This is a genomic window from Micromonospora sp. NPDC005257 (assembly GCF_042872445.1).
GTDB lineage: Bacteria > Actinomycetota > Actinomycetes > Mycobacteriales > Micromonosporaceae > Micromonospora.
On the sequence record NZ_JBIAKL010000001.1, the window covers coordinates 57,672 to 114,633 of the forward strand.

Sequence of the window (56,962 nt, forward strand, 5' to 3'; positions counted from 1 at the left end):
TGGTGGGGTTCGCGGGGGTGGAACGCGTCGAACATGGCCTCGAGGAGCGTGAACTTCGGGGCGTACCGGCCGGTGGCCGCCTCCAACGCCGCCTGGTGCTCCGGCGGTGCCGAGGGTGCGGGTTCGTGCCGGGGGTACCAGATCGCGACGGCGGACCGGTCGGTGGTGGTGTCGACGTGTCCGTGGTCCAGTCCGTGACGCAGGGCCAGGGCGAAGTACCGGTGGTAGACGGCACGGCGGTCGTCGTGGTCGGGGACCAGCCAGTCGGCGACCGGCCCGTCGAAGAACGCCTCGACGAGTACGGAGACCAGACGGACGGTGTCGGCGGAAGTGGCGCGACGAATGGTCACGCTGGTGCTCGGGGCGGTCATGGTGGCCTCCTTGGTCAGACCGGTTGGCGGAAGCTGTCGGTGTGGCGCAGGAGCACGGTGGCGCTGTCCGCGCCGAGGCCGATGGCGTCATAGACCTGCGGCCGTGTCGCGCGCAGGATCAACGCCCACGCGATGCCGGCGAGTGCGGCGACCGCGTAGGCGGCAGGGAGGAGCCAGCGCAGCGGTGAGCGCGCGTCGACGCCGAGGAGGATGTCGAACTCCCGCAGCGTGGCGGCGAGGAACCCGGTCAGCGCGAGCGTGGCGAGCAGCGGCGCGACGAACGGCGGCCACCAGCCCTCGCCGTGGGCGATGCGGGCGAAGAAGCCGATCACCGCGGCGGAGGTGACGGTCATCAGGACCAGGACGCCGAGGCCGCCGGTCACCGTGACCCAGAAGAACAGGTGCACGATCGGATCCGCGCCGGCCATCGCGTACCCGATGAGGACGGCCATCGCGACGGCGCTCTGCAGTATCGAGCCGACCTTCGGGGCGCCGGTGCGGCGGCTGGTGCGGCCCAGCACGCTGGGCAGGACCCGCTCGCGGCCGAGGGCGAACAGGTATCGGGCGACGGTGTGGTGGAAGCTCAGCAGCGCGGCGAACAGGCTGGTGATGAACAGGATTCGCCCGACGGTCACGATGCTGGAGCCGAGGTGCTGGGAGACCAGGTTGAAGATGAGGTCGGTGCCGTCGGCGCGGGCCGCGTCAACGATCCTGTCGGGGCCGGTGGCGACGGACATCGCCCAGGCGGACAGCCCGTAGAGCAGGCCGGTGGCGGCCACCGCGATGTAGGTGGCCCGGGCGACGGTCCGGCGCGGGTCACGGGTCTCCTCGGAGAACACCACCGTGCCCTCGAAGCCGACGAAACCCGTGATGGCCGTGACCAGCGCGGCGCCGATACCGGCGGCGAGGATGTGCGACGGGGCGAGGGTGTCGAAGGTGACCGACCCGCCGGCCGGGTGCCCGACCATCACCGCGTCGAAGACCAGCGCGACCGCGCACTCGGCGACGAGCATGACGGCCAGGACCTTGCCGTTGAGGTCGATGCGCAGCACGCCGAGCACCGCCACCACGGCCCACCCGATCAGGGCCGGCACCCACCAGGTGACGTGCAGGCCGTACTGGTCGCGTAGGAACGTCGCGAGGACCGCGCCGAACCCGCCGTACAGGCCGATTTGCATGGCGTTGTACGCCACCAGCGCGACCATGGCCGCGCCGACGCCGGCCGGGCGGCCGAGCCCTCGGGTCACGTAGGTGTAGAACGCGCCGGCGTTGACGATCCGCCGGGACATGGCCACGAACCCGACCGCGAACAGCGCCAGCACGGCGGCGACGACGAGGTACGCCACCGGAATGCCCGGTACGCCGGTGACCGCGTAGCCGGTGGTCGCGCCGCCGGCGACCACGGTCAGCGGCGCGGCGGCGGCGATCACGAAGAACACCACCGAGGGGATCCCGAGCCGGCCACGCGCCAGAACCTCGGAAACGGTGTCGGGAGTCGAATGCGACATCAGATCTCTTTCACGAAGCGGGGATGGGTTGGCTGTCGTCAGGAGGTGCGGTGGCTTAGGACCGCGCCGCCGACGACGCTGCCGAGATCGGCGAGCAGGTCACGCAACGGCGGCCACGACTGCTCGACGAGCTGCCGAAGGTGCGAGCGCACCGCCGGCGACGCGCCGTCGAGCAGCGTGGTGTCCAGCTGGGTGTGCAGCGCCAGGCCGGCCAGGGCGAGGTCGACACCGCTCAGGCCCCTGCCGTTGCGCAGGTGCTGCGACAGCCGCGCCGACGACCAAGCCGCGGTGTTGATGTCGGTCGGCACGTACAGGGTGCGCTGCCGCCAGAGCCGGCCTGCCTGCTCTGGGCGCACCAGACCCGACTGCCACATCCGTTGGGCGACCTGCTCGTAGGCGGACGAGCCGAGGAAGGCCAGCCATACCCGGGTCGCCGTGTGCTGCTGCTCGGCCGCGATCCGGTCCAGGACCAGGTGCTGCAGCCAATCCTGCGGCGGCCGGATGTCCCTGACCTGGACGTGTCCGCGGTCGAACGTGATCCGCCCGCCGTAGTACAGCTCGATGAGCAGCCCGGCGGCCAGACCGTGTGCCAGCGCCGAATCGAACAGCCGCGGTCGGCCGGTCCGGTCCTCGTGGCACATGAAGAAGAATTCGTCCGCGATCCGGCCGGTCCGCGCAGCGGCGGCGCCGCTGGGCGCCGGTCGGGGGACCGGGACGGGCTCGGAGCGGACCTGTGGGGCGGCGTGCTCGTCAGCGGCGCCGAGGGCTGGATTCACCGCAGCCGGCCTTCCTGAATCGTGGCGTTCGCAGGGCCAAGAAGCTGGAGCCGTACGAGGAGACGACGGCCCCCGGGATGACGGGGAAGTTCTTCCAGAGCCCACTCGTTCTGACGACACGCGCCGTCGCGGCACTGGAAGCAGGCTCCGCCGTCCGCGTGATCAAGCACGGTTCGACGGGCCGCATCGAACCGGTCAACGGCGCGGTCACTCTCCTCGGCGCCGGTCACTGCGCGGGGTTCGGACATGGCAGCGGGGCAGCGGAGATGTGCAGGGCGGACCGAGGCACGCTCGGGCCGGTGCGGTTCGGCTTGTCACGGAGGCTGCTGAGCATCGCCGTGCCGTCGATTCCGAACGGCGCGAACGGCCAGTGATCCTGCTGAGGGACGAACCATTTGAAGCGTGTCATCCCGTCACCTCCTCGTGAGGGGTGCGCGCCCGGGCCTCCTGGCTCCGACCGCGCATCCCGGCCGATGGATGCAGGGACCGTTCGCACACCGGAGAGGTAGACGGCCCTGCGCTTGCTGATGCCTGATCAGCCAACGAGAGTCGGACCGGTGTCGGAAAGGGTTGGGGTTGGATCTATGACACTGCGCTGACAGGCCTGGCTAATCGATCAAGTGGGCCAGTTCCTGGAGGTGAATGGCATCGTCGATGAGACCGCTACGACGCTGGCCGCCGCGTTGATTACCAGGTCGAGCGGCAGTTGAATGTTGGGAGATTGTCGGAATCCGCCGACATCCCTTACCGACATCCGCAATGACGAGATCCCCTGAAATCCGTCACGAGCCTTACCAGCAGTCGCAGCTCTTTACGGGTCACTCCGATGCGGCTGAGCATCATCCGCCACGACCTCGGCAGGAGCGTCATGAGGCCCTCCGCTTCCAGCCGGAGCGCTACGCTACTGGCAGGCTGCTGAGCCCTGGTTCGATTGAGGGGCAACGCCGTTTACCGCCGACCTATGCCATGGCCGATGAGAAGGGCGTCAGGTGTCGATGAGTGACGTAGACGGTTGGCGGACGCTCGGCGTTCGGCTGGCGCAGCTGCGACGAGCCGCCGGCTACAACCAACACTCCCTCGCACCCCTGACCGGGTACGCCCGCAGCACGATCGCGAACGTCGAGACCGGACGCCAGAAGGCGCCACGTGAATTCTGGCAGCGCTGCGACGAGCTGCTAGGGCGAGATGGTTCCCTACTCAGCCTCTACGACCAGGCGATGCGCCAAGAGCAGGCTCCGCCGCCCATGCCTGACGAAGCGGAGCTCGGAGCAGCCGACGCGCAGGCCCCGCCCGCCGCTGGGCTGATGACGACGGCGAGCCCGGTTGACCCCGCCATAGTGCCGCACTGGATGAGCATGCTCCGCATCCTCGCCGCATCCCATGACGCGTTCGGCCCTCGTCGCCTCCATGACGTCGTACGGGGCGAGCTGAACATCATCCGGAGACATCGCGCGGGCGCCGCCGGGCAAACTCTGCGGGAGCTGCTGCGGGTCGAGTCACGATGGGCGGAGTTCGCCAGCTGGACCGCCGATAACCTCGGGGACAGTCAGGACGCGGCGTACTGGCTGCGACAGGCGCTGTCGATGGCTCGAGAAGCCGGCGACGGCAGGATGGCGACCTACGTCCTCATGCGGCAGGCGCAGCGTGCCGTTGAACGAGGGGACGCCGCCCAAGCCACTGCCCTGGCGGAGTTCGCCAGCGCCCGGAAGGAGCCCACAGCTCGTGACCGAGCGCTGTGCGCTATCCGCACCGCCCAAGCCGCCGCGCTCGCCGGGGAACGAGCCCGCTGCCACACCGCGCTGCAGAAGGCCCATTCGCTGGTAGAAGCCGCCGAAGGCCTCGACGACTCAGACACCATCGGTCGGCACTGCACCCGTACCTACGTGCTGGCGTACGAAGGACAGTGCCATCTCATCCTGGGCCAGGCAAAGCAGTCCATCGGTGTCCTGGAGACTGTCCTCAATTCCTGGCCATCTGCCTATCGGCAGGACGAAGGCCTCGCCCGTACCTGGCTCGCGACCGGCTACGTGCATGTCGGTCGCGTCGACGAAGCTGCCGAGCAGGGCGAGAAGGCGCTCACCATCGCACTCGACGCAGGATCCCTGCGTCTGATCAAAGCGCTGGACCGCGTGAACCACGAGCTCGGCTCGCGGTGCGTGACGGGTGAGGCGCAGCATTTCCGCGATCGACTTGCCCTTGCGGATCAAGTGGCCGGCAGAATGGGCGCGTGAACCTTTGGACCACAGCAACGACCACGGAGGCGGCGCGCCGCGCGGCATCAGTAGCCATTCTACCGGTCGGTAGCTTTGAGCAGCACGGTTCCCATCTCCCTCTGGCCACCGACACAATCGTCGCCAGCGCGATCGCCGCAGCCGTTGCCGACCGCTATGACCTGCTGCTACTCCCACCGATCACGATCTCCTGCTCGCACGAGCACGCCGCGTGGCCGGGAACAGTCAGCATCTCCGCACGCACACTTGACGCGATCATCATGGACGTCAGGGAGTCGCTTCAGCACTCAGGCGTGGAGCGCCTTGTGATCGTGAATGGTCACGGCGGCAACTACGTGCTCTCGAACGTTGTGCAGCAGGCCAACGTTGCCCGGCCCCAGCTCGCGCTCTTCCCGAACCGGGAGGCATGGGAGGTCGCGTGTCAGGATGCCGGCATCGTTAGCTCCCTGCACGACGACATGCATGCCGGAGAAATCGAGACCTCCGTGTTGCTCGAGGTGGCACCGGAAACTGTGCGTGAAGGATATGACCGGGAAGACCACGTGGCCGAGCACCCGCACCTGCTCACGCTCGGCATGCGCGCGTACACCGAGTCGGGGGTGATCGGACGACCCTCTCTCGCGTCGAGTGACAAGGGGCGTCTACTCCTCGCTAGCTTGACGGCCAGCTTTCGGGAGACGTTGGAGTGCTTGAACAAATAGTCAGTCAGGGCCACCTGGCGTCGCAATCAGTGACGTTGGCTAATTGGTTCCCGATAGTCGGTTCGCTTCCCCGCGAGCTGCGATCCCTCCAGGGGTAATGAGCGGCCGGCTGGCCCGGTTCTCCCCGGCTTACGTCGCTCAGATGTTGTGATCCCTCTAGGGGTGATGAGCGAGCGGTGCACCGCGAACGCATGGGAGATGCTCGTTCCGCTGCGATCCCTCCAGGGGGATGAGCGACCATTTGGGAGTTCGCATGTCCAAGATTTCCGAGCAGCTGTTGCGATCCCTCCAGGGTTGATAAGCGACCCAGGCACTGGGTGTGGTCGTCGCCCCGGCAGTGTCGTAGCGATCCCTTCAGGGGTGATGAGCTACGACCTGCTCCTCGCCGACGAATTCTTCCTGATGGCCCAGTTGTGATCCCTTCAGGGGTGATGAGCGACGTGTCGATCGACATGCTTTACGGCGTGAAGACGCTGTTGCGATCCCTCCAGGGGTGATGAGCGACCTGGGACCTCAACGAAGAAGCCACCCGCAAACACGCGTTGCGATCCATCCAGGGGTGATGAGCGACCTGTCCGTGTGGCTCCAGGCCGAGAACACCTCCGCGGTGTTGTTGCGATCCCTCCAAGGGTGATGAGCGACCGGTATTCCGGTGCGTGGGCTGCGGCGCGTGGATGGCGTCGCGATCCCTCTAGGGATGAGCGAAGTCCGTATGGAACTGCTCGCCGCGCTTCTGTATGGGTAGCTGCGACCCCTCCAGGGGTGCCAGCGAACCGGACGCGATCGTCCTCGGTGACTCGAAGGCGGGCGCGTGACGATCCCTCCAGAGTGATGGCCGACCAGCAGGCCCAACAACTAGAGCAGCGAACAAATGATGTTGCGATCCTTCAGCGACGATGAGTGATTCGAGTCGGTGAACTCGTTCACCCTCACCTTGTACCCGTTGCGACCCCTGTAGGGGTGATGAGCGACGGTCCCACGAGATCCAGATCGCGATGGCGTTCGGTGTGCTGCCATCCCCCAGGGTAATGAGCGACCGGTCAACTACAAGCGCATCCAGGGCCTGAAAATGAGGATGCGATCCCTCCATGATGAGCGACTGAACGCTGCTGATCGGTCCTGACACCAGCGCACGCGCGGCCGTGTCTTAGTCCCTCAGAGTGACAAGCCCTGGCCCCTGCTACTGCGGTTGGGAATGCCAGAGCGCGTTGTGATTCCTTCAGGGCGATGGGGGCCCTGGCAACCTGATGCCCCCGTCCGCCGTTCAGCAGTTGCGATCCCTCCTCCAGGGAAATGAGCGAAGCGATGGACTTTATGCTGTACAAGGTGCAGTTGTTGCAATCCATTCAGGGGTGATAAGCAACCTCATGCTGGAGGAGGAGATGGCTCGAGCAATCCTGATCGGGCTGCGATCCCACCAGGGGTGTTGAACGACGTGCGGCGCAGCAGAGGCGATCACGACAACGCCTCGTAGCGATTCTCTGAGGGCGATGAGCGATGGGGCTGCCACCCGGATCCACGCAACACGAGGAGTCCGTTGCGATCCCTCCAGGGGTGATGAGCAACCAGACCGGCGACTACTCCCCGAGCGTCTACTCCCGCTTGTTGCAATCCCTCCAGGGCTATGAACGACCAGAGCGTGAACGACACTGACCTGCACCACCTGTTGTTGCGATCCCTCTTAGGTAATGAGCGACCCGAACCACCTCGCCGGGAAGACGTTCTACTACGGGCTGTGATCCCTCCAGGGGTGATGAGCGACGAGGAGACCTTCACGGTAAAGGGCGACACGCTGGGGGTTGCGACCCCCCCAGGAGTGATGAGTGGCTGCCCCCTGTGCCTGTTGAGCAACGACACCGCGGCAGTGTTGATGTCGAATTGTCGAAGACCACGAGGTCGCGGATGTCGGTGATCGGGGTGTCATGGACCGTCCGTCAACGCGTTCGATCCGGATGCTGTTGGCGAGCTTCCTCACCTTGCCTCACCGCACCCAACCGAAGCCCTGGATGTTGGCAATTCCCAGGCCCCACTCTCGGAGTGCCCCGATCAGGCGTGGGTCGGCTTGCATCCGAAGCGTCACCGTGGCCCCGATCCGGATGCCGCGAGCAGCTTCGAACCGGCGCCGCGGGCCGGCGGCCAGCACCTCAAGATCCGCATCGCCGGGCAGGCCGAGCACGTCGGCCTTGTGACGGATGTTGGCGGCCAGGGCGGGGAGGTATCCGTCATCCTCGGGCAGCAGGTACCGGTTTTTGTCAGCCTTGACCAGCACAGGTGAGCGGGTCTCCAGCACCGCCGGCGACTCTGGGCTGGTCAGTGGCTCCAACTGGGCGCCCTTGATGGTCAGGGTGACCGGTCCCCACCGCAGCTCGCGGCGGCTGGTGACGCTGGCCAGCAGCGAGGCAGCCAGTGCGGGCATCGGTGACCCGAACCAGATCCGGCCGTTCGGCGACATCATGTACGCGCTGCGCTTCCTCCGAGCGCCGAGGAAGACCGGAGGTGAGATCCCTACCGGCCGCAGGGTGCTCTGCCCCCAGCCGTCGTCGTGCAGGTGGGTGGCCAGGGTGGGGGCCTGGTCGGCGATCAGGCTGTAGACCACGGCGTGGGCTACGCCGTGCACATACTTCCAGGGTAGTTGCGCGTCCGGTCCAGCGACGTCTGCGTAGAACCGCATGAACTTATCTCCATCCAATTGTCCGGTGTGACATCCACAGCAGCAGGGCAGTTGCTGGGCTGCCTGCTGTGAGCTCAGGACGGGCGCTGGCGCTTGTTCCTCCCGGCGGAGCCGGGCCGCCCGGCAGCATGGTTCTGCCCTGAGTTGGTCTTGCGCGCGGTGCCTGGCGTCGGCCTGGGGCGCCGCTGCTGAGGTGCCGGCTTCGACGACTTGTGGGCGGAACCGCCTCGATCGGTCCGATCGGAGCTGGTCTCGGCGAGGTACGGCAACTGCTGCTCGGCGTCGCGGACGTGCGGTAGTGCCCATCCCTCGACGGCCTTGCCGCCCTTGATCCTGTCGTTCTCGACGAACCACTTGTAGCTCTCGGCCTGTGGCTCCGGAGAGGTGCGCGGGTAGTGCACCGGGCTGGCGACGGCTGCGGCTGCGACCAGGTACGACGTGGTCGCCTCCCGTAGCACCTCGTTGCTGCGGCTCACGGCGTCGAAGCGATCGGCCAGCGCGGCGAGCTGACCGGCGTCGACGGGCTCCGGCCGAGTCAGTCGCAGCCAACCGGCGCGGACCCCGGCAGCATCCCAGAGCCGGGTATGGTCCCAGTCGAGGTGGACGGTGACGACGCCGAAGCCGTACGGCTTGCCGGCGCCGAGCCGAAGCGGGGTGTCCTGGCCCCTGGTCAGCAGCCACAGCAGGGCGCCGAGTTCAGCGGTGGGCACCCCATCGAGGAACAGTTCGACCTGGAAGGCCGCCCCGGGTCGGACCCAGCCACGGTGGCGCACGAGTTGCGTGGAGTGCTCCTCGTGATCCTTCAGAGCCAGGTAGCCCCGGGTGGGGTCGTTGCTGCTCCGGGTGGGCTGCCAGTACTCCGGCTTCTCTTCTCGCCAGCGGTACATCTTGCGACCCCGCAGCCCGCCGCCGTCCGCGTACCCCTCAGTCTTCCTTGCCGCCCGAGGCATGGGCTTTCCCGTCTGGTCGGGGGAGGCGTAGAAGCGGAACTGGGTGGGTTTGGGGCTGCTCAAGGGGGCGAGAGTGACGCCCTCGGCCGGGAAGGCAGTCGGTCGCCAGTCGTCCGTCAAGCAGGTGATCGAGCGGATCCGAATCCGGCCGCAGTAGCCCGAGGTGCCGTCGTTGGTGTCGGTCTCGTCATCGCTCCGACCCGGTGACACCCACCCGAACAGCCGGTCGGCGGGGGAGAGCTGCTTCCGGTCTCGTGCCGGGCGCAGGCTCTCGTGCAGCAACTCACCGGGGGAGGCGTCGAACGGCAGGCGGCCGATCATGACGGGGTGCACTTCGGTGAGTTGCTTGCGCGCCTCGTCGTACTTGACGTAGACGAGCGTGCCGGGCGGGAGCCCGCGCAGTTCCGGGGTGCTGGGCACGTGCTGGGAGCGTTCGATCCCGTTCGCGGTGGCTGGGTCACGACGGTAGGTGGCCTTCGGGTCGTGGTAACCCTGCGCCTGGTCGTATGCCCGCAGCACCGACAGCCAGTAGCACACATGCTCGTCGGTGACAGGAACGTCCAGGCCCGAGGTTTCCACGAACAGCCGCTCGTTGTGCTTGGTCGCGATGGAGTGCCCGGTGGCGGACAGCCATCCCCGCACGATCCGGTGCCGACCATCGCCGTGGGCGCCGCGCGGCGAGGCGTGTAGATGCGCGTGGAGTTCCTGCTCGGTCCGCGCAAGGTCGGTCGCGCGCCAGGTGCGGGACCCGCCGTTGCCTGGCACTACCACCCGCGCGTACACCTGCGCCCCGTGGTGTCGGGACAACGGTCCGGCGGCCAGGTCGCCGAGGCGGTGCACGGGATCCTTGCCGTAGGCCGGCACCAGAGCGGCGTACTGCGCCTGGTTGCCGCTGCGGCTGCGCTGCGCCCACTCGGCGTCACCGCGGCACAGCCGGAAGAACTTGGTGCCGTCTTCGTCCTGGTGGACGCGGGCCGGGGTGAGCTCGAGCGCCGTGTTGGCGGGCACGCGATAGGCGAGGCGTTCGTGATGTTCGAAGAAGACGCCGTACCGGCTGGCGGTGATCGTCTCGTAGGCGCTGCGGAGCGCGCCCTTGAACGACGCGCCGTGGATCAACGGCAGCCCGTCCGGATCCGTTCGCACGTCGAAGGTCCGGATCCCGTCCTTCGGCTGGCTCGCAGCGGGCACCGGCAGCAACAGCGGAGTGACCGTGGTCAAGGTCAGGGCCAGGGTTCCGCTCCACTGCCCGTGCCGGTGGTAGGCGTGGCTGGGCGGCGGGCCGTCGTCGAGGCCGGTGCCGGCGAGCCGGCTGCCGCTCCCGGTGCTTCGCGGCAGGGTGGGCACGAACGTGTACGGGTTGACGAAACCGCCTGCCGTCGCGATGGTCGCGCTCCGCGCGCGGTCGGGGGTGACGCTGGCCAGTGAGGCCACGCCGGCCAGTCGGGCGGATCGCCTTCCGTTGTCTGCCAGGTCGATGGTCACCTCCACGTCGACGCTCTGACCTTCTGCCATGGTCGCCACGTGTTCGGCCAGGGCGTCGTCCCACTGCGACCGGTTGACCTGCTTCGGCTTGGCGTCCTTCGCCCTGTCGCTCGTGCGGATCGGTCCCTCAAGGATGTCGCCGCGCTTGGTCAGCGTCGTCGAGATGACCTTCCTCAGCTTGTCGGCCGGTGTCATGCCGCCGTCCTCTCCGAGCTGGGCGCGATGGCGGCGGTCGTGATGCGTACCTCCGCCGTGGTGATGGCCCGCAGTCCGACCGTCCGGGTGTCGGCGACGTCGACGTTTCCGTGCTCGTCGTGAACGAGGTACTCGACGGTGTCGATGACGAGCGCCCCACCGTCGGTCGCCGTCACCGGCAGTTGGGCGGCGGCGTACCGCTCGCTGCCCAGCGTGGTCCAGCCCGGTACGTCGTGCGCCCGGGCGGCTCCGGCGAGCAGCCGGCTGTGGGTGTCGCCCCGTCGGGGCGGCGGCTCGGCGGTGACCGGCTCACCGTCCGGCAGGTCGGCCAGCGTCTCGCCGACGGCTATCGCCGGGCCGCGCCCGTCGGGGGTGCGCAGCCACCTCAGCTCGCGCTCGCCGTCGAACAGCAGCATCTCGTACGCCTCGGCGAGGACGTCGCCGTCGGCGGTGCCGGTCTCGACCGCGCCGGCGGACCCGACGCGCACCCAGGTCGCGGACCGCGCGGAAAGGGCGTAGCCGATCACCTGCCGTTCCGGCGATGTGCCGGGGGCGAACCAGGCGACCGCGTCGGCCGCGCTGAGCGAAGCGGCGCGTACGGCATGCAGCACCGCACGACTCGGGTCGTTGGTCACGCTGCTACCTCCTGGAACGTGTGCTCCCACCGGGCCATGGCTCCGATGACCTCTTGGGGCGGATCGGCGAGGATGCTGTCGAGCGTCTGTCCGGCCAGCGACCGCCACGGGCCGCTCAGCCCGTCTCCGTCGAACGCCACGCCGGTCACCTCGATCTGGCCCCGGCCGCGGGTGCCGCCGTAGCCGAGACTGAGCCATCCGTCCCGCAGGTCCCGCAGGAGGAGCAGCAGCAGTGGCAGCGCCAGCGTGGGCGAGCCGTCGCCTCCGTCACGGTCCAGCCAGGCGGTGTCGACGTCGATGCGTACGGGCTCCCACGCCACCGTGCTCGCCGGGTCGAGGACGCTGAACAGCCGGTGGTCGCCGGCTCCACCGGTCCATCGGTCAATGGCGACGTGGTCGCTGACTCCGAGCGCGACAGCCAAGGAGATCCCGTCCAGCTTGCTCCGCAGAGCCGAGCGGGCCCGATCCCGCTCGGTGTTGCGCAGCTGACGCTCTTCCCGATCCTTACCCGGAGTGACGGGCACCGGATCGGGGCTGACGGAGACGATCTCGTTCCAGGCCTCGGCGCTGACCTTTCCGACGCTGTGGCAGTCGGCCACGGTCAGGGCGCCACGCCGGCCGGGGCTTGTCTTCCCGGCCTCGGCTGTGGAGAGCTCACCGTGGGCGTCGGGTCGGCCGGCGTGTCTGCCGGTCGGCGCCGATCCGAAGAGCACGTCGACACCGGGCGGTGGTTCGCGCAGCGCCGTCTCGAACCTCTCCGGCGCGTCCCGGCCCTGCAACGTGCGGACGATCCGTTCGGCGTGTGCCCGGACCGCGCCGCGAACCGATGAGCCCGGCAGCAACAGCCGGACCGTTCCGTCGGCGGCGGTCTCGGTGAGCGGCAGCGTGTCGACCACGGTGCCGCTGATCGAATCGCGGACCAGGAGCGGACCAATCGGCCGCCAGGCGACGGTGATCCGCAGCCGGCCGTCCGGCGGTGAGACGTCGACCTGCGGCTCGGGCGATGTGGGGGGCACCGACCCGGTCAGCCAGGAGATCAGGCCGGCCGGCTGGGACAGGTCGGCGCGGCGGAACGTGACGTCGCGCAGCTCGACCCGACCGAACCCCCGGCCGCGGCCGGCGCCGATCGGCACCCGGGCGTGGGTCAGGCCGGCGATCATGGCGTTGACGGCGTCGCGCACCAGCGCCGGCCATCCGCCGGGGTGGTCCGGGCCGGCAGCGGTGGTCGGGGTGTCGGCGACCAGCCGCAGCGCGAATCTGGTCCCGGCGGGCAGCACCTGGCGGGTGTAGAGGAAGCTGGCGGCCGCGCTGGCCGAGCGTCGGTCGATGCCGACACCGTCCCGGACTGCCAGGGCGAGATCGTGGCCGATGAGGTGTGCGTCGTCGACGCGGATCCAGGACGGTGTTCCGCCCCGGCCGGTGGTGGCGATGTGCCCGAACAAGGCGTTCATGAGCTCGACGGGACGGTCGCGGAAGGGGTCGACGCCGGCGAGGTAGGCCCGCAGCGCGCCGGCGATCGAGGTGCCGGGCAGACACGGCCGGCCGGTGCCGTCCAGGGCGACGGTCAGGTTGGCCTCGGGCGTGTTGTCCCAGCCACCGACGTGGACCGGGCCGAGGCAGGTGAGGGTGCCGAGCACTTCGGTGCGGATCCCGATGGACTGACCCATCAGCGTGCCTCCTTCGCCGTGGTCCGGGCAGGGCTGGGCGCGGTGCGGTTCTTGGCTCGGGTGCCGACGCCCGGCCCGGTGGCGTTGCCAGGTTGCCGAAGGAGACGGCGTAGCGCGTCGGTGACCGCGATCGTCAACGCTTCGGTGTGCAGCACCTGCCGGATCGCGTCCTCCCGGCCGGGAGCGAGGGTCAGTGCTGGTTGCTCCTCAGCCAGATGGAGGCGTTCCCAGAGCAGGGCCGGGCTGTCGAGCAGCAGCCGCGCCAGCTCATCCAGGACGGACTCGGGTTCGGCCTTCTCGTTCCGGGTCGGCTTCTCCCACATCGTTCGGCGGGCAGGGACCGCCCTGGTCCCCTCGATCCAGTGCCGGACCATGTCCCGCCCACCCGGCAGGGTCAGCCGCTCCAGTTGGGCGCGCAGCGAGCCGAGCTGGGCCCGGTTCCCGGCAAGCCGACCGATGCCCGGGACCAGGTCGTCGGGCGCCAGTTCGGCGCTGGCCCGCCGGATGGCCCGCCGCCAGGCGTTGACCTCCAGCGGATGGGGTTCGCGGGGCAGCTCCGTCGGTCTCAACTCGGGGTCCGCGGATCCGTGGGAGAAATCGACCGCCGGATCGTCGACGGTCAGCTCCGGCGGGTTGAACCGGATGCGGCCGTACCCCTCGGCGGTGCGTTCGCCGATGCCGTCGCGCTCCAACTCCGCCAGCCGGTCGGGGTGGACCGGGCCGGTCACGACGAGGGTGACGACGCTGCCGGCGCGTAACGCGACCTGGCTGGGACGGGGTCGGCCCCAGGCAACGGCGAATCCTTCCCGCCTGGTCACCGCGGTGGCGATGTCGGCGTCGTGCACCTCGACCGACGCGGGAGCCAGCGCGGCCGATAGCGTCTCCGCCAGGGCCTGCGGGGACGGGTCGGGGATCAGCCGCTTGTCGCGGAGCAGCACGTCGGAGACACACCACACCCGCAGCCGGTCGCCCAGAACCGGTGGCGAGGGATCCGGCAGCGGATCCACGATCGCGACGACCTCGACCAACCCGAAGTCGTCCTTGCGGGACCGGCCGAACCGCAGCCGCTCACCCTTGCCCAGCCGAAGTCGAGCCCGGGCCGGCAGCCGGATGTCGGTGCAGAGCAGCGTGCCCGGCGCGATGCCGAGGTAGGTATAGACGCCACCGCTGTCGACGGTCGGTCGGCGGGCCTCGTCATCGACCACCGCGTGGGTGGACGCCGTCACGGCCGGGTCGACGTGCCGCCAGCCGTCCCCGTCGCGCACGATCCACCCAGACATCGCCCTGGCGCGCTCGTCGTGCGTCGCCGCGCTGCTCAGCGAGTTGTGCACGGTCCGGCCGCGGCCCTTGTCCCCTCGCTGCCACACCCGCGGCACCGGGTGCGCCGGTCGTACCGTCCTCGGGTCCTGCGGATCGGCGACGGCCGGCACGGCATCGCCGACGCCGACGTCGCTCACCCCGATCCGGCCTGGGCCGTCGTGCGCCACGCGGGACAGCACCGTGCCCAGCAGCGCCGTCCCGGGGATCGCGTCACGACTGGAGACGACGTTGCCCAGCACACCGTCCGCGACCACCACCGGCGTGAGCACCCGCAGCGCCACCCGCACGGTCCGTCGCCCGTCCGCGTTCACCCGGTCGTACGGATAGAACGTCACCAGCTCCGCTGCGGCCGGTGGGGGCGGCGGCGTGGCCGGAACCCCGGCGGACAGCAGCTCGTTCAGCCGTGGATCGGTCACCGTCGGGTGCCCGTCCGCGTGGTCCAGGCGAGCGCCGGACAGCAGGATCGCGACCCGCCCGCTGCCTCGGTTCCGCTTGCCGCCGACGGCCTCGACCAACCGGGCACCCGCGCGCAGCAGCAGCTCCGCCGGCACCGGCAGCGGAACGGGCGTCGCCGTGCCGTCCGGCCCGTCGTCCGCCATGGTGACGGTGATGCGGGACTGCAGCTGCAACGACCGAATCGCCCGCTCCTCGACCCGCAGCAATCGGTCGGCGGCCGTGCCGGTGGCATTGTCGATGGCGACACCGGGTCGCAGGAGGACGGCTGCTTGCGCCAGCGCCGGTCGGCCCCGCAACCCGGCACGCAGCCATTCCGGGGCCCGGGCCGGAGTCAGGCGCAACGCCGCCGGGATCGGCGGCCGCCCGGACAGGGCGGTCAGATCGTCGCGTTGCGCGGGTTGCGACCCGAAAAGCCAGGTCACCCATGCCTGCCAGGCTTGCGGCCGGTCGGCGGCCCGGTCGAACGTGGCGGCAACCGTCTCGCACGCGTCGCGCCACACCCCGACCAGGGTCTTGGCCGGTACGAACGGCAGCTTGTCGGCGTCCCGCCGGACCTCGGCATCGATGGTGCCCAGCTGGCCCTGGCCGGTGCCGACGTGCCAGTCGCTGAGGAACTCGAGCGTCACGTCGAACGTCGTGAGCAGGGTCATGCGACACCACCGTTCGAGACAGATCCAGCTGCCGCCAGTTCCGGAGCCTGCAGGCGCAGGCCGCGCAGATGCAGCGCGTCGAACAGCCGCAGGAACGGCTCCGGGTCGGGCTCGGCCTCGGTGACCGGGTCGCGCTGCACGTCGAGCAGGCGGTGAGCCCGGTCCGGATCGGTGGCCCGGCCTACGAGCAGCGCGAGTTGATGCCGGTACTCGGCCAGTCCGCGATCGGCGGCCTCCCGCAGCGTGTGGGCCTGGGCCGCCGTCAGCCAGCCGTCCGGGCCGAGCCAGCCGCTCACCTCGTCGAGCAGCTCCACGCTGCGGTGCCGAAGCTCATCCGGCAGGGCTGCGGCGCGGCCGAAAAGGTACGGCCCGGCGTGCCTGGCGACCCGCGTACCGTCGCCGTTCTGCACGTATTCGCGCAGCTCCGCCAGGTCGCGGAGGGACGAGGCGTGCGCCACGTGGAAGTCGAACCCGGCCAGGGCCCGCTCCCCGTCCTTGAACCGCTTGGCGGAGACGGTGAGCGCTTCGGCCAGGTTGTAGGCGGTGCCGAACGGGTGGTGCGACTTGACCACCGCGAAGCCGGCGGATGCGGTGAGCCCGGGGTGCCCGGTGGCAGCCCGCGCAACGGCCGACAATGTCGGACGTTCGGCGGTGTGGCGGGCGAACGCGTCGGCGAAGGCCCGCAGAAATGGCACGGCCAGCGCCGCGTCGCACGCCAGCGTCACGTCGTCGCCGCCGACTACGATGGGCAGCAGCCGCTCACGTAGGTCGTCCTCCCGCCAGCGGGCGAGAAGGTCGGCGATCGCGTCGCGTACGGCGTCCCAGGTGGCGTCGTCGAGCTCCCGCGCCACATCCCGCTGATACCGCCGATGCGTCTCCAGCGACACCGGCCGGTTGCGGTCCCCGTACTCGGCCTCGGCCACATTTTGCACGAAGCCACGGAACAGTCCGCCGACGCCGTTGCCGTCGGCGTGGATCACCGCCACCCACCCGCTGTGCCGCAACACGTCCAGATGCGCGGGCACCACTTGGGCCAGGCGGCCGGTGAGCTTACCGACCAGGCGGTTCCTGGCTCGGCGGCGTGCCCGGGACCGCGCCAGCATCCCGGCCGACGTCGGCACGCTGGGCTCCGCGTCGCTGTAGACCTCCTCGCGCTCGGCCGGCTGGCCACTGTCCCGGCACAGCCGGTGCCAGGGAAACACCCGGTCCCGCACGAGCGGATCGGGCCGAGCGGCTCGGACCCGCGCCTGAAGCCGGTACGTCTCGACGCGCGCCTTCTCGTGGGCGGTGTCGTCCATCGGGTCGAAGGGTGGCCCGACCACACCGGTGACCCGCAACCCCGGCGTCTCCGCCAACGCCCGCTCGGAAACGGTACGGATCACCGCGTGGCCGGTATCGGGAGAGTCGACCAACAGCAGCGCCTTGCCCGAGGCGGTCATCACGACCGGGTCGTAGGGCAGGCCGAGCCGGTCGACCGCCTCTCGTGCCCACTCGGTGCCGACCTCGTGCACGAGCTGGGATGCGCCGACGACGTGTCGCATCCGGTTGCTGCCGAAGATGTACCGCTGGTTCCCGCCGGTCTCGATCAACACCCAGTGGCGCTCGGCGCTCGGGGCGCCGGTGCGTGGATCTGTGGTCATCTCAGCTTTCACCGCCTGTGAGAAGGAGAGTGGGGGAGGAGGCGTCTGAGTCGTCCGTCTGATGGGTGGGCTGCCGGTCGACGACGCCGGCTAGATCGGCGCGCCAACCTCGCAGGGCGGAGTGAAGCGATCCGTCGAGCTGATGCAGATGAGAGGTGCCGTCCAGCGCCATCTCGACGTCGGCGGACGCCCGATCGGAACTGCCGGTCGCGGCGTCGAGCAGCGCAACGGCGTCCTTGGCGTCAGATGGGTCCACGTCCAGCCCATGGGAGACGGCCGCGGCCAGGGCCCGAGCCACCACCCGTGCCGTGTTCAGTGCCGCAGGCTGCGGATCTGCTTCCTCCAGCAGCGCGCGGGTGCTCGGATCGGCCAGGACCGCCTGAACATGGCGGATCGCGTCCCGCAGCACCCGTGCCCGCACGCCGCGTTCCCGCTCCGGCGTGGCCAGCGCCAGATCGGTGGCGAGTTCGGCGGCCCGCTCGTGTGCATCCCGTGCTGCCGCGGACTTCGCCGCGAACCCGGCCGGCTCCCGCCGGACCACCTCGGCGCGTACGGCCGCGACTCTTTCCTGCACGGCCAGCGCCCGGCGTAGGTCCGCCCGCCGCCCGCCCTCCGCCAACCAGGGCACGTAGTGGTGCAGGTGGAACACCTGGGCGTCGCTGACGGAGTCGACGCGGGCGGCCAGGTCATCCCCGGCGTCCAACCCCCGCGCCGCGAGGATCGCTGACCACCAGGTGCCGACCGTCGACGCGTCCACACCGGTGCCGCGCAGCGCGACGACACCGATCTCCAACAGGTACGCCGCCGCTCCGGGATCCAGGCGCCCGGACCGCCATGCATCGATCGTCCGCTGCTGCGTCGCGACGAGCCGCCGTACTGCCGGATCCTCTTCTCCACTGCCGCTCGCCGGTCCCTTGGTCCGGGCCGGATCCCACACATCGAGGTACGCGGCGTACGCCCGCAGTTGCAGCGGCACGGGATCCTCGTCGTCGAGAACCCGGGCGCACTGCTGGACGGCGACGTCCACCAGCTCACGGGTTCCGGTGCGCAGCTCCGGCCAGGTGAGCAGCCACTCGTCCCGGTACCGGACGTAGTTGGCCGCGACATGCGCGACCAGCAGCTGCGCCCGCCGCTGCAACAGCGGCGCCGTTGCCAGCGCCTCGCCTGCGGGCAGCACGGGCAGCGCCGGCGGACTGCTCCGGTCGGCGGCGGACGTACCGCCGAGCGTGGCCGCCACGAAGGGCGCCACGGCGGCGCCCACCCGGACCATCGCCTGAACCTGGCGGGAACCTCCTGCGTCCTCGGTCAGCCACACCACTCCTCGACCAGGTCGTCCGATGCCGAGCAGTCGGTGACACCACGCCGAGGCGATGTCGTCGAGCGCGTCCACGGTAACGAGGCCGGGGCCGGTGGTCGGATCATCGGCGAGGCGGAGGGCCGGAAGGGTCGAGTCGACGAGGTCGAACGAGGTGGGCTGCCATCGAGCCGCAGCCTGTTCCGGAGCGTCGTCGGTCTCGACGCCCGGCGGATGGATCTCGGCCGGGGCATCATCCCCGCGCACCCCTGCCCGGTCGACCTGCGCACCCCAACGAGCAGCCAAGGATCGCTGGACCTGGCGTGCCTGGACGGCCGCGACCACGAGCGCCGGTTGCGCTCGGTATGCCTCCAGGATCAATCCGGCCCAGACCGCCAGCCGTACCTCGGGGTCGCAGCCGGTGGCAGCGAGGTGCCGGGACGCGGCTGCCACTGCGGACGTGGCGTCCCGCAGCAGCCGGTTGGCGGCGGCCAGGACCGCCGCGGCCTTGGTGTCCGGGCCGTACCGGTTCAACGTCGCGTTGGTGAGGGCGCCGGGCATCCCGCTCTGCTGGCTGGACCAGACCGAGCGGCCCGACCAGGCCCACCCGGGATGGTCACCCTCATGGGAGCGGGCCGTCGAGGCCGCCTCCAGCCTGGACCGTTCGGCCCGATCCGGGCTCGGAGCGCCACGACCGATCTCCGCGAGGGAGAGCGCGGTGTAGTCACACACCCAGGAGCGGTGGAACGGGGGAAGGTCGGCAGCCAAGCCGAACAGCGGGGCCACCTTGCGGGCCAACCGCGCCTCCACCACATCGGCGCGGCGCGCCTCGGCCGCCGGGATTGCGACAGGTAAGACATGCACGGTCGTGAGGCTACTAGAAGTACGGGAGTAGTTAAACAACAAAAGTATCCGAACGTCGCGTGTCGCGGAGCGTGGCAGGTAGTGAGGTGGTCATGAGAAGGACGCCCAGCAAATACGACCTCAGTCGTTGGCGGCAACCACCGGACGGGCAAGTGACCGACATCCGACAACGACACCGTCAGCGTCTCTAACCGTGTCATGCGGGTAGAACAGGTCGTTGCGATCCGGCAAGGCCTCAGCCACCGGCCGGGCAACGATCAGCAGTACGCCAGGCTGCGCGTCCGGCAGGCCGACAACGTCGGGAGAGGCCGCGGTCCGCTTCAGCGGCACCAGCAACGGGCCGATCCGCACCGCGCCGTCGGCGCGATCCGGGAGCAGCACCAGGCGGGCCGGCGGACCGGCGGGCGCCACCTCCAGCGTTGCGCTGTCGCCAACCAGGCGCACCACGTGCGGGGTCAGATTGAGCACCTCGGGCACCGCTCCGTCGTACGCCAGCTCCATCGGATCAGCTTAAGGATTCGGCCGTGACAGCAGGTGACGATCAGGAGGCGTAGGGTCCACAATGGCGGCCATGCGTCTGCTGGTCCACATCGCCGGAGAAGCCGATCTCCTCCTCGGCTCCGGCGCCGGCTCCGAGGAAACGCGCGCCGCGCTCGTCTCGGCGCGGTGCGCAGAACTCATGGCCGCCCTGGCCGGCCCGGCCGGCGCCACTGCAGCCCTCGATCTCCTTTCGGCCGGCATCCCGCAGAACGGCGTGGCCCAGACGCAGAGACCGAGCCCGCTACTCGGCACGCTGGCCGTCCTCGACAACACACCCGACCTGACGGTCGTGGTGCTCGGCACCGACCAGAGACAACCTCACTGCCTGGACACCCTGCCCATCGCGGAGGCTATCGCCGCGATCATCAACAAGCGCGCAGCCGAAGACGACGCCTACCCGTTCCGTACAGCCGCGGCGCTGGCCGTTCCGGACCTGCAGGAAGAATCGGTGGTTACGGCGCTCACCGCCCACCTGGGGGAGTCAACGTCGTACGAGCAGGCGCTGATGACCTGGGGATCCGGCTCTACGACGATGGCCATGGGCGCACTCACTGCTCTCTCACAGGCGGGGGTTCCGTGGCAGCTCGTCCTCACCAACAATCCAGCCGGAGCGTCGGTCGTCGACCCACTCGACCAACTCGACGTCGACCCGGTCGTCGGCGTCTTCGTCCGCTGGCGCATGTACGACTCCCTGGCCGACCTCGCCCGCCAGGAGCCGCCGACGGTCCAGCTCACCGACGCCCAACACGACCTGATCGATCGAGCCGCGCAACGCCGCCGCGCTGGCCTCGAAGCGCGGGACTGCGCCTCGCTCCGGGCTGTGCTCGCCGACGCCGTCGTGCGCCGAGACGGCACCGCCAGTCTTGCCGTGCGCCGCTACGTCACCAGTCGCTATGAGGAACTGCTCGCCCTCGACAAGGCCGATCATCCCTGGGCCGAGGACCTGCTCCGCAAATACGAGAAGCCCAACGGCGGCCCTCCGCTCGGCGCGAAGCTGCGCAAGATCACACACAACCACCACGACGACCCGATGGTCTGCGCCTCGATCGACCTCCAGTCCTACAGGTGGCTGTTCGGCCCGGTGGTCACCTCGCTGCAGAACATCGGCAAGGGAAGCCACAACCTCCGCCCGCCCGCCGGCTGCGACTCCAAGATCCTCGGGGAATACCTGTCCCGCTACAAGACCGACGAGACCGGCTGGGCGGATGTCGGTCTACCCGAGCCGCCGGTCACTCCGGCCGACACCGTACTGGCGGTATGGCCGGCGGGCATTCAGAGAAGGTCTGGGAGTATCGAAGGCGAGCGTCGCTCCATCGTCGCAGGTGAAACAGTTGGTCAACAGCTCAGCCAACACGATCTCCCAGAGGCGGTCAGCAGACACGTCGGCCTGGACAAGATGCAGATCCGGGCGCTCATCTTAGGCGTAGACGATGGACATGGCAGCCGTGACCTCGCGGAGGCCGACGCCCATCGAATCCGCACCTCCACTCACGAGGCGACGGGGGAGCCCCGGGGTGAGGCTTGGATCGAGTGGACCGACCTGGCGGGTGCCGAGTCGACGACCATTGAACGTGCCATCGATGCCAGGCTGACCCGCGAGACCGCGGCGCTCCTGCTGATCCCCACGGGCAGCAAGTCGGTGGTGCTGGCATTGCTGGGCGCGATGCGCCGGCTGGGAGCCAGGCGAGGCGTCCCTCTGTTCGTCCGCCAAAACGCGAAGTCCGGAAGCCCGGGCGCTTACGAGGTGCACCAGTGGCCAGCTCTGACCGGTGGTGACCTGCCGCTCCTGATCGCCGCCCGTCGAGCCCTGCAGAGCTTGGAGCTGGACGTCGCCTGGCGGCTGCTGGCGGCCTCGGCGATCGACAGGACGGTCATCGAGAAGGCGCGGCAACTGGCCGATGCGTTTGCCTGCCGGGGGCCATTGGGGGGCAACGAAGGGCCAGCAGCGTCGGGCCACGCCGGGGACTGGAAGATGGGCATGATCGCCCAGCGCCTGGAGCTGGTTGAGGCTGCGCTCTCGTATGCCGAAGCCGACCAGATTCGGCTGTTGGTCCTCGCGGCCGACGCGATGGAGGCGTCGGTTGGCGCCACCCAGACGAGCGGGCCGGCCGGTCTGAAGTACAGGCAGTTCCGCGAGGCGCTCCAGGAAGTCGCTGCCCGTCGCGACAGGCCCGAGGCGTTGCCTGAGCGGGTGCTTCTTCTGCTCAACCATGCCCGGGATCGTGCCCCGATCACCCATGGAAACGAGACCGATCCGGACGCGGTGGTGGCCGAAGCGGCGCACCAGCTCGCCGTGAAGTGGGAGCTCAGTCAGGCCGAGTCGGATGCTCTGCCTCGGGATCTGTCTTCCCTACTGCGCTGCGCTTTCACCGCAGCCGAAACGTGCGGGTACGGATGGCGTGGAACGTCTGACAGCCTCCTGCTGCGACACCGCGAAATCATCTCATTGATCGATGTTGCTATCGGTCAACGGCGCTCGCGCAGCAACTAATGACGGGGGGTGACTCCGGTCCTTCCGCAGTGATCCTTTGGAATCCCTCCAGGGGTGATGAGCGACCTGCGGGCATGCAGCCGGTCGAGCCCCGCAGGCACCATTTGCGATTTCTTCCGGGGTGATGAGCGACGCCGCGCCTCCTGCCCAACGACGAGATCCGTACCGAATAGAGATCCCTCCAGGAGCGAGGAGCGACCCGCCCGGATCTACTACTCGCAGGCCGCGCACTACTCGTTGCGATCCCTCCAGGGGTGATGACGACCCAACGTCGACCGGGCGCTGGCCGCGCGCATGAGCTAGTTGTGATCCTTCCAGGGGTGATCAGCGACCGCGCATCAGCTACCACCGCGACGCCATCAAGGCTGGTCGGTTGCGATCTCTCCAGAGGTGATGAGCGACTTCGACGAATCGGTTGGTTTGCCCCCTGCCCGGCCGTGTTGCGATCCCTCCAGGGTGATGAGCGACTCTGGCGCTACCCGGTCGAGGTCGACCAGGACGCCGTGTTGCGTCCCTTCAGGCGTGATGAGCGACCCTGACCTGCTACCTGACCGGCGACGGACTGACGACGTTGCGATCCCTCCAGGGGTGATGAGCAACCCAGTCCCTCATCGGCGTCCCCTGCCCGCACTGCGGACTGCGATCCCTCCTGGGGTGATCAGCGACGGCGCAGGTATGACAAGCGGGCCGGTTTCATCCGCAAATTACGATGCCTCCAGCGATGATGGACGCCCCCTCCCGCAAGGTCAACCTCTCCGAGAGGAACCGTTGAGCTTCATCGGGGAGCGATGAGCAACTTGCAGGTCGGGCCGACGACGAGCGCGACGCCTGGCACTGGTTGCGATCCCTTCGGTGGTGATGAGCGACGCCCGACCTGCCCGAGCGATCTCGGGCAGCGGCACGGTTGAGCTCCCTCCAGGGGTGACGAGCGACCGGCCGGCGACGAGGTGACCGCCTTGCGATGCTCCAGGGGTGATGAGCTACGGGCAGAAAGTCCGGTGCATGATCGGCTGGGAGGCCACGTTGCGATCCCTCCAGGGTGATTAGCGACGACACCCGCAGCGCGAGGCGCACAGCAGGTTGGATCCCTTCAGGGGTGATGAGCGACCCGCGCTGCACGTCGTGGCGATCGTGCCGGCGTACAAGTTGCGATCCCTCGAGGGGTGATGAGCGACCCGCGGAAGAGGACCTCAGCGACACCATCACCGGGTTGCGATCCCTCAAGGGGTGATGAGCGACCCGGAACCTTTACCGACTCCAAGCGGAGGCTTTTGATGTTGCGATCCCTCCAGGGATGGTGAACGACCCGACGCCGACGAGCGCCACCGACGATGGGTCCTGTTGTAACTGTCCCTCTGGATGGCCGCACCATTCGCCGTGATCAAGCAAGGCGGTTCTGCGGAGAGGGCATCAACAACCTGAGCATGTGGCATTCCCTTTGAGGGTGATGAGCGATCCGACCACATGTACAAGAAGCAGCACCTGGACCGGTTGTGATCCCTCTAGGGGTGATGAGCGACGGCGGCGCTGGCGAACAAGACGGTGACCGGCGGGGTGTTGTTGCGATCCCTTCAGGGATGATAGGCGACCTGCGGTCCTGGCCATCGTCGTCGCGTAAGTGCTGCGACCCTTCTGTGGGGATGAGCGACGGGCTTGACTTGGAACACAAATGAGCACGTGTATGAGGAGTTGCGATCCCTCCAGGGGTGATGAGCGACGGCAGTGGGGGGTGTTCGCCGGCATCGGACACCCGTTGCGATCCCTCTAGGGATGATGGTAGCCATGGGGAACAGCCGCCGCACTGCCCTCATCGCACTGCAGCCGCCGCAGCGGCCAGGGGACTGCACTCCTGACAGCGACGGCGTATGTCGCGCTGGTTGTGGCGGGGCGGTACCCCGGCTGACCTCAGGCAGCGCGATGCCGGCTACCTCGAACGGGTAGACGGCATTGCCCATGTTCAGGGCAAGAAGTGCGCTACTCGCCCGCTTGCCCCGCCACCGGCGTCCAGCCGAACAGCGCAGCCTGCTTGCGCGCGTCCTCACGGGCACTCGTCAAGGCGTCGATTAGCGCACTCATGTCCTCTTCGGAGAGCAGCGACCGGCACGAGAACGCCATCTCGTAGTCGCCGCCGGTCACACGGAACACAGGTTGGCGTGCGGGGTATCGCAGCTCGGGTCGCTGAACGGCACGGCCTGCACCTCGAACGTGGGGCCATGACCCATGTCGAGCGCGACCTGGTACGCCGGGTGCGCGTCCGGCGGCTCCACCTCGGCGGTCACGCCTCACCACCAGGCAGGCAGAGCCAGTAGTCCACCGAGTCCCCATTGCCCCGTGTCGCCAGCAATCCGGACTCCACCAGCTCGAACATGAACACCGACAAGGTCATCGCTGTGAACCGGTCGTACGTCAACTTCCATGACCCCGGGTCGTCCTCGTCGCGCATCGCATCCGACATGGGGCCCTCGTAGAAGCGGTTCGGCCAGAAATCCAGGATCCGCCCCTTCTGGTCGGCGGCGCGGGACAATCCTTCTGCCAGCGGTTCCAGGAACAGGCGTCGCCGGTCGATGTGCTTGGACCGGTGCTGGTCCCATTCGTCGGGCCCGACGAATCGTGCGCCCTTCAGGTAGCCCCACCGGTCCTTGTCGGTAACGATGTGGTCCGGGTTCACGCGGTCTCCTAAAGGTTGAGGGCCAGTAGCCAGCGAGCTTGCGAGCGGCCGCCAACCGAAGCCTAGATGGCGGAGTGCGAGACGTACTTTGGGACGCCGGTCGGCCGGCCACGGCGCTGGCCACTCGCTCGACCCCCGCTACTGGGTGCGTCGGCTGATGGACTAGCGGTTCTACTGCTCGTCGATCACCTTCGTGACGATCTTCAGGGCGTCCCGTTCGAACCCCTTGGGGAGTAGTCGCAGCGTGTGCGGGATGGCCTTGCTGCCCTTGCCGTACTCCTCGACCGTGCCGTCATCGCGGCGGCCGTCGTCCGGGGTCACCTCGTTGAGGCCGAACCGGGTGAACCAGATGTGCCGGTCGTAGGTGTCCGGCCCGATGGCCATGTGCAGCAACCTGGTTCCCGCCTTGACCTTGAACCCGAACCCATCCGGCACCATGTGGTGGTAGCGGCACAGCATCAGTAGGTACCGCAACTCGCTGTCCTCCAGGACGTGAATCCATCCGTTCGTGAACAGCGCGACCGGGAGAGAAAAATAGTTCTCGGTCTTGCGCGGCACCACGTAGAGGTCGTTGGGGCCACTGGGTCGCTCTCCGCCCTCGTCGTTGAGCAGGAACCCACGGTGCTTGTTCTTGCGATCCTGACCGTGGGGCAGCGAGATCAGGTCCTCCGCGTGCAGCAGCTCCAGAGCGCTGAACAGGTGTCGTCCCTTCTTGGCCGAAACGCTCATCGCCGTGAGCCCGTCCAAGGCCGGCTTCGCATCGGTAGCCAGCAGGTCCGTCCATCCGATCTCGTTGCCCTTGCCCTGCAGCGGGCGCGGGTTGTCCGGCCGCTGACCGGGCATCGTGCGGGCCTGCGCCTCGAACAGGGCGATGAGCATCAGCCGCAGCGCCGCGCCGCGGGGGTTCGCCAGCCGGCCGGCGGGCGGCCAGTACTTCTTTGGTGGGAGCTTGCGGTCCGACGCGTCTCCGGGGGCGGGGTCCTCGCGGTAGACGAACGTCTCGCGGACCCGTACCTCGCCCTTGGCGACCGGGCTGCTGGACATGCTGAGCGTGGCAATCGCGGCCAGGTTTGCCCTTGCCTTGACGTAGGACTTCTCCGCGTCGTAGAGGCGGCGCAGCCGGGTTTCCAAGTGCTTGCGCTCCGCTGCGGACGGTGGCTTGTCTGGGTCGATGGGGTGGGTCGTGGCCATGATCAACCTGCCCTCGCAAGCTCAGCGACGGGGATGCGACGTACTTAACCGAACGTTTTGATCCGTCTTATGCGTCATCTCTTTATCTTCATGTCCCAGTAGATGTCGGACGGAACGAAGCGTGTTGACCATGATACATGATCCACTTGGCAGGCTGCCCCGCTGACGCTTCTATGGACACCAGCCGGGCGATCACCGCCCCGCCACGGCAGGGCCCACCAACCAGATGGACCTCCTCGCCGCGCACACTGCGCCAGCCGTCCGCCGGTACCGCGGACGGCCCCCGGGATCCACCCCAGGAGGCCGCAGTGCGGATCAGCCTTCGCGCTCAACCAAGGAGTTGCCGCATGTCCAGAATAGGTCCACGTCCCTCACGGACTGCCGGCCAGGAGCCGGGAGAGCCGCAGCGACTGCCGCAGCGGTGGGCCATCATCGCGATGGTCACGGCTGCCGCGGCCACCATCGGCTACCTCGTCGGGGGGCCGCTCGCGGCGATCGGCGCGGGCGCCACCGTGCTCGTCGCCGCCCACCGGGTGCTGGACTGAGCCGGGATGCCTAGCCGGTGCGGACGGCCTCCGCCCGTCTGCGCCGGCTCGGCGCGACCCATTCGGGCCGACGGACACTACCCGGTCAGCATCTTGAAGAAGAAGAACCGAGGCGGCACCGGCAGCGTGGCCATCGAAGGCATCAACTCTGCCCCCAGCAGCGGCGGCAAGTCCTGCCCGTCGTCCAGCACCCGGTAGCCGTGTCGGCCGTAGAACCGGCGTAACGCCTCAGCGTCCAGCCCGTCGGTGACGTTGCCGAACAGCACCCTCACCCCGTCTGCCCGCAGCCGGCCCTCCACGTAGGCGAGGAGCTGCGACCCGATGCCACGATCGCGGAAGTCACGCCGCACCCCGATCAGGTCGAGTTCGCGGTGCCGGTCCAACACCCCGGGTGCCAGCAGCCGCCGCAGCGGAGGTGGCAGGGGCGCGCCCGCTGCCGCGAGTTCGGCGGCTCGGCCGGCGAGTTGACTGCGGACCGCCAGTGCTGCGCCAGCCAGGACACCGGTGTCCTGGGGCCGGTACTGCGCCACCAGGGCCGGGAAGTAGGAGTTGGTAGGGGCGGGCACCGCCCCCGGGGCAATGTCGCCGATGGTCTCCTCGAACAGGCGCTGCACCTGCTGCCGTTCGTTGGCGGTGGCGGCTTCGGTGATCGCCGAGGGATGGACGTCGCTGTGGGTCATGGTGGCGGAGTGTAGGAGGTCGACCAACGTCGTGGACGTCGTCAACTGGGTTGAGTTGACGATTGCGTAGCCGATGGAGAGGCGCTGGCTGATGAACTCCAGCGCCTCTCCCAAGCCCCGAGCGCCGTGAGATCTCACAGCCGTCTCACGGACGGGCCGGGACGGCCCGACAAGGTTCGATGCGGGCCGGACCGCCGCTTGGCCGTTGACCTGCATGTTCGGCGTGATTCGATACGGTCCGGCAGGTGCCGGTAGACCTGCTAGTTCACTGGGGGTCAAGGGGTCGTCGGTTCGAATCCGGCCGTCCCGACGCAGGTCAGAGGGCTGATCCGGAAAACGGGTTGGCCCTTTCGCCGTTCTTGGGACCAAGATCAGTCAAGTTGGAGCTGGCCTGGCGTTGCTTGACCGTTGGTCAAGCAATGTGGCCAGCCCGTTACCTGCCAAATTGCTCCTTTCGCATCATCTAGGCGGCCCACGACGCGGGCCGCCTCGACGACGCGGGACGTGGGCCGGGCCGATGGGCCTCCTAGGCGCGCGGCAGCGCAAGCCAGTCGTGCCAGGTGATGTCGCGGCCCAGATAACGGGGCTGCTGGAAGGGCCAATCTGCGGCAATCCATTGCGGCACCAGGGCGTCGAGCGCGCGCTCCACCTCGCTGCCGACGAGGTCGTCCACCACCCACCAGGAGACCTCTCCGTCGGAGCCGGTGCGCTCGGGCGGATCGATGTAGACGCAGCCGAAGATCGCCGTCTCCTCGTCGTTCAGCAGCACGTAGTTGAACGACTGGTGCGCGGCTATCTCCTTCTCGTGCCGCAGCAAGTCGATGCGGTCCTCTTCATGGGTCATCGTCTCCTCGGGCCAACCCCAGGCCGGGCCGAAGATCTCCCACAAGCGCTCTCGAGAGCCCATCACGGCGGGGTAGTCGATCGCGGTGTCCGACTCGCGGATCGGCCGTAGGTGAAGCGCGGTGTTGGGCACGGGTACGTAGACGGGGTGGACGAAATCCTCAGGCAGCCAACTCATAGGGGCTGAGGCTACAACCGGCCGATGCGGGATGATCCAGGCGCCTTGCCGTGGCGGCCGGTGTGGCGAGGCAGGACAAGCCGGGCCGTCGCCGTGTGCCTTGCGGCCGGGTCCGCATTTCCTCAATCGCACGCTGCGGTCGCCGAGGGGGTCGGCGATCTGGGGACCCGATGGGGACCTCACGGTGTGCGCGATAGTGGCCGGGATGCCGTCGACTGCACGGCCTGACCGTGGAGACAGTGTGCGTGACGTGCGTGGACGTGTGGCGAGTCGTCCTGGGGGTCAAGGGGTCGTCGGTTCGAATCCGGCCGTCCCGACAAAGAAGAAGCCCTGACCAGCGGGAACACTGGTCAGGGCTTTGATTTTCTTCGATGGAGATTTGAACCGCCCCCCGAAAACCCCCCGTTTACGCGGTGCGGCAACCAAGTTCGTCATCGGTGTGCATCGTTCTCTCCTGGCGACGATCCTTGGTTGCTCGGGTGGCTGCCGAGCCGTTCGAGGATGCCGGACACGTCTGGGGCTTGTACCGGCTTGGCGATGTAGTAGGTCCTTGATCGCCTACGACCACTGACCCGACTTCGGACCAAGTTCAGTGTGGATCGCCGGATCTGATCACGGCATGGTTCTTCCGTCCATCGGTTCACTGATGATCGGGCTTCACGTGTGGGGGTTGAGGTTGCGTCCGCTGGAGCGGTGTACGACTTGCCCGTGACGGGCCGACCATGTGACGCGGAGCGGTGAGGAGAATGTCGGCAACGGCACCTTCCTCACCGTTCCTACGATCATGCCTCCTGGATCATGCCCAGGTGGACGGCCACTCGCCGGTGATAAGGCGAATCTTGTAGTGCCACCAGTCGTCCGGGCCGTCGACCTGATTGCTTCCACTCGCCCTGGGAGGAGCCGTGGGACATGGACTGGGCGTGGCCAGTCGCCGTCAACGGGGTCCAGCGGCTGACGTCTGCCCTCGTCGGGTGCCCGGACCCGCTGCAGCCATGCGGCGAATGTCCCGCGCACCGCACGTTGCGCGAGGCCACGGAGAGACCGCCACCGCGTGAGGTCCCGGTGACGATCGTGCTGACCGAGGACGGTGAGCTGCTCCTCGGCCGGGAACTGCGCCGCAGCCACCGCCCCGGGGACGCCCGGGAGCACCTGCACGCCGCCCGGGAAACCTCCGGTCTGCTCGGGCTGACCGTCTGGGACGAGCAGGCCACCACCGAGCCGCGGGCGGCCGGCGAGTCGGTCGGCACACCGGAGCTGCCGGCCGCCCGGCTGCTCACCGGGCAGCAGCTACGGATCGCGCAGCTGGTCGCCGAGGGGGCCACCAACCGCGAGATCGCCGCCGGATGTTCCTCTCCACCCGGACCGTCGACCACCACCTGCGCAACATCTTCCATCGGCTCGGCATCCGGTCCCGTACCGAGCTCGCCCGCGCGCTGCACTGAACCCGGCGCGGCGGCGGGCGGCGACGGTCAGGGCAGCACGACGGTACGGGCGCCCTCGCCGCGGGCCATCCGGTCGAACGCCGCCGCGGCGCCGTCCAGGCCGGTCCGGTCGGTGATCAGGGTGGCCGGGTCCAGGGTGCCGTCGAGCACGGCGCGGGCCAGCTCGGGCAGGTCCCGGTCCGGGTCGGACGAGCCGTACACCGAGGAACGCAGTGTCCGCCCGGAGTGGAAGATGTCCAGCGCGCTCAGGCTGACCACGTCGTCCCGCGCGCCCATCCCCACGACGGTGACCTGCCCGCCGCGCCGGGCGGCCCGCCAGGCGGCGCGGATGGTCACGCCGCGGCCGACGCACTCCAGGGCGTGGTCGACGCCACGCCCGTGGGTGCGCTCCCGGATCGCCCGGCTCAGCGCGTCGTCGGCGACGAGGAAGTCGGTGGCCCCGGCGGCGGCGGCCAGTTCGGCCTTGGCGGGCGACACGTCGACGGCGAGCACCGGATCGGCGCCGGTGGCCCGGGCGGCGGAGACCACCGACAGGCCCACCCCGCCGAGACCGATCACCGCCACCGAGTCGCCGGGCGCCACCCGGGCGGTCCGGCGTACCGCGCCGACCCCGGTGAGCACGGCGCAGCCCAGCAGGGCTGCGGTGGCGAACGGCAGCTGCGCCGGAACGTCGATCACCGCCTCCTGCGGCACCACCACCTCCTCGGCCAGCGCGCCGAGGCCGAGGGCGACGTGCAGCGGCGAACCGTCCGAGGTCCGGCCCCGGGCGGTCGCGGGGGAGCCCGTCCGCTCGCAGAACCACGGCTCGCCGCGACTGCAGTACCAGCACCGCCGGCAGGGCGGCGCCCAGTTCAGCACCACGTGCGTGCCGGGCCGGACCCGGTCGACGCCGGGGCCGACCTCGATCACCTCGCCCGCCGCCTCGTGCCCGAGCACCAGCGGGTACGGCGGCGCGACCGTGCCGTTGACCATGGACAGGTCCGAGTGGCAGACCCCGGCGGCCCGTACCCGCACCCGTACCTCACCCGGCCCGGGGTCCGGCAGCTCCACCTCCTCCACCGTCAGCGGCTGGTCCACGCCGCGGGCGAGCAGCGCCCTCATCGCTGGATCGCCTTGGTCTGGAGGAACTCGTCGAGCCCGTAGCGACCCAGTTCCCGGCCGAGGCCGGACTGCTTGTAGCCGCCGAACGGGGCGAGCGGGTTGAACGGCGCGCCGTTGATGTCGACGGCTCCGGTGCGGATTCGCCGGGCGACCCGCACCGCCCGCTGCTCGTCGGCGGACCAGACAGCGCCGGCCAGGCCGTACCGGGAGTCGTTCGCGACGGCCACCGCTGCCTTCTCGTCGTCGGCCGCCGTGCCGGCCGGCACGCTCGCCAGCACCTCCTCGGTCGCCGGGTTGTGCACCGCGATGGTCTGCCCGCAGGAGGGGGCGACCCACGCTCCGTCGAGATAGATGTCGGTTCGTGCGAGATCCATCGCGCCCCTCACGGTGGTCAAAAACTAGCGCTGCAAGTTTTTACTCTAGTGCCCCGGATCGGCTGGCGGGAGGGGTGGTAGCGGCCCGATGTGCTCCTCGTAGGTGCGGGAGAGCCCATGGATGAGCGCGTCGAGGCCGAGCGCGAAGGCGCCCTCGTCCACCCGTTGCTGATGCTCGGCGAGCCGGTGCGCCTGGGTCAGGTGCGGATACCGCTCCCCGTACAACCCCGGGTCCTCGACGAAGCCACGGGCGAACGATCCGAGCGCGGAGCCCGCCACGAAGTAGCGCATCAGCGCGCCGATGTGCGTCGCGCGTGCGGGCGGCCAGCCGGCAGCGACGAGCCCGCCGTAGACCGCGTCGGCCATCGCCAGCGCCGCCGGCCGCCGGCCCGGCCCGCGGGCCAGGTACGGCACGATGTTCGGGTGCGCGGCCAGTGCCGCGCGATACGAGTGCCCCCACCGGCGCAGCGCCTCGCGCCAGTCGAGGCGCCCGAAGAAGGAGACGTCCACCTGGGCGGTGACGCTGTCGGCCACCGCGTCGAGAATCTCGTCCTTGGTGGCGAAGTGGTTGTAGAGCGAGGGCCCGCGTACGCCGAGTTCGGCAGCGAGCCGGCGGGTGGAGAACGCCTCCAGCCCGTCCGCGTCGATCAGCGCGGTGGCGGCATCGACGATCCGCTGCCGGCTGAGCAGGGCCTGCCTCGGCCGGGGCATCCGCGCCTCCCTCGCTCACTCGTCGGTCCGCGGCAACTCTGCCACAGCCGGGTCTGGACTTACTTAAACTTGCAGCGCTAGTTTATGCCGCATGGACCTTCAGCTCTCCGCAGAGCAGGCGGCGGTTCGTCAGCTCGCCGCCGAGTTCGTCGACCGTGAGGTGGTCCCGCACGCCGCGGCCTGGGACCGGCGCGAGTCGGTCGACCCGGAGATCGTGGACAAGCTCGGCCGGCTGGGCTTCCTCGGGCTGACCATCCCCGAGGAAGACGGCGGGTCCGGCGGCGACCACCTCTCCTACTGCCTGGTGCTGGAGGAGCTCGGCCGGGGCGACTCCGCCGTCCGGGGCATCGTCTCGGTGTCGCTCGGGCTGGTCGCCAAGGCCATCGCCGCGCACGGGTCCGCCGCGCAGCGGGCCGAGTGGCTGCCCCGGCTCTGCGCCGGCACCGCGCTCGGCTGCTTCGCCCTGACCGAACCGGACAGCGGCTCGGACGCGGCCGCGCTGACCACCCGGGCGACCCGCGACGGCGGCGACTGGCTGATCACCGGCGCGAAGACGTTCATCACCAACGGCACCGTGGCCGACGTGGTCCTGCTCTTCGCCCGCACCGGCGGACCCGGACACCGGGGCATCAGCGCGTTCCTGGTGCCCACCAACGTCGCCGGGCTCACCCGGAGGGAGATCCACGGCAAGCTCGGGCTGCGTGGGCAGGCAACCGGTGAGCTGCGCTTCGACGCCGTCCGGGTGCCCGACTCGGCGCGCCTCGGCCCGGCCGGCGGCGGGTTCCGGCTGGCCCTGGCCACTCTGGCCAAGGGCCGGATGTCGGTGGCCGCCGGCTGCGTCGGCATCGCCCAGGGCTGCCTCGACGCGGCGGTCGGCTACGCCGGGCAGCGCACCCAGTTCGGCAAGCCGATCGCCGGGCACCAGCTGGTGCAGCAGTTGCTCGCCGCCATCGCCGTGGACACCGCCGCCGCCCGGCTGCTGGTGTGGCGGGTGGCCGACCTCGTGGACCGGGGCGAGGCGTTCGCCACCGAGGCCTCGATGGCCAAGCTCTTCGCCAGCGAGGCAGCGGTCCGGGCGGCCAACAACGCCGTCCAGGTCTTCGGCGGGTACGGCTACATCGACGAGTACCCGGTCGGCAAGTACCTGCGCGACGCCCGGGTCGCCACCCTCTACGAGGGCACCAGCCAGATCCAGCAGCTGCTCATCGGGCGCGCGCTCACCGGCGTCAACGCCTTTTAGCAAAGGGGAGAACCGTGACCAGATTCGCCGACCGGGTGGCCGTCGTCACCGGCGCCGGGCAGGGCATCGGCGCGGCGACCGCGCACCGGCTGGCCGCCGAGGGCGCCGCCGTCGCCGTGGTCGACCTCGACGAGGAGCGCAGCCGGGCGGTCGCCGACGAGATCACCGCGGCCGGCGGCCGGGCCGTCGGCATCGGCTGCGACGTGACCGACCCCGCGGCGGTGGCCGCGATGAGCGACCGGGTGGTGCAGGCGTACGGCGGGTTGCACGTGCTGGTGAACAACGCCGGCATCACCCGCGACGACCTGCTGTTCAAGATGCCCCTGCCACACTGGGAGGCGGTGCTGACCACCAACCTGACCAGCATGTTCCTCTGCTGCCAGGCCGCCCAACAGCACATGGTCGCGGCCCGCTACGGCCGGATCGTCAACCTCAGCAGCCGCTCCGCCCTCGGCAACCGGGGCCAGGTCAACTATGCGGCGGCCAAGGCGGGGGTGCAGGGCCTGACGGCCACCCTCGCCATCGAACTCGGCCCGTACAACGTCACGGTCAACGCCGTCGCCCCGGGCTACGTGGCCACCGCGATGACCGCCGCCACCGCGCAGCGGGTCGGCAGCAGCCCGGAGGAGCATCAGCGGATGGTCGCCGAGCACACCCCGCTGCGCCGGGTCGCCCAGCCGACCGAGATCGCTTCGGTGATCGCCTTCCTGGCCAGCGACGACGCGTCGTACGTCAGCGGACAGACCCTGTACGTCAACGGCGGCGCGCGCTGAGGCGCGCCGGCGGACCAGCACCCGGAGGGGACATGGACTTCGCGCTTTCCGACACCGAGCGGGCGATCCGCGACACCGCCCGCGACTTCATCACCAGGGAGGTCATGCCGCTGGAGCAGGAGCTGCTGCGGCGGGAACGGGCGCACCGGCCCGGACTGGAGCACAGCGAGCTGCGCGAGTTGCAGCTCAGAGCGCGCAAGTTCGGGTTCTGGGGGCTGGCCACCCCGGAGGAGTACGGCGGCATGGACCTGCCGGCCGTCACCCAGTCCCTGATCTGGACCGAACTCGGCCGCTCGTTCGTGCCGTTCCGGTTCGGCGGCGAGGCGGACAACATCCTGTTCCACGCCAATGACGAGCAGAAGCGCGAATACCTGGTCCCGACCATCGAGGGGGAGCGGCGCAGCTGCTTCGCGATCACCGAGCCCGGCGCCGGCTCCGACGCGGCCAACATCAAGCTCAGCGCCCGCCGCGACGGCGACGACTGGATCCTCAACGGCGAGAAGACCTTCATCACCGGCGGTCACGACGCCGACTTCGCCATCGTGATCGCGGTGACCGACCGGGAGAAGGGGGCCCGCCACGGCGGCGCCACCGCGTTCCTGGTGGACCGGTCGATGGGCTGGCGCTCGGAGTTCATCCAGACGATGGGCGAGGGTGGCCCCGCCTCGCTGGTCTTCGACGACGTCCGGGTGCCCGGGCGCAACATCCTCGGCGAGCCCGGGCAGGGCTTCAGCCTCGGCATGGAGTGGATCGGCAAGGGCCGCTACATTATCCCGTCGCACGCCGTCGGCATCGCCGAGCGGGCGTTGTCGATGGCCATCGACCACGCCAACACCCGGGAGACCTTCGGCGCGAAGATCGGCACCAACCAGGCCATCCAGTGGATGATCGCCGACTCGGAGACCGAGCTGGAGGCGGCCCGCTGGCTCATCCTGCGCGCCGCCTGGACCGTCGAACAGGGCATGGACCCGCGGCACGCCTCCTCGATGGCGAAGCTTTACGGCGCGGGCATGGTCAATCGGGTGGTCGACCGCGTTCTGCAGATCCACGGCGGCATGGGCTACACCCGCGAGCTGCCGATCGAGCGCTGGTACCGGCAGGTCCGGCTCTACCGGATCTTCGAGGGCACCGACGAGATGCAGCGACTGATCATCTCCCGCGACCTGCTGCGCGGCTACACGAAGCTGGGAGGGCACCTGGCATGAGGGTCTTCGCGTCCATCGAGGAGTTGGCCGAGGCGACCGGCGAGACCCTGGGCCCCGGCCCCTGGTTCCGGATCGACCAGCAACGGGTCGACCGGTTCGCCGACGCCACCGACGACCGCCAGTGGATCCACATCGACCCGCGACGGGCCGCGGCCGGCCCGTTCGGCGGCACCATCGCGCACGGCTACCTCACGTTGTCCCTGCTGCCGGCGCTGGCCGGTGGCCTTTACCGGGTCGAGGGGGTGGCCATGGGGGTCAACTACGGCCTCAACCGGGTGCGCTTCCCGGCCCCGCTCCGGGTCGGCAGCGCGGTCCGCGCCACCGCGACCCTGGCCGAGGTGTCACCCGTGGACGGCGGCGTGCAGGTGGTCACCGCGGTCACCGTGGAGAGCGACGCCGGCGGCAAGCCGGTCTGCGTCGCCGAGACGGTCAGCCGCCTGGTGCGGGGCGTGGCCCGATGACCGCGCTGTCGCTGGCCATGGTGCTGGCCGAGTCCGCCCGCCGGCACGCCGACACCGTCGCCGTGGTCGACGGCGACACCCGGGTGACGTACGCCGAGCTGTGGCTGGAGGCGCGCAGCTACGCCGCCGGGCTGCGCGAGTGGGGGGTCGGCCCCGGCGACAAGGTGGCCCTGCTGGCCCCGAACGTGGTGGACTTCCCCCGGGTCTACTACGGGGCCCTCGCCGCCGGCGCGGTGCTCGTCCCGGTGCACCTGCTGCTGACCGTGGACGAGGCGGCGCACGTGCTGACCGACAGCGACACGAAGCTGCTGGTGTGCCACAGCTCCCAGCTCGCCCTGGGCGCCGCCGCCGCGGCGGCGGCCGGCGTGCCGCTGGTGACCGTGGGGCCGGCGGCCGCCGGCGCGGTCGCGCCCCGCCTGGAGGAGCTGAGCCACCCGCTGCCACCGCTGCCGTCGTACGTCACCCGGTCGGCGGAGGACCCGGCGGTGGTGCTCTACACCAGCGGCACCACCGGGGTGCCCAAGGGCGCCGTGCTCACCCACCTCAACCTGGTCATGAACGCCACCGTGAACGTCTTCGACGCCAACGACGCGCGCAGGACGGACGTAGTGCTCGGCTGCCTGCCGCTGTTCCACAGCTTCGGCCAGACGGTGGCGATGAACGGCACCTTCCGGATCGGCGCGACGCTGGTGCTGCTGAGCCGGTTCACCGGGCCGGCCGCCATCGAACTGATGCTGCGTGAGGGGGTGGACGTCTTCCACGGCGTGCCCACCATGTACGTGGCGCTGCTCGACGCCGCCCGGGACCGGGACGACCTGCCCCGGCTGCGGCTCTGCGTCTCCGGCGGGGCGTCGCTGCCGGTGGCCGTGCTGGAACGGTTCCACGCCGCCTTCCAGACGACGGTCTTCGAAGGGTACGGGCTCTCCGAGACCTCACCCACCGCCACCACCAACCAGCCGCACTTCGGCACCCGCGCCGGGACCATCGGGCACCCGGTCTGGGGCGTGGAGGTGGAGATCGCCCGCGCGGAGGTGGACGAGCGGATCGAGCTGCTGCCGACCGGAGAGCTCGGCGAGATCGTCATCCGGGGGCACAACGTCTTCGCCGGTTACCTGGGGCGGCCCGAGGCGACCGCGGAGGCGGTGGTGGACGGCTGGTTCCGTAGCGGTGACCTGGGACGCAAGGACGCCGACGGGTTCATCACCATCATCGACCGGAAGAAGGACATGATCATCCGGGGTGGCTTCAACGTCTACCCACGCGAGGTGGAGGAGGTCCTTGCCGGGCACCCGGCGGTCGGCCAGGTGGCGGTGATCGGGGTGCCCGACCCGCGTCACGGCGAGGAGGTCTGCGCGGTGGTGGTGGCGGACCCGGCCGGCCCGGGCCTGCCCGACGAGCAGGAGATGATCGACTGGTCGCGGGAGCATCTGGGCCGGCACAAGTACCCGCGGCAGGTCCGGTATGTCGACGACCTGCCGCTCGGGCCGAGCCACAAGGTGCTCAAGCGGGAACTGCGTCGCCGGATGGCCCCGCCCGACTGACCACCGCCCGCCGTCCGCTGCCACCCGCCCGGGCCGCGGCCCTCGTCGCGCTCGCCGCGCAGCGAGGGCCGCTTCCTCCGGCTGTCGCGCCGGCGAGCGTCGCCCGTCGTCGTGCTCGGCGGGCGGTCCCGGCGGTGGCGTCGAATACTGAGCCGATGACCAACCCCGACCTCGATCCCGAGGTGTACCCGCCGATCGACCCGCGTGTGGACGTGCCGGACGGCCCCGGCGCACTCCTCCCGGACACCCCCGGATGACGATCGTGCTGACCGAGGACGGGCTGCCGCAAGTCCGGTCGGTACACGATCTATAAAGCTGACGGGGAGCCACAGCCAGGAGCCAGCCGTAGTAGGTGGAGACGGCCACGCCGATGACCCGAAGGACAGGCTCGACCCCGAAGCGATCGCGTAGCTCGTTGACGAGCGTCACGACCGTCGCCGGGTCGGGTCGAGCTCCGAGGCGAAAAAAGCCGACGCAGCTTCAGGATCTCGTTGGCCCGCTTCAGCTCGGCGTTCTCCCGCCGCAGCCGACGCAGCTCCTCCACCTCCGAGGTTGTCGGCCGGTCGTCGCGCTGACCACGGTCGGCCTCGTCCTGGCGGATCCAGTTGCGCAACGCCTCGTGATGCACCCCAAGCTGGCGGGCCAGTTGACGGATCACGGGCTTCGGGTCCGACTCCCGATCCAAGCGCACCGCACGTTCACGCAGCTCATCGGCGTACTTCTTCGGTGCCGCCACGGATGACTCCCTTCAGCTCCATCAGAGCATGATCGAAAGCCTCCGAGCTACCGGGGGAACCTCACCCGCAACTCCTGCGGATACGGCTTCGTTCCTGCCATCTCTCGATCCTTCCCAAGCGGGGAAGTCTCTACAAGATCCGGGGCGGTTCACGCGGCCACCGCACGATCTTCGGTTGTCCTCACAAACCATCGATGATCAACGCGGTGGCCGTCTTCATGCCCACGCCACGCCCAACGCCCAAGCCAAGTGACGTTGGAGTATTAGATGCCAGTTCTTTGGAGCCGCCGCATTCTGGCGGGTGCCATGACCCTCGTCGCCGCGGCGGCCGTGACCGCGTGCGGCAGCAAGACCAGTGACGAGGGCGGCGCGGCCGGCGTCACCGCCGACGTCTCCGGCGACACCGTCAAGGTGGGCCTGCTCAACTCGCTCTCCGGCACCATGGCGATCAGCGAGGTCACCGTCCGCGACTCCATCATGCTCGCCGTTGAGGAGATCAACGCGGCTGGCGGCGTCCTCGGCAAGAAGATCCAGCCGGTCGGGGAGGACGGTGCCTCGGACTGGCCCACCTTCGCGGAGAAAGCCGAGAAGCTCATCTCCGAGGACCGGGTGGCAGCCGTTTTCGGCTGCTGGACGTCGGCCAGCCGCAAGGCGGTCAAGCCGGTGTTCGAGAAGAACAAGGCGCTGCTGTTCTACCCGGTGCAGTACGAGGGCCTGGAACAGTCGCCCTACATCTTCTACACGGGCGCGACGACCAACCAGCAGATCGTCCCCGGGCTCGACTATCTCAAGGCCCAGGGAACGAAGTCGGTCTACCTGGTCGGCAGCGACTACGTCTTCCCGCGGACGGCCAACAAAATCATCAAGGCGTACGCGGCGGCGAACGGGATGACAGTGGTCGGCGAGGATTACGCGCCGCTCGGGTCCACCGAATTCGGCACGATCGTCAACAAGGTCAAGTCGTCCGGCGCGAAGGCGGTCTTCAACACCCTCAACGGCGACAGCAACGTGGCGTTCTTCAAGGAGTACAAGTCGGCCGGCCTGACCGCCACCGCGATGCCGGTGGTGTCGGTGTCCATCGCCGAGGAGGAGGTCAAGAGCATCGGCACCCAGTACCTGGAGGGCCAGTTGACCGCCTGGAACTACTACCAGACCACGCCCGGCGCGGCGAACGGCAAGTTCGTGGCCGCGTACAAGGCGAAGTACGGCGCGGACAAGCCGACGAGCGACCCGATGGAGGCCGCCTACGTCAGCGTCTACCTGTGGAAGGCGATGGTCGAGAAGGCCGGCGCGTTCGACGTCGAGAAGGTCCGCGGCGCCTCCGACGGGATCACCTTCGACGCGCCGGAGGGCCTGGTCACCGTCGACGGCAAGACCCAGCACATCGCCAAGACCGCCCGCATCGGCAAGGTCGGCGCGGACGGCCTGATCACCGAGGTGTGGAACTCCGGCAAGCCGATCGCGCCGGACCCGTACCTCAAGACCTATCAGTGGGCGAGCGGCCTGAGCTGACGACGCCGGCCCCGGGCGGGCACCGCGACGACGCGCCCCGCCCGGGTCCCCGACCAGCAGTACGGGAGTACCCACCGTGACAGTCCTCTTCGGTCAACTCTTCACCGGCATCAGCATCGGTGCGGTGCTGCTGCTCATCGCGCTCGGGCTGGCGCTGACCTTCGGCCAGATGAACGTCATCAACATGGCGCACGGCGAGTTCATCATGGCCGGCGCCTACACCACGTACGTGCTGCAACAGAGCATCACCGGCGCCGGCCTGTCGCTGCTGGTCGCGCTGCCGGTGGCGTTCGTGGTCGCCGGCACGATGGGGGTGCTGCTGGAGATCCTGCTGATCCGCCGGCTCTACGCCCGTCCCCTGGACACCCTGCTGGTCACCTGGGGCGTGTCCCTGATGCTGCAACAGCTCGCCCGGGACATCTTCGGCAGTCCGAACGTGCAGACCCGCGCGCCGGACCTGCTCACCGGCAACGTGGCGGTGCCCGGCGGGCTGACGGTCGCCAACAACCGGCTGTTCATCCTGGCCCTGGCCCTGGCCCTGGCCGCCGTCGCCGCCCTGACCCTGGCGCTGCGGTTCACCCCGTTGGGGCGCCGGATCCGCGCGGTCGTGCAGAACCGCGACCTCGCCGCGGTGTCCGGCATCCCCACCGCCCGGGTCGATCGGACGACCTTCTTTCTCGGCTCGGGCCTGGCCGGGCTCGCCGGGGTGGCGCTCACCCTCCTCGGCCCGATCGGCCCGACCATGGGCACCAACCTGATCATCGACGCCTTCCTGGTCGTCGTGGTCGGCGGGATCGGTCAGCTCAAGGGCAGCGTGATCGTCGCCTTCGCCCTCGGGGTCCTCCAGGCCACCGGGGAGTACCTCACGACCCTCAGCGTCGCCAAGGTGATCGTCTTCGTGGCGATCGTCGCGTTCCTCCAGTGGCGGCCACAGGGCATGTTCACCCTGCGGACCAGGAGCCTCGCATGACCGCCGTGACACCCGCGCCGCCGAGCACCGCCGACGCGCGGGCCCCGGCCGACATCGCGCCTGGAAGCCGGTCCGGTGACCGGTCCCGGCTGCGCGCGGCGGCGGGGTTCGCGTTCGGCGCGGCGCTGCTGTTCGCCGTCGCGCCGCTGGCGCTGTCGGACTTCCGGCTGGCCCTGCTCGCCAAGTACCTCTGCGTCGCCGTGGTGGCCGTCGGCATCGGCATCGCCTGGGGGCGCGGCGGCATGCTCACCCTCGGCCAGGGCGTCTTCTTCGGCCTGGGCGGCTACGCGATGGCCATGCACCTCAAGCTCGCCGACGCGGGTCCCGGTGGGATGCCCGACTTCATGCAGCTGTACGGGCAGCTCGACGAACTGCCCGTCTGGTGGCGGCCGTTCGCCAGCCCGTGGTTCGCGCTGCCGGCCACGGTCCTGCTGCCGATGGCCGTCGCCTTCGGGCTCGGCTCACTGGTGTTCCGCCGCCGTGTGCGGGGCGCGTACTTCGCCATCCTCAGCCAGGCTCTCGCCGCCGCCATGGTGATCCTGTTGATCGGCCAGCAGGGGACCACGGGCGGCACCAACGGGCTCACCGACATCCAGGGCTTCTTCGGCTACGACCTGGACGACCCGGTCAACCAGCGGATGGTCTACTTCATCATCGCCGCCGTCCTGCTGGCGTTGCTCGCGCTGGCCCGTCAGCTCATCCACAGCCGCTACGGCGAGCTGCTGGTGGCGGTCCGCGACGGCGAGGAGCGGGTCCGTTTCCTCGGCTACGACCCGGCGTCGGTCAAGCTCGTCGCCTACGTGGTGGCGGCGGGTATGGCGGGCCTCGCCGGCGCGCTGTTCGTGCCGGCGGTGGGCATCATCTCGCCCGCCCTCATCGGCATCGTCCCGTCGATCGAGTTCGTCATCGGTGTGGCGGTGGGTGGCCGGGCGACGCTGCTGGGCCCGGTGCTCGGCGCGGTCGCGGTGGCCTGGGCGCGTACCGCCCTGTCGGAGCGTTTCCCGGGCACCTGGACGTACCTGCAGGGTCTGCTCTTCGTGGTCGTGGTGGCGTTTCTTCCCGGCGGCCTGGCGTCGCTGTGGGCGCTGGCCCGCCGCCGCGCCGAGCGGGCGGAGGTGCACAAATGAGCGACGACCGACCGGACGGGCTGTCCGTCCGTGACGTGCGGGTCAGCTTCGACGGCTTCACCGCCGTCGACGGCGTCTCGCTGGAGGTGCCCGCCGGTGACATCCGGTTCCTGATCGGGCCGAACGGCGCCGGCAAGACCACCCTGGTCGACGCGATCACCGGTCTGGTGCGGGCCACCGGCTCGGTGCGCTTCGGCGACCAGGAGTTGCTGGGTCGCCCGGTGCACCGGATCAGCCGGCTCGGCGTCGGCCGGACGTTCCAGACGTCGACGATCTTCGAGGAGCTGTCGGTCGTGCAGAACCTCGACATCGCCGCGGGCGCCCGCCGGAGCTGGGCCACCCTGGCCCGGCGCCGGCGGGGGATCCCCGACGAGGTGGCCGCCGCGCTGGAGACCATCGGGCTGACCGGCCGGGCCGACCAGCTCGCCGGCACGCTCGCGCACGGCCAGAAGCAGTGGTTGGAGATCGGCATGCTGCTGGTGCAGGACGCGCGGCTGCTGCTGCTCGACGAGCCGGTCGCCGGGATGAGCCACGAGGAGCGCGACGCGACGGGCGCCCTGCTGGCGACGGTGAGCCGGGATCGCACGGTGGTGGTGATCGAGCACGACATGGACTTCCTGCGTCGCTTCGCGCGCAGCGTCACCGTGCTGCACGCGGGGAAGGTGCTCAGCGAGGGCACTGTGGCGCAGGTCCAGGCGGACCCGCGCGTGCAGGAGGTCTACCTCGGCCACCCGGTCGACGCCGGGTCCGTCCCCAGCGGTCTGGAGGCATGATGCTGACCCTGAGTGGGGTGCACGCCGGATACGGGCGCTCCCGGGTGCTGCACGGCGTGGACCTCGCCGTCCCGCCCGACGGGGTGGCCGCGGTGCTCGGGCACAACGGCGCCGGTAAGAGCACCCTGCTGCGGGTCGCGGCAGGCCTGTTGCGCCCGACCGCCGGCGCCGTCGAGCTGGACGGCGAGGACGTCACCCGTCTCGCGCCGCACGAGCGGGTGGCGCGCGGCATGGCGTACGTCCCGCAGGGCCAGCAGTGCTTCCCGCACCTGACGGCGGCGGAGAACCTGCGCCTCGTCGCTGACGCCCGGCGCGACGGCGCGGTGGCGACCGCGGAGGTGCTGGACCTGTTCCCGGCGCTGCGTCCGCTGCTGCGGCGGCGGGCCGGGCTGCTCTCCGGTGGTCAGCGTCAGCAGCTCGCCATCGCCCGCGCGTTGATCACCCGGCCGCGGCTGCTCATGCTGGACGAGCCGACCGAGGGCATCCAGCCGTCGGTGGTCGCCGAGATCCAGGAGCGGATCGTCGAGCTGACCCGGCAGTCCGGCTTCAGCGTGCTGCTCGTCGAGCAGCACCTCGGGTTCGCGCTGCAGGTGGCGAACCGCTACCACGTCCTCGAATCCGGCCGGGTCACCTCGCACGGCGACGGGGGAGTGACGGCGGAGCGGGAGGTACGCGCGGCCCTCGCGGTCTGACCCGGGTGGGGGTCGGCTCTCGGTATCGATTTACATTGACGGCCGCCTTTACTAACATCGTGGCTGGGAGCCGCCAAGCGCTGCTGGGCAGCAGTGCCGTCCACCCCTGGGACGGCTTGAATCGATCGGCGTCACCTTCTCCGGGGTGGGCACCCAGCGAGGGCCACTGGGCGCCGGCGCATCCACTGGAGCATCATGAAAATCTCACGGACAGCACGCCGTCTGGGACTGGGCGCGGTCGTAGTTCTCGTCGCCTCGCTCACGATGGTCGTCGTCAACCAGGCCGGTCCGGCCTCGGCGCACGGGTCGGTCACCAATCCGCCGTCACGCAACTACGGATGTTACGAGCGCTGGGGTTCCGACCACCTCAACCCCACGATGGCCCAGACCGACCCGATGTGCTGGCAGGCGTGGCAGGCCAACCCGAACACCATGTGGAACTGGAACGGCCTGTACCGCGAAAACGTCGGCGGCAACCACCAGGCCGCCGTGCCGGACGGACAACTGTGCAGCGGCGGCCGCACCCAGAATGGCCTGTACGCCTCGCTCGACGCGGTCGGCGCGTGGACCGCGAAGCCGATGCCGAACAACTTCACCCTGACGCTGACCGACGGCGCTCGACACGGCGCCGACTACATGTTGATCTACATCACCAAGCAGGGTTTCGACCCGACCACCCAGCCCCTCACCTGGAACAGCCTTGAGCTGGTACTCCGTACCGGCAGCTACCCGACCACCGGGCTCTACGAGGCGCAGGTGAACGCGGGCAACCGCACCGGGCGGCACGTCGTCTACACCATCTGGCAGGCGTCCCACCTCGACCAGCCGTACTACCTCTGCAGTGACGTGATCTTCGGCGGCGGCGACAACCCGCCGCCGACGACCCCGCCGCCCACCACCCCGCCGCCCACGACCCCGCCGCCCACGACCCCGCCGCCCACCACGCCGCCGCCGGCCGGAAACGGCGCCTGCACCGCCACCTTCCGCAAGACGAACGAGTGGTCCGGTGGATTCGGCGCCGAGGTCACCGTCCGGGCCGGCAACGCCGCCATCTCCGGATGGACGGTGGCATGGACCTGGCCCAACGGCCAGAGCATCACCAACTCCTGGAACGCGACGGTCACCTCGAGCGGTTCGTCGGTCACCGCGTCGAACGTCGCTTACAACGGTTCCCTGAGTGCCAACGCCACCACCAGCTTCGGCTTCAACGCCTCCTGGAACGGCACCAACTCCACACCCAACCTCACCTGCACCGCCCGGTAACAGCATCTGCGGTGGGGTGGCGCGGCACGCGCCACCCCACCGTCGGCAAGGCCCTGCGCCGGGGGTGACTCTGCGGACGAACCCGACCTCCGGGCAGCGGTCCGTCCGCCACCATCAGGAACCGCGATGAGGTGAGGAACGACCATGATTTCCCGGGTAGGCGTCAGCGGCTGGTACCGAAGCCGTTTCGTGTGGATCGAGGTGTGCCTGCTGGTCGCGTCGCTCGGGCTGGCCACCGTGGTCACCTCGATCACCCCGAAGACGGACCCGGCAGCTCTCCGCGAAGAGATCCTGACCCGGATGCGTACGACCCTCGAGCAGGCGGACCCGACACAGCACCAGCACGCCGGGCACACCGCTCCGCAGGTACCAGCCGGAGAGCAGGCCGCGCCGGCGGTCATCTGCGGAGTCCATGTCTACGGCCACGAGCCCACCGGTGCCACCACACTGGCCGACGTCCGGACGGTCTACGGCTTCCACCTCTGCGGCGTCGCGGAACAGAAGCGCCATTGGGACGGAGCGGTCAAACTCGCCGGCCCGGTGATCATGGACATGACCACCCAACCTCCCGGCATTCAGGTGGTCGAGGCGACCGCCGACGTCAGGTTCGTCGACCGGCTACGGGAGATGTTCCCCGACAAGTACGAGGAACTGGCACTCAGGGAAGCGTTGCCCCCATCGGAGATGGCCGACCTGCGGCGCCGGTACGACGCCGCCGCCGGCCTCTGACCACGCCGACCGCTGAGGCTGCTTGACGCGATGACATCGATACATGGGGGCATGATGCGACCCGGGATCTTCGCGTTGGCGACAGCCGCCGCGGTCGATGCGGCCGGCAGGTCCACGCACTTGCCGCTGTGTCGTGCCCGCAGCCGGAAGTAGCCGCCGTTGGCGACCATCTGGACTGCTGGTTGGCGCCACTGCCACAGGTGTACCGGATCAGCTGCGGGCCCCTGGGCTGGACACCGGGCCTCATGCTGCACGTCGAGGTCGTGACCGGCGCAATCCTGGTCACCCCACCCGTCGACGGCGCGCACGCGCACCTCACGCCACGGTCGGTCAGGGCTCCGCGAGGGTGGCGCAGGTAACCACCGGTGCGCCAGGCGCGGACCGTGCAGGGGCAATCATCGGCCGGCAAGCGGTACCGGTGTCGGGTCCATGTCGGCGCGGCCCTCGCCGTGCCTGCTGGGCCACGCCGCTGACCCTGGCGGCGAACAACCAGAGAATCTGGGTCGGAAGGACTAGACATCCTCGGCAGCGTGGAATAATGTTCCTCGAGTCGAGAGAGAAGATCCCGTCAAGACGCAGACGGAACGCCCGACCGTGAGGTCACGACGGGCGGCAAGACGCGGAACTTGTTCCGCCAGAACGGCAGTAAGAGCACGCCAGCCTCAACGCGTGATGCGCGATGGGGCACGCAGGTGGGGCCAGGGTTCGCTCAGGGCTCCAGTTGATGTTCGCCGCACATGTCGGGGCCATGAAGTCGCGTGGGTTCCGACGTCGGCGACCGTACGACCGCAAGGGGTAAGAAGTAGCAGAGGAAAGGGAGGGCCATACACCGTTGGATCGCCCGCCGACAGCCGTCATTCCAGGCTCGGCGGACACCGCAGTTTCCATCGAACGAGAGGTGGTCTCCGGTCACGCATATGCGATCCTCGCACCCGAAGCCTTCGATGGCTGGTGCGGATATGACAAGCCGGCTTTCCTGCCGGTAGATGGTGTTCTGACCCGTTAACCCTGGGCCCCGGCGCTTATGCGCCGGGGCCCTCGACGTGGAGGTGACATGGGGCGGAACCCCGATGACATGTTCGGCGATGAGAACACTCCGGCCTACACGATCGGTCAGGCCGCGGAGATGCTCGGCACCACGCAGGACTTCCTGCGTCGCCTGGACGAGGCGAAACTGATCAACCCGCGCCGCTCTGCCGGCGGGCACCGCCGCTACTCCCGCTACCAGTTGCGTCTGGCCGCCCGGGCCCGCGAGATGGTGGATCAGGGCACCGCCCTGGAAGCCGCCTGCCGGATCATCATCCTGGAAGACCAACTCGAGGAAGCGCTGCGGCAGAACGAGAAGCAGTAGCGTGGACCACCGCGGCGGACTGGCCGGCCCGATCTCGGGTGGCGCCCTCGGGTGATGAGCCGACCGCCCCGCCAGGTCAGCGACAGCGGGCCCGGGTCGGGTGAGGTAGACGTCGCGCTGCCGTCGCCGGGGAAGGCCGGCCCCCGGGGACTGTGGTTGGCGCAGCAACTGACCGAAGGACTCATGATCGGCAACTCCGCTCCGCCCCGCCAGGCTGAGCGCGGTTGACGGGCGAATCGGCAGCCGCGGTGCCTCAGCGCCGTCCAGGCGGCGTGGCATGCAGGCGAGGCCGGCTCCCCGCCCCGGGGCCGACGACGGATCATGTGCTACCGTATCCACGTTGCAGTTTTGATTTCCGTAGACGTTTTCCGGCGCCTGATGGGGGATCTGAAACCCCTCCAGGCGCTTTTCGTTTTTCGTGTCGTTTCGACGCGGGTGATCAACGCGGCGGCGTAGAGGTCCGCACAGTGCGGTCTCGAACAGCCTGCGAAGGAGCAGACATGGCTACAGGTACCGTGAAGTGGTTCAACGCCGACAAGGGCTTCGGCTTCATCAGCCCGGACGGCGGCGGCGCCGACGTCTTCGCCCACTTCTCCGCGATCTCGGCGAGTGGCTTCCGCAGCCTCGACGAGAACCAGAAGGTGGAGTTCGACATCACGCAGGGCCAGAAGGGCCCGCAGGCGGAGAACATCCGCCCGCTCTGATCCACATGCTGTGAACGGCGGCCCGACTGATTCAGCGGGCCGCCGTTCGGCGTTTCATGCGCCTACCGCGGCATCGCGAAATCGTCTGGTCGGCAAGAGGCCGGCCATCTCGGTGTGGAGCCAGCTCAGCGTTGCCCCCTGACAGCTCCGCGCCAGGTCGGCGCCGGGCAGGACACCAGGCTTGTCCCGGTCTTGGCCGGCCTGTAACTGCCACTCACGTGCCGGCGGCCGGGTTCGGAACTGTGGGCCGTGTCGTACCGTTCCGGCTGTCGACCATCGCCGAGCGGCCGCGTCTCCACAGACGGCAGAGGCCGGCCTTGACCGACCTGAGGCTGGCATCACCACGATCCCAAGGCACCCGCGGACCATCCTCCTAGGACGCTGTACGCGCCGTGCGTTTGACGCAGGTTCAGCCGCGCCGGCGGTGTGGCTGCTCGGAAATGCCTGTTGCGGCGGATGGGGGCGGTGCAGAGCTGCCGCGCAAGGCGGGTGCTCTTCTGCCAGTCCCGCAGGCCGGCCCTGACCCCGGCGAGCTGCACGAGAAGCCGGTGGTGTCGCCGCAGGGGGCCGGGACGCGCCCGGTGAGCGGAGAGAAGTCTGCCGATTGTCGCCCCGGCCTGGCATGGTGGAGGCATGTGCCGGAACATTCGCGTGCTTCACAACTTCGAACCACCCACGACCGACGACGAGATCGAAGCCGCTGCCCTCCAGTACGTTCGCAAGGTCAGCGGTGCGACCCGGCCGTCGGCGGCCAACGAGGAGGCGTTCGCCGAGGCGGTCCGCGTCGTCGCGGCGGCCACCCGGACCCTCCTCGACAGCCTCGTGACGAAGGCGCCGCCCCGCGACCGGGAGGTCGAGGCCGCCAAGGCGAAGGCGCGCGCGGCCGAGAGGTACGGGCGTCGAGAGGGCGACGGTCCCGTCCTGGAAGGTTGATCGCCTTCGTGGCGCGGAGGAGGCCGAGTCGATGATCTCGGCGGAGTGCGACCGACGTGCTGCTTCCCGGTCACGTGTTCGGCCTCGCCGTCTCGTCGTGGCCTCGCGCTTCTCGTGGCCTCGCGCTCCTCGTGATCGATGAGCGACATCTGACCCGACCGGGTGCACTCCGAGACGTCGCCCGGTCGGCCCGGGGAGTGTAGGAGCCGGCGACGAGCGGCGGGCCGGCCCTTCGGCGTCCGCCCGCCGCCACCCTCACCGCGGTGGCGGCCACCCCCGTCACCGGCGCTGGCGTCCTGGATCGACGCCGACGGCCGTCCGTCCACGCACGTCGCGCCCGTGCCGTCGTGTCCCGCGTAGCGCGGGTGGCCCCGTGCCGGCTCGGCCGGGTCAAGCGTCCCGGCCCCGTGCCGGCTCGGCCGGGTCGGTCGTCCCGGACCCGCGTGCTGGGCATCGAACCCATCGACGTGAAGAAATGCCAGCATGTCGCGCCGATGCCAGGTGGCTGTCGACGAAGCCGCAGCCCCTGCGCATTTTGGAAGATGCACAACTCCCCGGCGGACTCGAAGATCGGTGCGTCGGGTCGGTCGGGGGGAGATAGCCGGTCGGCACATGCGAGAGGGGGGAAGCGGTGTCGAACGGATCCATCGCGTCCCGCATTCACGAGCAGGCCGAGCGGACGCCCACGGCGACGGCGTTGCGCTGGCGGGACCGGTTGGTCAGCTACGCCGAGTTGGTCGAGCTGGCCGCGAAGGCGTCCGCCCATCTGGCCGGCGTGCCGACGGGCGAGGCCCCGGTGGCGGTGCGCGCCACCAAGTCACCGGAGACGGTGGCGGCGGTGCTGGCCTGCCTCGCCGCCGGGCAGCCGGTGCTGCTGCTCTCCAGCGACCTGGGCGCACAGGTATTCGACGCGCTCGTCGACCGGGCGGGGTGCGCCGCGGTCATCGCGATCGACGACGAGGGTCTGCGGGTCCGGCCGGTCCAGGCCGTTCGGACGGCGCCAGTGCTCCCGCCGGACACCTGTCTGCTGCTGACCACCTCCGGATCCACCGGGCTGCCCAAGATCGTCCCGTTGCCGGCCGCCGGCGTGGGCCGGTTCGTCGACTGGGCCGCCGGCCAGTTCGGCATCACCGTGGGCACCCGGGTGCTCAACTACGCGCCGCTCAACTTCGACCTCTGTCTGCTGGACGTGTGGGCCACCCTGTGCCACGGCGGCGAGGTGGTGCTGGTCGACCCGGCCCGGGCGGCCCAGCCCCGCTACCTGCTGGAGTTGTTCGCGCAGGCCAGGCCGACGGTCGTCCAGGCGGTGCCGATGTTGTTCCGGCTGCTCACCGAGGCGGGCGACGGCACCGCCTTCCCAGAGGTCCGGCACGTCCTGCTGACCGGCGACCACACCCCACGCCGGGTCCGTGCCGGGCTGCCGGCCGTGTTCCCCCGGGCGGCCTTCCACAACGTGTACGGATGCACCGAGACCAACGACAGCTTCCTGTACACCTTCGGCCCCGAAAGGGCCGCGACGGACGACGTGCTGCCCCTGGGCCGGCCGATCCCCGGCGTGGAGGTCGCGCTGCTCGACCAGGGGCAGGTACTGACCGGCCCCGGCACCGGCGAGCTGGTGGTGGCCACGCCTTTCCAGGCCGACGGCTACCTCGGTGACCAGGCGCCGGGGGACCGGTTCTTCCGCCGGGTCACCGACCGGGGCGAGCGCACCTGGTACCGCACCGGGGATCTGGTCCAGCGGGGCGCCGACGGCCGGCTCACCCTGGCCGGTCGCAACGACTTCCAGGTCAAGGTCCGCGGCGTACGGGTCAACCTTGAGGAGATCGAACGGGTCATCCAGACCCACGACCGGGTCGTCGAGGCGGTCGTCGTCGCGTTGCCCGACCCGGCGTCCGGCACCCGGCTGCACGCCGTGGTACGGACCGGGGGCGACGGCCCGAGTGGTCTCGCCCTGCGCACGTACTGCGCCGCCCGGCTCACCCGGGTGGCGATCCCCGAGATTTTCCACCTGGTCACCGAGCCGCTGCCGGTGGGACCGACCGGCAAGGTCGACCGCCGTCGGGTCTGTGACCACCTGATGAGGGAGCTGATGTGAGCGTCGCCGACGAGATAACGCGGTACGTGGTGTCGGAGTACCTTCCGGGCACCGCCCCCGAGGAACTCGATTCCAGCTACGACCTGCTCGACACCGGTGTGGTGGACAGCCTGCGGCTGCTCCAGCTCATCGCCTGGGTCGGCGAGCGCTACCGGATCCCCATGGACGACCTGGACATCTCGCCGGAGAACTTCCGGTCGGTCGACGCCATGACCGCGCTGGTCACCACCGCCCGTACCCACGCCGCCACCGGCTGACCGGACGAGGACTGAACTGATGATCGTTCGCACGAGGGAACAGATCGAGCCAGTGGAGTGGGGGAACGGTCTCAGCTACCGGTACCTGCTCACGACCGACAAGATGGGCTTCACTGTGTGCCACACGGTCGTACGCGCCGGGACCAAGTCGCGACTGGAGTACCGTCGCCATCTCGAGGCATGCTTGTGCGTCGGCGGTCGGGGCTCGGTGGTGACCGCGGACGGCTCCCAGACCTGGGAGCTGCGGCCCGGGGTGCTCTACGCGTTGAACGAGCACGACGCCCACTTCCTGATCGCCGCGCCCGACACCGATCTCGAACTGATCAGCGTCTTCAATCCGCCGCTCGTCGGCACGGAGCGACACAACCTGGACTCCGTCGAATTCTCGCAGTACTGAGGCGGCCGGGCATGCGCTGGAACGACGAACAGCGGGCTTTGCGCGACGCGGCCGAGCAGGTCGGCCGGCAGGTCGGCGCGGACCATCTGGAGCGGGACGCCAGCGGCGAGTTCTCCTGGGACGGGTGGAAGCGGCTCCGCGCGATCGGGCTTTTCGGACTGCCCTTTCCCGAGGCGTTCGGCGGCCTCGGCCGTGACCTGCCGACCACGATGTACGTCCTGGAAGGGCTCGGCTACGCCTGCCGCGATGCCGGGCTGACCTTCTCCGCCTGCACTCACCTGGTGAGCACCGGCGTCCCGTTGCAGCGCTTCGGCTCTCCGGCGCTGCGGGAGCGGTACCTGCCGGAGATCGCCGCCGGCACGCTGATCGGCGCGCACGCGATCACCGAGCCGGCCGGCGGCTCCGACGTGACAAACATGGCCACCACCGCGACCGCGCAGGACGACCACTTCGTGCTGCGCGGCAGCAAGGCGTTCGTCAGCAACGGCCCGATCGCCGATCTGATAGTCGTCTACGCCCGTACCGGCCGCCCCGGCAGCCCGACCGCGGTCACCGCGTTCCTGGTCCGGCGGGACTCGCCCGGACTGAGCGTCGGTGGGCCGATCGGCAAGATGGGGCTGCGCACGTCCCCGCTGTCGGAGTTGTTCCTCGATGACGTGCGGGTGCCGCGCGATCATGTCGTCGGATCGGTCGGCGCGGGCCTGCTGGTGCTCGACGCGGTGATGCGGTGGGAGATCCTGTGTGGTTTCGCCGGGGTGCTGGGGGAGATGCAGCACCGCCTGGAGCGGTGCGTCGAGTACGCCCGCACCCGCGTCCAGTTCGGGGCCGCGATCGGTTCCTACCAGTCGGTGTCGAACCGGATCGTCGAGATGCGCATCGACCTGGAGACCTCCCGCAAGTGGCTCTACGACACGGCCGAGCGGATGGCCGCCGGGGAGAACGTCGCCACCGACGTGGCGATCGCCAAGCTGGTCGTCAGTGAGAGCAACGTCCGGTCCGCACTCGCCGCCGTGCAGGTGTTCGGCGGATACGGCTACACCACCGAGTACGGGCTGGAGAAGGACCTGCGCAACGCGGTGTCCGGGACCATCTACTCCGGTACCTCGGAGATCCAACGTCAGCGGGTCGCGGCCCTGATGGGGCTGGGTCGGCCCGCCCCCGCGGCTGGCCCGACAGGAGGGCGCACGGCATGAGTGACATTGACCCGGCACTGGTGCGGGCCACCGAGTTCCTGGACCACGACTCACCCGTGGTGCGCGGGTTCGTCCGAAAGGCCCTCGGCGACGACGCGGGCGGGTCGGACGTCGACAAGGCGGTCCGGTTGTACTACGCCGTGCGTGACGGAATCCGCTATGAGGTGTACGGGGCGGACCTCTCCCGCTACGGGCTCACCGCCAGCGGGGTGATCGAGCGCGGCTTCGGTTTCTGCGTACACAAGTCGATCCTGTACGCGGCGGCGCTGCGCTCGGTCGGCGTGCCGAGCCGGATCGTCTACGGCGACGTCCGCAACCACCTGGCCTCGCCCCGACTGCGGGAACTGGTCGGCGGCGACGTCTTCCGCTTCCACAGCCTGACCTCGGTCCACCTGAACGGCACCTGGGTCAAGGCCACTCCGGTGTTCAACAAGATGCTCTGCAAGCTCTACCAGATCAAGCCGCTGGAGTTCGACGGGCTGTCCGACAGCCTGTACCACCCCTTCGACGAGCAGGGCCGGCAGCACATGGAGTTCCTGCTCATGCGGGGGGAGTTCGACGACGTCCCCTACGACCTCGTGGTGGAGGGCATCCGTTCGGCGCATCCGCTGCTGTTCGCCAGCTCGCACACGACCGCCGCGGGCTCGCTGGTGGCCGAGGCGACGGCGCCGGACCGCTCCCGTGCCGGAGGTGATCAGGTCCCCGCCTGAGTACCGGGCCCGAACGGCGGATCCGCGCGGCGTTCCCGCGCGGATCCGCCGTTCAGCGTGCCACCGCGCCGCCTCATGGCGTGGTGGCCGGGCCGGCAACGTGAGAGAAGACAACGGTGGCCCGGCCTGGCGATCATGGAAGCAGCGCCGGCCGCTGCGACGCACGCCACGAGCCGTGCGGTCAGCTGAACCGTTCCCTCACTGCCGGCAGCGTCAGCTACCAGAGGTCGGAGACCAACCATGGCGAAGATCGGCACGAGGATGCGCGGCATGCAGCAGTCCTCGATCAGGGCGATGACCGCGCGGTGTCAAGAACTCGATGCCATCAATCTCGCGCAGGGGCTGTGCCAGGTGCCGCCGCCGCCGTCGTTGCTGGTCGAGGGCGCCCGTGATTTCGGAAAGGCGGACCACTCGTACAGCCCCGCCGAGGGCCTGGGCGTCTTCCGGGACGCGGTCGCCGACCGGCTCAAGCGGCACAGCGGGCTCAGCGTGGACCCGTCCACCGAGGTCGTGACCACGATCGGCGCGACGGGCGGTCTTCTGGCGACGCTCACGGCGCTGCTGGATGCCGGCGACGGCGTGCTCGTCTTCGAGCCCTTCTACAGCTACCACCTGTCGGCGTTGAAGGTGCTGAACCTGCGCCCCGAACCGGTGCGGCTCGCCGCGCCGACGTTCGAGATCACCGAGGAGGGCCTGCGGGCCGCCATCACCGACCGCACCCGCGCGATGATCGTCTGCACGCCGAACAACCCGAGCGGGCGACGGTTCACCGAGGCGGAGCTGATGATCGTCTCGGCCGTCGCCGAGGAACACGACCTGCTCGTCATCAGCGACGAGGTGTACGCGGACATCTACTTCGGTTCCGACCCGCACCTCGCCCCGGCGACCGTCGGCGGCCTCGGCGAGCGGACGCTGACGATCTCCTCGCTGTCGAAGTCGTTCAGCATCCCCGGCTGGCGGCTGGGCTACGTGTGCGGCCCGGCCCCCCTGATGAGTATGGTCCGGCTCGCCGCCGACGCGCTGGTGGGATGCGCGGCCACCCCGTTGCAGGAATTCGGCGCACGGGCGCTGCGGATGGGCGACGACTACTACCGCGACCTGCGTGCCACGTACGACGGCAAGCGCCGTGCCCTGGCGGCCGGCTTCACAGCCGCCGGGTTGTCGCCCAACGAGCCCGAGGGGGCCTACTACCTGCTGGTCGACTGTTCCGCCATGGGAGTGGCGAGCGGGGTGGAGGCAGCCGAGGTCCTGCTGGAGAGGACCCGCATCGGCACGGTGCCCGGCGAGGCGTTCTACCTCAACCCGCCGGAGCGTCCGTACGTGCGCGTGTGCTTCTCCCTGTCGAACGACGTGATCGCCGAGGTCGTCACGAGACTGGCGAACGGGGTCCTGTGACAGGGCCGGGCCGGCGGCCGGGGCCGCCGGCGCAGCCGTTCCCGCCGGCCGGCCTCACCGCTTCGTCACGGCGAGCACCTGACTGTAGTAGCGGGTGAGGTGCCGGTCGTAGTAGAGGAACTCATAGGGCACGCCCTCGTGCTGGCCGACCTCCGACCACTCGTCGGCGTCCACCAGCTCGTGCAGGTCGCTGACCCAGTTGGCCTCGTCGGTGTACTGGCTCTCGAAGGCCAGCGGGCTGGAGAGCACGAGCAGGCCGCCCGGGCGGAGCAGCCCGGCCGCCGCCGACACGACCTGGCGTGGGTCCGGCACCCGGTCGACGACGTTGAGCACGCTGACGAGGTCGAAGTGTCCGGCCGGCCGTGGAACCTGCTCGGCCGGCACCGGGTAGACGGTGGCCTTGTCGTCCGGCTTCGGGATGTCCGCGGCGTCCACCTGGCGGAACTCCGGCCGCTCGGAATCACGCGGTGGCATGGGGAACCAACCGTCGAACGGCTCGCCGCACAGCAGGCGCCGCGCCCACACGTTGAACATGTCGGCCGGCTCCGAGAGCACGCGCTCCTCGTCGCCGAAGCCGCGGCGGGCCATCTCGTACAGGAATCGGCCCGTGCCGCCACCCACGTCGAAGACCCGGGCCGGCGGCTCCGCGGACGGCCACCACTGCGCCACGAGGTCGGCCGTCGCGCGGGCGAAACGCCCCGCGACCGGCGGCTCGGCCCGCGCGAGGCGGCGGTCCGGCAGGGCCTCGGGCAGGACCACGTCCCCCCAGTCGGTGTACAGGTAGCTACCGAGGAAGGCCTGCGAGGCGTAGTTCTCCATGACCTTGGGTGAAACGGTCGACACGTCACTCTCCTGGTCGGCCCGGCGATTGGTCAGGCCAATGCTGCCCGCCGGAGATCGACCCGTCATCTCCCATGTTGCTTCATGACGGCACGACGGGATGTCCCGTCCGCATCCCCTCGGCGCGGCTTATCGCTCCGCCCGCACCGGCTCGCCGCCGGCAGGACTCGCGACGCTCTTCTCGGACACGAAGTCGCTCCGGACGACCCGGAGGAGCGCGACACCCAGTCCCGCGGCGGCGGCGACGCCGGCCATGACGAGGAAGGCAGAGATGCCGAGCCGGGTGTAGGCGAGAGCACCCAGCAGAGGACCCACGACCATTCCGGTGTCGGACACCATTCCGAAGGCCCCGAAAGCGCGCCCGAGCAGATGCCGCGGCACGCGGTTCACCCCTTGCCGGGTCACCAGGTACAGCACCGGCTGGGCCGTCATGAACAGCAGCAGGCCGGCACCCATCGCCACCACGCCGTCGAACAGGCCGACTGCGGCGAGACCGATCGCCTCGGCGCCGAGGGCGTACGCGGCGATCACCAGCAACGGCCGGGACTCCACGAACCCGGCGCAGGTCATGGCGACGACCATGAACATCGCCAGCCCGGCTGTGTAGATCACCGAGGTGTAGGCGACCCCGTTGCTCGTGAACGTGTCGAGGTGCAGGGGGACCACCGGTTCCAACGCCGAGAACAGCGCGTTGTTGATCAGGTCGAGCACCGCGAAGAGAGCCACCAGGAGAACGAGCGGGCGAACGGCTCCCGTGGTCCACCGCTCTCCCTCGGCGGCCGGCGGCGGAGCCTCCACCGGGTCGACCCGGAGGCCGAGCAACAGCACTCCGCCGGCGGCGGTCACCACCGCGCCGGCCAGGAACACCCCGGTGAAGCCGAGCACGGGGTGCAGCAGACCGACCACGGCGGGACCGAGCACCATGCCGGCCGTGCAGCAGCCACCGAACCAGCCCAGCACCCGGGCTGATCCGTGGCGCGAATGGGCGCCCAACGAACTGGCCAGCTGGTAGAGCACCGGCATGGTGAGGCCCTCGGCCACGCCCCAGGCGAGCCGCCAGGCCAGCACCTGCCAGCCCGCGGCGGCGAAGGCCAGACCGAGCACGGCGGCTGCCGTCAGGCTCATCCCCAGGAAGCCCAGCACCTGCGGGCGTGGCGTGCGGTCGACCAGGATCCCGCCGATCGGCTGCGTCAGTGCCTTGGCCACGGCGAAGCCGCTGAACGCGGCGGCGACCTCCAGGGCGGACATCTGGAACCGCTCGGTCAGCTCCGGCACCAGCGGCACCAGCATGGTGTACGCGATGTTCATCATCACCGCGGACAGCAGCAGGGCCGCGATCCCGGTCCGTCTGCCGGTGGTCATGGATGCTGCGCTAGCCCCTCGTAACCGGCCACGGTCAGCAGGCCTTCGTGCACGGTCGTCAACCGCGGGCGGTAGATGTCGACGTCCTTCGGGTCGGCCGCGTACCACAGACCCCAGAGGTGGGTGCCCTTGAAGCCGTGCTGCTTCTTGAACGTGTCGTTGCCCCGACCGAACTCGATGACGTCCCAGCCGCGCTCCACACCCTGCGCGAGGAGTTCGTACAGCATGAACGGATAGGGGCTCACCTCGTGATAGACCTCGGCGTCGGTGCCGGCTCCCCAGATGTAGAGGCGGCGGTCGTGCTCCAGCGACACGGACACACCGATCGTCCGGTCCTCCCAGACGGTCCGGATCAGACTGGCGTACGGCGTGGACAGCACCGCCTCCAGGGTGGCGCGGTCGTACAGCGCCGGCCAGCCGTGCTTCACCGACGAGCCGTTTGTGAGCTCGAGGACCCGGTCGATCTGCGCCACCGCGTCGGGGCCCGTCTCCTCGACGAGTTTGACGCCCTTCTCGGTCGCCCGGCGC

The 56,962-nt window shown here is 69.7% G+C and carries 51 protein-coding genes (2 of these 51 only partly in view); 27 read left to right on the forward strand and 24 right to left on the reverse strand.

Annotation, left to right across the window (positions count from 1 at the left end; genetic code table 11):
- The 3 genes in view from ACFYO8_RS00245 to ACFYO8_RS00255 are tightly spaced (at most 38 nt apart) and all read right to left on the reverse strand, a layout consistent with a single transcriptional unit that may run on beyond the window.
- A protein-coding gene (locus ACFYO8_RS00245; protein ID WP_387256575.1) for a GNAT family N-acetyltransferase crosses the window boundary here: on the reverse strand, positions 1-371 show its 5' portion. It extends 292 nt beyond the left edge of the window; the window shows 371 of its 663 coding nt (coding positions 1-371); its start codon is at positions 369-371; its stop codon lies off the left edge, out of view.
- Positions 372-385: 14 nt separating this feature from the next.
- The gene (locus tag ACFYO8_RS00250; protein WP_387256576.1) at positions 386-1,879 is read right to left on the reverse strand and encodes an APC family permease; all 1,494 of its coding nucleotides are present in this window, start codon (positions 1,877-1,879) and stop codon (positions 386-388) included.
- A gap of 38 nt (positions 1,880-1,917) precedes the next feature.
- Positions 1,918-2,655: a GPP34 family phosphoprotein gene (locus ACFYO8_RS00255; protein ID WP_387256577.1), complete on the reverse strand. Its 738-nt coding sequence runs from the start codon at positions 2,653-2,655 to the stop codon at positions 1,918-1,920.
- A gap of 77 nt (positions 2,656-2,732) precedes the next feature.
- Here ACFYO8_RS00255 and ACFYO8_RS00260 point away from each other — a divergent pair, with 77 nt between their 5' ends.
- The 3 genes from ACFYO8_RS00260 (at position 2,733) to ACFYO8_RS00270 (ending at position 5,587) form a co-directional block, all read left to right on the forward strand.
- Positions 2,733-3,029 carry a hypothetical protein gene (locus tag ACFYO8_RS00260; protein WP_387256578.1) on the forward strand — a complete coding sequence of 99 codons (297 nt, stop codon included), beginning with the start codon at positions 2,733-2,735 and terminating at the stop codon, positions 3,027-3,029.
- A 621-nt stretch (positions 3,030-3,650) separates the two neighbouring features.
- Positions 3,651-4,886 carry a helix-turn-helix domain-containing protein gene (locus ACFYO8_RS00265; protein WP_387256579.1) on the forward strand — a complete coding sequence of 412 codons (1,236 nt, stop codon included), beginning with the start codon at positions 3,651-3,653 and terminating at the stop codon, positions 4,884-4,886.
- On the forward strand, positions 4,883-5,587 hold the full coding sequence (locus ACFYO8_RS00270) for a creatininase family protein (RefSeq protein ID WP_387256580.1): 705 nt from the start codon (positions 4,883-4,885) through the stop codon (positions 5,585-5,587). The genes ACFYO8_RS00265 and ACFYO8_RS00270 overlap by 4 nt, the downstream gene beginning before the upstream one ends.
- 1,981 nt (positions 5,588-7,568) lie before the next feature.
- Here ACFYO8_RS00270 and cas6 read toward each other — a convergent pair.
- From cas6 to ACFYO8_RS00310, 8 genes are all read right to left on the reverse strand, one after another.
- Positions 7,569-8,258 (reverse strand): CRISPR-associated endoribonuclease Cas6, encoded by a 690-nt coding sequence (cas6, locus tag ACFYO8_RS00275; RefSeq protein WP_387256581.1) that lies wholly within the window; start codon positions 8,256-8,258, stop codon positions 7,569-7,571.
- A 74-nt stretch (positions 8,259-8,332) separates the two neighbouring features.
- Positions 8,333-10,885: a TIGR03986 family CRISPR-associated RAMP protein gene (locus ACFYO8_RS00280; RefSeq protein WP_387256582.1), complete on the reverse strand. Its 2,553-nt coding sequence runs from the start codon at positions 10,883-10,885 to the stop codon at positions 8,333-8,335.
- Positions 10,882-11,520 (reverse strand): CRISPR-associated protein Csx19, encoded by a 639-nt coding sequence (gene csx19, locus ACFYO8_RS00285; RefSeq protein WP_387256583.1) that lies wholly within the window; start codon positions 11,518-11,520, stop codon positions 10,882-10,884. The genes ACFYO8_RS00280 and csx19 overlap by 4 nt, the downstream gene beginning before the upstream one ends.
- Entirely contained in the window at positions 11,517-13,187 is a 1,671-nt protein-coding gene (locus ACFYO8_RS00290; protein WP_387256584.1) for an RAMP superfamily CRISPR-associated protein, read from the reverse strand. The genes csx19 and ACFYO8_RS00290 overlap by 4 nt, the downstream gene beginning before the upstream one ends.
- Positions 13,187-15,613 carry an RAMP superfamily CRISPR-associated protein gene (locus tag ACFYO8_RS00295; RefSeq protein ID WP_387256585.1) on the reverse strand — a complete coding sequence of 809 codons (2,427 nt, stop codon included), beginning with the start codon at positions 15,611-15,613 and terminating at the stop codon, positions 13,187-13,189. Before ACFYO8_RS00295 ends, ACFYO8_RS00290 begins: the two co-directional genes overlap by 1 nt.
- Positions 15,610-17,253: a hypothetical protein gene (locus ACFYO8_RS00300; protein WP_387256586.1), complete on the reverse strand. Its 1,644-nt coding sequence runs from the start codon at positions 17,251-17,253 to the stop codon at positions 15,610-15,612. Before ACFYO8_RS00300 ends, ACFYO8_RS00295 begins: the two co-directional genes overlap by 4 nt.
- Position 17,254: 1 nt before the next feature.
- Entirely contained in the window at positions 17,255-19,411 is a 2,157-nt protein-coding gene (locus ACFYO8_RS00305) for a hypothetical protein (protein WP_387256587.1), read from the reverse strand.
- 120 nt (positions 19,412-19,531) lie between these two features.
- Positions 19,532-19,912 (reverse strand): hypothetical protein, encoded by a 381-nt coding sequence (locus tag ACFYO8_RS00310; RefSeq protein WP_387256588.1) that lies wholly within the window; start codon positions 19,910-19,912, stop codon positions 19,532-19,534.
- A gap of 70 nt (positions 19,913-19,982) precedes the next feature.
- Between ACFYO8_RS00310 and ACFYO8_RS00315 the strand changes: the two genes are divergently transcribed.
- Entirely contained in the window at positions 19,983-22,442 is a 2,460-nt protein-coding gene (locus ACFYO8_RS00315) for a hypothetical protein (RefSeq protein WP_387256589.1), read from the forward strand.
- Between the two features lie 1,974 nt (positions 22,443-24,416).
- Here ACFYO8_RS00315 and ACFYO8_RS00320 read toward each other — a convergent pair.
- From ACFYO8_RS00320 to ACFYO8_RS00335, 4 genes are all read right to left on the reverse strand, one after another.
- The gene (locus ACFYO8_RS00320; protein WP_387256590.1) at positions 24,417-24,578 is read right to left on the reverse strand and encodes a hypothetical protein; all 162 of its coding nucleotides are present in this window, start codon (positions 24,576-24,578) and stop codon (positions 24,417-24,419) included.
- Entirely contained in the window at positions 24,575-24,721 is a 147-nt protein-coding gene (locus ACFYO8_RS00325) for a hypothetical protein (RefSeq protein ID WP_387256591.1), read from the reverse strand. Before ACFYO8_RS00325 ends, ACFYO8_RS00320 begins: the two co-directional genes overlap by 4 nt.
- Positions 24,718-25,110: a hypothetical protein gene (locus ACFYO8_RS00330; RefSeq protein ID WP_387256592.1), complete on the reverse strand. Its 393-nt coding sequence runs from the start codon at positions 25,108-25,110 to the stop codon at positions 24,718-24,720. Before ACFYO8_RS00330 ends, ACFYO8_RS00325 begins: the two co-directional genes overlap by 4 nt.
- Positions 25,111-25,281: 171 nt before the next feature.
- Positions 25,282-26,301 carry a hypothetical protein gene (locus ACFYO8_RS00335; RefSeq protein WP_387256593.1) on the reverse strand — a complete coding sequence of 340 codons (1,020 nt, stop codon included), beginning with the start codon at positions 26,299-26,301 and terminating at the stop codon, positions 25,282-25,284.
- Between the two features lie 347 nt (positions 26,302-26,648).
- Here ACFYO8_RS00335 and ACFYO8_RS00340 point away from each other — a divergent pair, with 347 nt between their 5' ends.
- On the forward strand, positions 26,649-26,846 hold the full coding sequence (locus ACFYO8_RS00340) for a hypothetical protein (RefSeq protein WP_387256594.1): 198 nt from the start codon (positions 26,649-26,651) through the stop codon (positions 26,844-26,846).
- Positions 26,847-26,923: 77 nt separating this feature from the next.
- Here the strand turns inward: ACFYO8_RS00340 and ACFYO8_RS00345 are convergent, their stop codons facing one another.
- Both ACFYO8_RS00345 and ACFYO8_RS00350 read right to left on the reverse strand, forming a co-directional pair.
- Entirely contained in the window at positions 26,924-27,526 is a 603-nt protein-coding gene (locus ACFYO8_RS00345) for a GNAT family N-acetyltransferase (protein WP_387256595.1), read from the reverse strand.
- Positions 27,527-28,052: 526 nt separating this feature from the next.
- Positions 28,053-28,547 carry an N-acetyltransferase gene (locus ACFYO8_RS00350; RefSeq protein WP_355015273.1) on the reverse strand — a complete coding sequence of 165 codons (495 nt, stop codon included), beginning with the start codon at positions 28,545-28,547 and terminating at the stop codon, positions 28,053-28,055.
- A gap of 1,343 nt (positions 28,548-29,890) precedes the next feature.
- Here ACFYO8_RS00350 and ACFYO8_RS00355 point away from each other — a divergent pair.
- Positions 29,891-29,989, forward strand: a complete 99-nt coding sequence (locus ACFYO8_RS00355; RefSeq protein ID WP_354874387.1) for a LuxR C-terminal-related transcriptional regulator — start codon at positions 29,891-29,893, stop codon at positions 29,987-29,989.
- 27 nt (positions 29,990-30,016) lie between these two features.
- On the opposite strand, the gene ACFYO8_RS00360 is transcribed toward ACFYO8_RS00355, so the two are convergent.
- Genes ACFYO8_RS00360 through ACFYO8_RS00370 form a run of 3 tightly spaced genes read right to left on the reverse strand, consistent with a single transcriptional unit; the run spans position 30,017 to position 32,175 of the window.
- Positions 30,017-31,090, reverse strand: coding sequence for an alcohol dehydrogenase catalytic domain-containing protein (locus tag ACFYO8_RS00360; protein ID WP_354874385.1), 1,074 nt, complete (start codon positions 31,088-31,090; stop codon positions 30,017-30,019).
- Positions 31,087-31,464: an aldehyde dehydrogenase family protein gene (locus tag ACFYO8_RS00365; protein ID WP_387256596.1), complete on the reverse strand. Its 378-nt coding sequence runs from the start codon at positions 31,462-31,464 to the stop codon at positions 31,087-31,089. Before ACFYO8_RS00365 ends, ACFYO8_RS00360 begins: the two co-directional genes overlap by 4 nt.
- Before the next feature lie 45 nt (positions 31,465-31,509).
- The gene (locus ACFYO8_RS00370) at positions 31,510-32,175 is read right to left on the reverse strand and encodes a TetR/AcrR family transcriptional regulator C-terminal domain-containing protein (protein WP_354874383.1); all 666 of its coding nucleotides are present in this window, start codon (positions 32,173-32,175) and stop codon (positions 31,510-31,512) included.
- Between the two features lie 91 nt (positions 32,176-32,266).
- Here ACFYO8_RS00370 and ACFYO8_RS00375 point away from each other — a divergent pair, with 91 nt between their 5' ends.
- Genes ACFYO8_RS00375 through ACFYO8_RS00395 form a run of 5 tightly spaced genes read left to right on the forward strand, consistent with a single transcriptional unit; the run spans position 32,267 to position 37,395 of the window.
- Complete coding sequence (locus ACFYO8_RS00375; protein WP_174533219.1) at positions 32,267-33,415, forward strand: acyl-CoA dehydrogenase family protein; 1,149 nt, start codon at positions 32,267-32,269, stop codon at positions 33,413-33,415.
- Positions 33,416-33,429: 14 nt separating this feature from the next.
- A complete protein-coding gene (locus ACFYO8_RS00380; protein ID WP_354874381.1) occupies positions 33,430-34,188 on the forward strand; it encodes a 3-oxoacyl-ACP reductase FabG in 759 nt (252 codons plus the stop codon).
- Positions 34,189-34,220: 32 nt separating this feature from the next.
- Entirely contained in the window at positions 34,221-35,393 is a 1,173-nt protein-coding gene (locus tag ACFYO8_RS00385; RefSeq protein WP_355047326.1) for an acyl-CoA dehydrogenase family protein, read from the forward strand.
- Positions 35,390-35,854 (forward strand): MaoC family dehydratase, encoded by a 465-nt coding sequence (locus tag ACFYO8_RS00390; protein ID WP_194799872.1) that lies wholly within the window; start codon positions 35,390-35,392, stop codon positions 35,852-35,854. Before ACFYO8_RS00385 ends, ACFYO8_RS00390 begins: the two co-directional genes overlap by 4 nt.
- On the forward strand, positions 35,851-37,395 hold the full coding sequence (locus ACFYO8_RS00395) for a long-chain fatty acid--CoA ligase (protein WP_355047327.1): 1,545 nt from the start codon (positions 35,851-35,853) through the stop codon (positions 37,393-37,395). Before ACFYO8_RS00390 ends, ACFYO8_RS00395 begins: the two co-directional genes overlap by 4 nt.
- Positions 37,396-37,702: 307 nt before the next feature.
- On the opposite strand, the gene ACFYO8_RS00400 is transcribed toward ACFYO8_RS00395, so the two are convergent.
- A complete protein-coding gene (locus tag ACFYO8_RS00400; RefSeq protein ID WP_355095992.1) occupies positions 37,703-38,131 on the reverse strand; it encodes a transposase in 429 nt (142 codons plus the stop codon).
- 306 nt (positions 38,132-38,437) lie between these two features.
- On the opposite strand from ACFYO8_RS00400, the gene urtA reads away from it, so the two are divergent.
- The 16 genes from urtA to ACFYO8_RS00480 all read left to right on the forward strand — a co-directional run bounded on the left by urtA (position 38,438) and on the right by ACFYO8_RS00480 (position 54,232).
- Positions 38,438-39,643, forward strand: coding sequence for an urea ABC transporter substrate-binding protein (gene urtA, locus ACFYO8_RS00405; protein WP_355095994.1), 1,206 nt, complete (start codon positions 38,438-38,440; stop codon positions 39,641-39,643).
- A gap of 76 nt (positions 39,644-39,719) precedes the next feature.
- A complete protein-coding gene (gene urtB / locus ACFYO8_RS00410; protein WP_355095996.1) occupies positions 39,720-40,613 on the forward strand; it encodes an urea ABC transporter permease subunit UrtB in 894 nt (297 codons plus the stop codon).
- Complete coding sequence (urtC, locus tag ACFYO8_RS00415; RefSeq protein ID WP_387256597.1) at positions 40,610-41,740, forward strand: urea ABC transporter permease subunit UrtC; 1,131 nt, start codon at positions 40,610-40,612, stop codon at positions 41,738-41,740. The genes urtB and urtC overlap by 4 nt, the downstream gene beginning before the upstream one ends.
- Entirely contained in the window at positions 41,737-42,513 is a 777-nt protein-coding gene (urtD, locus tag ACFYO8_RS00420; RefSeq protein WP_354864445.1) for an urea ABC transporter ATP-binding protein UrtD, read from the forward strand. The genes urtC and urtD overlap by 4 nt, the downstream gene beginning before the upstream one ends.
- Positions 42,513-43,205, forward strand: coding sequence for an urea ABC transporter ATP-binding subunit UrtE (urtE, locus tag ACFYO8_RS00425; RefSeq protein ID WP_387256598.1), 693 nt, complete (start codon positions 42,513-42,515; stop codon positions 43,203-43,205). The genes urtD and urtE overlap by 1 nt, the downstream gene beginning before the upstream one ends.
- A 195-nt stretch (positions 43,206-43,400) precedes the next feature.
- The gene (locus tag ACFYO8_RS00430) at positions 43,401-44,468 is read left to right on the forward strand and encodes a lytic polysaccharide monooxygenase (protein WP_354864443.1); all 1,068 of its coding nucleotides are present in this window, start codon (positions 43,401-43,403) and stop codon (positions 44,466-44,468) included.
- 144 nt (positions 44,469-44,612) lie between these two features.
- Complete coding sequence (locus ACFYO8_RS00435) at positions 44,613-45,197, forward strand: hypothetical protein (protein WP_357708352.1); 585 nt, start codon at positions 44,613-44,615, stop codon at positions 45,195-45,197.
- Between the two features lie 1,054 nt (positions 45,198-46,251).
- A complete protein-coding gene (locus ACFYO8_RS00440) occupies positions 46,252-46,548 on the forward strand; it encodes a helix-turn-helix domain-containing protein (protein WP_354864439.1) in 297 nt (98 codons plus the stop codon).
- A gap of 500 nt (positions 46,549-47,048) precedes the next feature.
- The gene (locus ACFYO8_RS00445; RefSeq protein ID WP_016815249.1) at positions 47,049-47,252 is read left to right on the forward strand and encodes a cold-shock protein; all 204 of its coding nucleotides are present in this window, start codon (positions 47,049-47,051) and stop codon (positions 47,250-47,252) included.
- Between the two features lie 633 nt (positions 47,253-47,885).
- Positions 47,886-48,185 (forward strand): DUF2277 domain-containing protein, encoded by a 300-nt coding sequence (locus ACFYO8_RS00450; protein ID WP_354864437.1) that lies wholly within the window; start codon positions 47,886-47,888, stop codon positions 48,183-48,185.
- 631 nt (positions 48,186-48,816) lie between these two features.
- Positions 48,817-50,280, forward strand: a complete 1,464-nt coding sequence (locus tag ACFYO8_RS00455; RefSeq protein WP_387256599.1) for an AMP-binding protein — start codon at positions 48,817-48,819, stop codon at positions 50,278-50,280.
- Complete coding sequence (locus ACFYO8_RS00460) at positions 50,277-50,537, forward strand: phosphopantetheine-binding protein (protein ID WP_354864433.1); 261 nt, start codon at positions 50,277-50,279, stop codon at positions 50,535-50,537. The genes ACFYO8_RS00455 and ACFYO8_RS00460 overlap by 4 nt, the downstream gene beginning before the upstream one ends.
- Before the next feature lie 19 nt (positions 50,538-50,556).
- A complete protein-coding gene (locus ACFYO8_RS00465) occupies positions 50,557-50,934 on the forward strand; it encodes an ectoine synthase (protein WP_354864431.1) in 378 nt (125 codons plus the stop codon).
- Positions 50,935-50,945: 11 nt separating this feature from the next.
- Positions 50,946-52,127, forward strand: coding sequence for an acyl-CoA dehydrogenase family protein (locus ACFYO8_RS00470; RefSeq protein ID WP_354864429.1), 1,182 nt, complete (start codon positions 50,946-50,948; stop codon positions 52,125-52,127).
- The gene (locus ACFYO8_RS00475; RefSeq protein WP_354864427.1) at positions 52,124-52,837 is read left to right on the forward strand and encodes a transglutaminase domain-containing protein; all 714 of its coding nucleotides are present in this window, start codon (positions 52,124-52,126) and stop codon (positions 52,835-52,837) included. The genes ACFYO8_RS00470 and ACFYO8_RS00475 overlap by 4 nt, the downstream gene beginning before the upstream one ends.
- A gap of 240 nt (positions 52,838-53,077) precedes the next feature.
- Complete coding sequence (locus ACFYO8_RS00480; RefSeq protein ID WP_387256600.1) at positions 53,078-54,232, forward strand: pyridoxal phosphate-dependent aminotransferase; 1,155 nt, start codon at positions 53,078-53,080, stop codon at positions 54,230-54,232.
- 54 nt (positions 54,233-54,286) lie between these two features.
- Here the strand turns inward: ACFYO8_RS00480 and ACFYO8_RS00485 are convergent, their stop codons facing one another.
- From ACFYO8_RS00485 to ACFYO8_RS00495, 3 genes are all read right to left on the reverse strand, one after another.
- Complete coding sequence (locus ACFYO8_RS00485; RefSeq protein WP_354864423.1) at positions 54,287-55,075, reverse strand: methyltransferase domain-containing protein; 789 nt, start codon at positions 55,073-55,075, stop codon at positions 54,287-54,289.
- 126 nt (positions 55,076-55,201) lie between these two features.
- Positions 55,202-56,434, reverse strand: a complete 1,233-nt coding sequence (locus tag ACFYO8_RS00490) for an MFS transporter (RefSeq protein WP_357708359.1) — start codon at positions 56,432-56,434, stop codon at positions 55,202-55,204.
- A protein-coding gene (locus ACFYO8_RS00495; protein WP_387256601.1) for a GNAT family N-acetyltransferase crosses the window boundary here: on the reverse strand, positions 56,431-56,962 show its 3' portion. The gene runs 500 nt beyond the window's last position; 532 of the gene's 1,032 nt are visible here — the last part of the coding sequence; the start codon falls outside the window, past its right edge; the stop codon is at positions 56,431-56,433. The genes ACFYO8_RS00490 and ACFYO8_RS00495 overlap by 4 nt, the downstream gene beginning before the upstream one ends.

Excerpts from the sequence above, each read along its gene's own strand:
- urtC (WP_387256597.1), top strand. The coding sequence starts at position 40,610 with ATGACCGCCGTGACACCCGCGCCGCCGAGCACCGCCGACGCGCGGGCC.
- ACFYO8_RS00345 (WP_387256595.1), bottom strand. The coding sequence starts at position 27,526 with ATGACCCACAGCGACGTCCATCCCTCGGCGATCACCGAAGCCGCCACC.
- ACFYO8_RS00430 (WP_354864443.1), top strand. The coding sequence starts at position 43,401 with ATGAAAATCTCACGGACAGCACGCCGTCTGGGACTGGGCGCGGTCGTA.
- ACFYO8_RS00480 (WP_387256600.1), top strand. The coding sequence starts at position 53,078 with ATGGCGAAGATCGGCACGAGGATGCGCGGCATGCAGCAGTCCTCGATC.
- ACFYO8_RS00360 (WP_354874385.1), bottom strand. The coding sequence starts at position 31,090 with ATGAGGGCGCTGCTCGCCCGCGGCGTGGACCAGCCGCTGACGGTGGAG.
- ACFYO8_RS00475 (WP_354864427.1), top strand. The coding sequence starts at position 52,124 with ATGAGTGACATTGACCCGGCACTGGTGCGGGCCACCGAGTTCCTGGAC.
- ACFYO8_RS00300 (WP_387256586.1), bottom strand. The coding sequence starts at position 17,253 with ATGACCACAGATCCACGCACCGGCGCCCCGAGCGCCGAGCGCCACTGG.
- ACFYO8_RS00385 (WP_355047326.1), top strand. The coding sequence starts at position 34,221 with ATGGACTTCGCGCTTTCCGACACCGAGCGGGCGATCCGCGACACCGCC.
- ACFYO8_RS00295 (WP_387256585.1), bottom strand. The coding sequence starts at position 15,613 with ATGACCCTGCTCACGACGTTCGACGTGACGCTCGAGTTCCTCAGCGAC.
- ACFYO8_RS00435 (WP_357708352.1), top strand. The coding sequence starts at position 44,613 with ATGATTTCCCGGGTAGGCGTCAGCGGCTGGTACCGAAGCCGTTTCGTG.
- ACFYO8_RS00250 (WP_387256576.1), bottom strand. The coding sequence starts at position 1,879 with ATGTCGCATTCGACTCCCGACACCGTTTCCGAGGTTCTGGCGCGTGGC.
- ACFYO8_RS00470 (WP_354864429.1), top strand. The coding sequence starts at position 50,946 with ATGCGCTGGAACGACGAACAGCGGGCTTTGCGCGACGCGGCCGAGCAG.
- ACFYO8_RS00490 (WP_357708359.1), bottom strand. The coding sequence starts at position 56,434 with ATGACCACCGGCAGACGGACCGGGATCGCGGCCCTGCTGCTGTCCGCG.
- ACFYO8_RS00395 (WP_355047327.1), top strand. The coding sequence starts at position 35,851 with ATGACCGCGCTGTCGCTGGCCATGGTGCTGGCCGAGTCCGCCCGCCGG.
- ACFYO8_RS00340 (WP_387256594.1), top strand. The coding sequence starts at position 26,649 with ATGTCCAGAATAGGTCCACGTCCCTCACGGACTGCCGGCCAGGAGCCG.
- ACFYO8_RS00310 (WP_387256588.1), bottom strand. The coding sequence starts at position 19,912 with ATGGAGCTGGCGTACGACGGAGCGGTGCCCGAGGTGCTCAATCTGACC.
- ACFYO8_RS00370 (WP_354874383.1), bottom strand. The coding sequence starts at position 32,175 with ATGCCCCGGCCGAGGCAGGCCCTGCTCAGCCGGCAGCGGATCGTCGAT.
- ACFYO8_RS00290 (WP_387256584.1), bottom strand. The coding sequence starts at position 13,187 with ATGGGTCAGTCCATCGGGATCCGCACCGAAGTGCTCGGCACCCTCACC.
- ACFYO8_RS00390 (WP_194799872.1), top strand. The coding sequence starts at position 35,390 with ATGAGGGTCTTCGCGTCCATCGAGGAGTTGGCCGAGGCGACCGGCGAG.
- ACFYO8_RS00450 (WP_354864437.1), top strand. The coding sequence starts at position 47,886 with ATGTGCCGGAACATTCGCGTGCTTCACAACTTCGAACCACCCACGACC.
- ACFYO8_RS00350 (WP_355015273.1), bottom strand. The coding sequence starts at position 28,547 with ATGAGTTGGCTGCCTGAGGATTTCGTCCACCCCGTCTACGTACCCGTG.
- urtA (WP_355095994.1), top strand. The coding sequence starts at position 38,438 with ATGACCCTCGTCGCCGCGGCGGCCGTGACCGCGTGCGGCAGCAAGACC.
- ACFYO8_RS00260 (WP_387256578.1), top strand. The coding sequence starts at position 2,733 with ATGACGGGGAAGTTCTTCCAGAGCCCACTCGTTCTGACGACACGCGCC.
- urtE (WP_387256598.1), top strand. The coding sequence starts at position 42,513 with ATGCTGACCCTGAGTGGGGTGCACGCCGGATACGGGCGCTCCCGGGTG.
- ACFYO8_RS00440 (WP_354864439.1), top strand. The coding sequence starts at position 46,252 with ATGGGGCGGAACCCCGATGACATGTTCGGCGATGAGAACACTCCGGCC.
- ACFYO8_RS00375 (WP_174533219.1), top strand. The coding sequence starts at position 32,267 with ATGGACCTTCAGCTCTCCGCAGAGCAGGCGGCGGTTCGTCAGCTCGCC.
- ACFYO8_RS00280 (WP_387256582.1), bottom strand. The coding sequence starts at position 10,885 with ATGACACCGGCCGACAAGCTGAGGAAGGTCATCTCGACGACGCTGACC.
- ACFYO8_RS00365 (WP_387256596.1), bottom strand. The coding sequence starts at position 31,464 with ATGGATCTCGCACGAACCGACATCTATCTCGACGGAGCGTGGGTCGCC.
- ACFYO8_RS00315 (WP_387256589.1), top strand. The coding sequence starts at position 19,983 with ATGCGTCTGCTGGTCCACATCGCCGGAGAAGCCGATCTCCTCCTCGGC.
- cas6 (WP_387256581.1), bottom strand. The coding sequence starts at position 8,258 with ATGCGGTTCTACGCAGACGTCGCTGGACCGGACGCGCAACTACCCTGG.
- urtD (WP_354864445.1), top strand. The coding sequence starts at position 41,737 with ATGAGCGACGACCGACCGGACGGGCTGTCCGTCCGTGACGTGCGGGTC.
- ACFYO8_RS00265 (WP_387256579.1), top strand. The coding sequence starts at position 3,651 with ATGAGTGACGTAGACGGTTGGCGGACGCTCGGCGTTCGGCTGGCGCAG.
- ACFYO8_RS00355 (WP_354874387.1), top strand. The coding sequence starts at position 29,891 with ATGTTCCTCTCCACCCGGACCGTCGACCACCACCTGCGCAACATCTTC.
- ACFYO8_RS00335 (WP_387256593.1), bottom strand. The coding sequence starts at position 26,301 with ATGGCCACGACCCACCCCATCGACCCAGACAAGCCACCGTCCGCAGCG.
- ACFYO8_RS00465 (WP_354864431.1), top strand. The coding sequence starts at position 50,557 with ATGATCGTTCGCACGAGGGAACAGATCGAGCCAGTGGAGTGGGGGAAC.
- ACFYO8_RS00445 (WP_016815249.1), top strand. The coding sequence starts at position 47,049 with ATGGCTACAGGTACCGTGAAGTGGTTCAACGCCGACAAGGGCTTCGGC.